Origin of the sequence: Rhodococcus sp. NPDC078407 (genome assembly GCF_044542515.1) — a bacterium.
In the GTDB taxonomy this organism is placed as follows: Bacteria; Actinomycetota; Actinomycetes; order Mycobacteriales; family Mycobacteriaceae; genus Rhodococcoides.
In genome coordinates this window covers 1-56,479 of the sequence record NZ_JBITUQ010000028.1, presented here as the reverse complement: position 1 = coordinate 56,479, position 56,479 = coordinate 1, and the positions used below count along the sequence as shown (strand labels likewise).

The window sequence follows — 56,479 nt, the reverse complement described above, 5'->3', positions numbered from 1 at the left end:
CTGCCGGTCGTCGAAGGACAGAGTGGACGCATGCGCGCGCCCGAGAACCTACTGGCCGATTGCGGCAGTTGTTTCGGACTCTGTTGCGTCGCTCTGCCCTTCGCGAAGTCGTCGGATTTCGCAGTCGACAAGGCCGCCGGTGAGCCGTGCAGCAATCTGCTGGAGGACTCGCGGTGCGGTATTCACTCGTCGCTCCGGGACAAGGGTTTTCCCGGGTGCACGGTGTACGACTGCTTCGGTGCGGGCCAGCAGGTGTCCCGGTCCACGTTCGCGGGGCGCGACTGGCGGCAGCAGCCGTCGAACGCGTCGGAGATGTTCGCGGTTTTTCCGGTGATGCGTGATCTGCACGAGCTGCTCTGGTACCTGGCGGATGCGCGCGGCCGGAAATCGACGGAAAGCCTGCACACCCGGCTCGTCGGTGAGTACGACGAGCTGGATGCACTCACGTCGGCCACTCCCGAGATCCTGATGTCGGTCGATGTCTCCGTCCTGCGCTCGCGGATCAACGAGTTACTCATCGCTGCAAGTGAACTGGTGCGTGCCGAGGTGGTGGGTAAGAAGAAGAACTACCGCGGACGCGACATGATCGGCGCGAAACTGGCCGGTGCCGATCTGCGCGGCGCGAGTCTTCGCGGCACGTATCTCATCGGAGCCGACGTGCGCGGTGCCGACCTGCGTCTGGCCGACATGATCGGCGCAGATCTTCGTGGTGCCGACCTTCGCGGCGCAGACCTGCGGGGCAGCATCTATGCCACGCAGTTCCAGGTGAATGCGGCACGGGGTGACCGAGCAACCCGGTTGCCCGAGTCGCTCACCCGGCCCAATCACTGGGCCTGAAGGTCAGCCGAGCGATCTACCGGTCTGCTCCAACGCGGCTTGGACGACCTCGAGCGCTTTCGGGCCCACACCGTGCAGTTTTCTCAGCTCCGAAGCCGGCACACCCACGAGGTCGTCCAGACACAGGTAGCCGGCCGCGCGGAACGCACCGGACGCAGGTTTTCCGGTCCCCTCGGGAAAGTCCGAATGTTCGTCGGTTTCTGCTCTGCTCACGGGCGCATTCTAGAGCAGACCGGTAGCCTGACGCCGTGCCTGAAACCAAGCAGAGACGCGTTGTCATAACCGGAGCCAACACCGGAATCGGTTACTTCACCGCCCTGGAGTTCGCAAAACGTGGCGACCATGTCACGCTCGCGTGCCGTAACCGGCAGAAAGCCGAGACCGCAGCGGCGAAAATTCGCGCGGAGGCACCGAACGGAACCGTCGACACCGCCACCCTCAACCTCGCCGACCTGGCCTCGGTACGCGACTATGCCGCGGCCGCCCCCGAGTCCATCGACGTACTGATCAACAACGCAGGCGTCATGATGCCGGCTACACGAACCGAGACCGAGGACGGATTCGAGCTGCAGCTCGGTACCAATCACCTCGGTCACTTCGCACTGACCGGCATGCTGTTCCCCAAGCTCGCCGACGACGCGAAGATCACCACCATCGCGTCCGTCGCGCACCGGCAGCGCCCCAAGCTGGATTTCGACGATCTCCAGCTCGAGCGGGGCTACAACGCCCAGCGTGGGTACGCGAACTCGAAACTCGCGAACATCCTGTTCGCGCTCGAACTGCAGCGCCGGATCGACAAGGCCGGATCGAAGGTCACCAGCAACGCTGCGCATCCCGGCATCTCGTCGACCGAGCTGTATTCCAGCCCGGACGGCCTGGGCAGCAACAAGATCCTGGCAACGCTGGCACCGATCGGGTTGAAGTTCATCTCCCAATCCGCCCGTGCCGGAGCGCTTCCCACGATCTATGCGGTCGACGTCGCAGGCGGCGGCACCTACAGCGGCCCCACATCGCTCTTCGAGTCGCGTGGCAAGCCGGGCCCGGCGTCCATGACTCGTATGGCACAGGATCCCGCCCTCGCCGCGAAGCTGTGGGACGTCAGCGAGAAGCTCACCGGAGTCGGCTACCCGTTGTGACACTCCGACTGCGCGCTCGCTCACGACGGTGCGCGCGCGGTCGGGGTAGCCGGCAATCAGGCCACCGAGGCCCCTCGGAGGTACACCTCGATCGGTAGCTGCAGCGCTACAATGTCTTTCGATGTGCGACGACCGAAAACGACATCGGCTACCAAGCCCTCGCACAGCGAGACCAACCCGTCCCCGTGAGCCGGTTCGTCGAACAACGCCTGTGCCCGCTCGAGAGAGAACAGCGAGCGCGCGAGGACAGTCCGAACATCCGGCGCAACAGCAGGATCGAGCATCAACGCGTAACGGGCCCGCAGCTCGATCATGCGATGGGTGAGCGCTGTGTGGAGATACTTCGCGACCACCGTCGCCACATCGGTCTCGTCGCTGGCTATTTCCAGGAACGACGCACGCGACAGTTCGACCAGTCGGGCGGCCACTGCCGCCAACAGATCGGACTTGGTTCGGAAGTAGTACGACGTCGATCCGGCCGGATAACCGAGCGCCGAATCGATCGCGCGGTGGGTCAACGCGCGTAAGCCGTCGTGCGCGATGACACCCAGTGCGGCGTCGGCGATGGCGGTTCGGCGATCCATGGCCGTGACCCTACACACTCCCTCTACGAATGTAGAGTCCGTCGGCGTACGGTTCGTTTCATGAGGCCAACTCCACCGCGAGACACCTTCGATACCGACTTCGTTCTCGACGACGCCCAGGCCGCAGCCGCGGACGCGCTCTCGACGCCCGGAGCGAAGGGCATCTACCTCTGGGGGCCGGTAGGTCGCGGAAAGACGTGGCTGCTCGACACCTACTTCGCGGGTGTCGGCATCGAGACGAAGAAGCGGGTCCACTTCCACAGCTTCTTTCGGGACCTGCACGCGGCGTACTTTCGTCGCAACTTTTCGATCGACGCAGCCATCGACGACATCCTCTCGACAGGTTCGGGTCCCGCGTCGCTGTTGTGCTTCGACGAGTTTCACGTCCATGACATCGGCGACGCCCGTCTCATCACGCGCATGCTCGACGCCCTCTTCGCTCGCGGCGTCGCCCTGGTCGTCACCTCGAACTATGCGCCCGACGAGTTGCTGCCGAATCCGCTGTTCCACCAGACGTTCGTGCCGACGATCGAGAAGCTGAAGAGAAATCTCGACGTGATCCGCATCGACGGGCCTGTCGACTACCGCTCCGCCGCTACCAGCCAGTCCCGATTCGCCTCGGGGACATGGACTCTCGAGCCTCACCCGGGTGGTCACACGTTTGCCGAGCTGTGCTGCGCTGCACGTTCGACGGGTGACTATCTGCAGATGCTCGCGGAAGTGACGTCGGTGACCGTCACCGAAATTCCTGCACTTGCGACTGTCGACGAATTCGCCGCTCGGCGTTTCGCGAATCTCGTGGACATTCTGTACGACCGCGATGTGCGTGCCGATTTCCATGCCGTCGTCCCGTTGCGAGAATTCGCCGACGGGTGTGTCGGTCTCGACACCGACCGGTTGGTGAGTCGGCTCGGCCAACTGCGCTCTCACAGGCCATGGCCTCGAACGTCTACATCGTCTCGAGCACCGTTCGATTTCCACCTGCCGACTTCGCGCGGTACATGAGGGAGTCGGCCGCGCGCGTAGCGTCTTTGACCAGGCTCGGCCCTGACGTCCACGCCTCGGAGCCGGGAGCGAACACCACCGCACCCGCACTCACCGTCACCGGAATTGGATCCGAACGATGAGTCAGCGTCTCGCTGACTTCGAGTACCAGTGCATGCAGCCGGTCCGTCCGACCGACGAGGACGGCCACGAACTCCTCGCCCCCTGTGCGAGCTACGACCCCGGACGTACCCACGTGGCCGCACAGTCGCTCGGCCACCAGGACGATGACGGCGTCACCCTGGTCGTGTCCGTAACGGTCGTTGACGGTCTTGAACCGATCGATGTCCACGAGAACGAGCACGAACGCCAACTGCTCGCTGTGAGCAACATTCCACAGATCCTCGATCGCATTCTGCAGTCCGCGTCTGTTTCGCGTTCGGGTCAGTGGATCGATCTCGGACTGTCGGGCATCCTCGGACACCAGCAACCACGCGATCTGGGCGAAAACCGGAACACCCGACGTGGCACCTCCGGCGACCAGCACCGCGGCGATCGCGTCCCACGGGCCCCACAATCCCTGTACGTATGCGGCGATGCCGATGTAGGCGATCACGAGATTGGCGAATGCGAGATGTGCGACGAGCAGTTTCGGTCCGAGGAAGAAGGTGCACATCGACCCTGTCAGCGAAAAGAGAAACGTGCCGATCAGAGCCGACGTGGGTACATCGAGGAGTATCACCGACGCAAGACCCACGTCGCCGAACACCAGAAAAGCGACCAACTGCCATTTTCGGTCGGGCAGGGGACCGACCAACAACCGCACGATCACGGCAACCTGAAGGATCAGGACGAAGATCACGTAGGCGACGGGACCCGTGCCGGCCGGCCCGTTCGGCGAACCCAACATCAGAAGCGACACGGCCGCGTACAACGCGACACAGCTGGCGAACACGACCCGGATCAGACGATGCAAAGGACGCGTCGACCTGTGCACGAAGACCCATTCGAAGTCGTGCGGAGTGAGGAACCAGTGGCGAATCACCTGAGCGGCGCTGGAATGAGCACCGAGCGGCGCAAGGGCGGTCCTCGGGGTCCGCCCCCGTGACGCCGCGGTCGATTCCCTCCGATGGCGACTGCGTGTCTCGCCGCGCACCTGCATCGAACGCCCGGTGCGGCTCTCGGCCGATGGCCCGCTCTGCCGCACGGTGGGCAATCGAAAGTCTCTGCGCATGAGGGCTCCCTGGTGAAACGACATTGTGCCCCGCTGACGCAGCGTACCGATCGATGTCCGGGTCGGAGACGAAACTCGTCGGTTCGACACGGGCAGTCCTCGACCGTCGGAAGAGTCATGGCCTCGAATCGACAGCGGATCGGGTGGCACTCACCATGTCGCTGGCCGGAATCAGGTGCCGATGGCGGCGCAACTGCGCTCGCGAACGGGCATCGCAGCCCCGCGCATAAAGGGAGCCCCGCACGTTAAGGGAGACACCCACTACTGACGGCGGTCGGGGGCGACAGCAGCAGCGGGTGTCTCAATGGGTATTCGCAGCACCCTCCCGGGTGGATGGGTATCGGATGGAAAATTCTTTCGAAGTTTTTTCGCCACCGGACGCATAGCCTGTGACCAGGCCTTCCACAGCCGCGAGCCTCAACCAAGCGAGGGTGCCGGCCAGACGAACAGCTGGACGCTCCACAATAGGTGCGCAGAGCTCAGACTCGCCCAGACCGACACCCCGGAGCACTCATGATTCAGGTTCTCACCCCACGCGAGGTTCCACTCGGCGGCCCACGAGCGATGAAGGTGCGCCGCACCCTGCCGCACCGCGACCGATCGCTCATCGGCGCGTGGTGTTTCGCCGATCACTACGGCCCCGAGCGCTCGCGCATGGACGTAGCGCCGCACCCGCATACCGGACTGCAGACGGTCAGTTGGTTGTTCTCCGGTGAGATCGAGCATCGCGACAGTGTCGGCTCGCATGCCATGGTCCGGCCCGGTGAGCTCAATTTGATGACCGCCGGCCAGGGCATCAGTCACTCCGAAGTGTCGACACCGAACACCGACATCCTGCACGGCATGCAGTTGTGGGTAGCGCTGCCGGCGGCATCGCGCTTCGTGGCACCGACATTCGAGCATTACGTACCGGAACCGGTCACCGCACCCGGACTCAGCGCCCGAGTCTTCCTCGGCACCGCGCTCGGCGAAACTTCACCGGTGTCGACGTACACACCGCTGCTGGGGGCGGAAATGGTGCTCGACGCCGGAGCGCGTGTCACCCTCGAGGTGGACCCGACCTTCGAGCACGGCATCATCGCCGACCAAGGATCGGTGACCCTCGCCGACACCGAGCTGGGCGCTGCAGAGCTGGGCTACGTGGAACCTGGTGAACACGAGCTGCACCTGCACAATCCGACTCAGGATCCGGTTCGATTCCTGCTGCTGGGCGGCCCGCCGTTCGGCGAGCAGATCGTGATGTGGTGGAACTTCGTCGGCCGCAGCCACGAGGACGTCGTCGAGTATCGGGCGGCGTACGAGGCCGAGAACGGCCAGTTCGGAACGGTCGAGGACTACCCAGGGTCGCGGCTGCATGCACCCGAACTGCCGAACGCCCGGATGAAATCCCGCGGCTGACGACGAAGAAGCCGATGATCCCGGGACTGGCGTCTATGCCGCGGGGGCGGTGGGCAGCACCCGCTTGATGACGTCGGTGAGCGAGACGATGCCGAGGAACTTCCCGTCTTCCTCGACGATCGCGAGCTGGACGCTTCTCTTCCGCATCTGCCCCAGTAGCTCGTACACGGGAGTCGACCCCTCGACCGCGAAAGCCTCACGCGCGTAATCGGCAGCGGGCTCAGCAGGATCGGCAAGCAACGTGTCGCGTACGTGGACGACGCCGGGTGTCGCACCGGAGCTGTCGGCGAGCGGTATCCGTAGGTGTCCGGATTTCAGCGAAGCGGCCTGCACATCGGAGACCGTGGCACCGTGTGGAACCGAGGTCGCCTCGGAGTCGGGCACCGTGATCCGATCGACCGTCAGCGACTCGAGCTCGATCACCCGAGTGATCTGGGTTTGCAGCTCGGGCTCGAGCACCCCGACCTGAGACGAGTACTCGACGAGATTACGAATGGTGTCGGCGTCACGCCCACCGACAGCAGCGCTCTCGACCGGTTCCACTCCCGACCGTTCGACGAGTGTGTTGGCGATCTTGTTGACCCACACCAGAAACAACCGGAACGGGCGAACGAATGCCCGAGACGGCAGCCCGATGATGGTGGCTGCGAGTTCCGGATGCGCGATGGCCCAGGACTTCGGGGCCATTTCTCCGATCACCAGATGCAGAAACGTCACCAGCAACAGGGACAGTGCGAACGCAGCGGTTCCGGCCAGCCAACCCGGCACACCCCACGAGGTGAACACCGGACCGAGCCAGGAATCGACCGCGGGCTTGGTGACGGCACCGAGCGCGAAGGTGCACGCCGTGATTCCGAGCTGTGCACCGGCCAACATGATGGTGAGTTCGTTCATGCCGCGCAGAGCGGCCCGCACCGAGCGGCTCGTTCCGGCCTTCTCCTCCAGTCGATGCCTGCGAGCACCGAGCAACGCGAATTCGATGACGACGAAGAATGCACTGAGCGCGATGAGCATTACCGTCACCGCGACGACGGTCCACGCGTTCATCGTCCGGTCCCGTCCGAGGACTCCGGGTCGTCTTTTTCCAAGACGTCCTCGTGCAGTCGTATTCTCAGTTCGCTCGGCACGTGGCGGTCCACCTCGAGCACCTCGACTTCGAGGGAGGGTCGCGGCGGCGTCTCCTCCATCAGATCGGCACCGAACACGGCGAGGTCGACGCGTACCGTGTCTCCCACCTCGGGCAGGTTGCCGCCCTCGGCGATGAGCAGGCCGGCGAGCGTCTCGTAATCGCCTCGCGGCAGGAGCATGTCGCGACCGATGATGCGCTCCACCTCGTCGACGTGGACGTCACCGTCCATCAGCCAGACTCCGTCTTCTCGGTTCTGCACACCGGCGATCTCCTCGTCGTCGTGTTCGTCGGTGATCTCACCGACGAGTTCCTCCGCGAGGTCTTCGATGGTGAGCACTCCTGCGAACCCGCCGTACTCGTCGATGACGCAGGCAAGCTCGTTCTTCGTGCTGGACAACAGCTCGAGCGCATCTTCGAGCGACATGAGTTCCGGGACGATCAGCGGGGCACGCATGATCTCGGTGACCGGACGAGGGTCGTCCGGCGCGGCGGCCAGCACCTCGGCCAGCTGAACCACGCCGACAGGCTCGTCGCGGTCGTCGATCACGGGATATCGCGTGTGTGCGCGCACCATGCGCGCGCGCATCTCACCGATCGGAGTGGTGGGCCCAACCGCGTCGACGCGGCTGCGCGGAATCATCGCGTGTTCGACGTCGCGTTCCGGAAAGTCCAGGATCCGGTCGAGCAGCAGCGACAGATTTTCGCTCAGATCACCGCTGGCGCGGGAGTCCTCGATGATGCTTTCGAGGTCCTTGGCGGTGGCGCTGCTGTCCACGTCGTGTACCGGCTCGACTCTCAGCAGTCGAAGCATCGCATTGGAGGACTTGTCGAAGAACGTGATCAACCACCCGAAGGCAGCGAGGTAGATCAGCGTCGAGCGGGCCAGGCGGCGCGACAGTGGGTCGGGATCGGCGATCGCCAGGTTCTTCGGATAGAGCTCACCGAAGATCATCTGCACGACGGTCGCGAGCACCAGCGCGCCTACCGTGCCGATCGAGATACCCACCGCAACAGGAACTCCGGCACTGCTCAGCAGTTCACCCAATGACTCACCGATGAACGGCTCGGCCACGTAACCGACCATCAGACCGGTCACGGTGATGCCGAGTTGAGCACCCGAGAGCATGAACGACGTGCGCTTGGTGACCTTCAACGCCCGCTCGGCCGACGCGTCGCCCTTCGCTGCTCCGGTCCGCAGTGTCGCGCGATCCACGGACATGTACGCGAATTCCTGGGCGACGAAGTAGCCGTTGGCCGCGATGATCGCGGCGGTGAGAACGAAGCCGAGCAGAAGCGACAGAAGCGCGGTGATCACCACGTGGTCACCGGGTGACGGGCGAACAGAGGCCGTTTCGAGGTCGGCCGATTCGAATCCAAGGAGTGCACAGTGCGCTCGACGCCTCCGGTGTCAGGGCCGGATCGATCGACCCGAATTGGGGGAAATGTCGCAATTCTATAGGTGGTCGGTACACCGCGCCGACGACTCCTGCTTCAGAACAGGGTGGGCACCCCGTCGTCGGAGGTCGCGTTCTCGTGTGCCGTCGCCGAAACAGACGACAAGGAGGGACGAGCCTCGGCAGGCTCGGTGACGGCAGGCTTGATGACGGCGGGGTTGTTGGCACCCGACGCAGCCATGGCGCGAGCTGCTTCGCCGGCCAAGGCGTCGGCTGCTTCGTTGAAGTGATTCCCGACGTGCCCGCGGACCCACCGGAACCGGACGGGCCCCTCACGGTCGGTGATGGCCCGCTCGATGTTCTGCACGAGCTCGAGGTTGCGAACCGGCGTGCCGCTCGCGGTCTTCCAGCCCTTGCGCTTCCAGCCGGCGAGCCACTCGGACGCACACTTGATCGCGTACTGGGAGTCGGACTCGATCAACAGTGGTTCGGGGCCGGGGTGGGCCAGAACTGCCTCGAGCAGGGCACGAAGCTCGGCGACCTGATTGGTGCCCGAGGGCTCGCTGCCGGAGTTGCTCGGCCCTGTGTGATTGACCCACGCCCACCCGATTGCTCCGCCGGGGTTACGCAGACACGAGCCGTCCGTACTCACGATGATCACGGTCTCAGACCCTACGTCGGGCTACCGACAAACTCCGGGTGACTCGCTCGGGAACATCGAGGTACTCGACGACCCCGTGCCGACGGCGCGATCGGCCCCGCGCAGCGGCTCACGCCGTGCGGCTTCGAGCGGCCTTTCTACCGTCGACGGTGAGCAGCACGAACGCCACCGACGCCAGCGCCGCGATCAGCGCCGAGAACACCACGCCCGCCGTCACCAGACCCCACTCGGTCGCCGCGAACCCGGCACCGATCACCGGAACCGAAATCGCGATGTAGAGCACCACGAAGAAGGTGGAGGTCACTTCGGCCCGACGGTGCGGCGGAAGCCGAGCGCCGATCGCGGCCATCCCGTTGCTGAACGTCACGCCCTGCCCGATTCCGCACAGCAGGGCCGCGCAGACCAACACGATCAGAGACGTGGTGAGCAAGGACGCGGCGAGCAACACCAGACCGAACACCAACACCAGGCAGCCCCAGCGTTGAGCCGATGTCGGATCGGCGGCACGCAGGGTGATCTGGGCGGTCGCCGACGCGGCGAAGACGGCGAACACCACCACACCGGTGACGGCGTGATTGCCGATCCCCAGAACCCCGGCGATGAAACCGGGTGAGACGGCGGTGAACAAACCCAGCACTGCGAATCCGGCGAATCCACCGACGGCCGCTCGCAGGAAGGTGCCGCGTACCTCTGTCGGCACGGACAGGCGCTGCACGTGGGGCCGGGCACCGGCAGCGACTCGGACGGTCTCGGGCGCGAAGTACACCGCGGCTGCGGCCACGAGAAGCAATGCGATGTCGACGTAGAACGTCAGCCGCAAGGGCTGCGGCAAATACTCCACCAGGAGACCCGCCACCAACGGTCCGAGTCCCAGACCGCCGATGTTGGCGGCCGTGGCGATTGCCGGAGCCCGATCACGCCACTGCTCGGGAACCAACTCGAGCAGAGTCACCGTGGCGGTACCGACGAAGATCCCGGCCGAGATACCGGACAACACGCGCCCGATCACCAGCGCGGTCAGCGACCCGGCAGTCACGAACACCACGGCACTGACGAGACCGAAAGCGATGGCCGCCAACAGCATCGGACGGCGACCCAGCGAATCGGACCAGCGGCCGAAAGCCAGCAGCGCCGCGAGAACCCCCACGGCGTAAGCGGCGAACACCAGCGTGACGACGAATACGGTAAACCCGAATTCCACCTCGTACAACGCGTAGAGCGGCGTCGGCATAGTGGTGCCCATCATCGCGACGACGAACGCGAAGGCGACCCCGACGAACGACGCTGCACTCGATCGAGTCACGGTGATCCTCCTGATCGTGTGGATGGCACGCCCGCCCTGCGGGCACTATGTATCTTGCCGCCGGCGCTGGAATGATGTGCACCGGCGGCCCCGCTCAGAATCCACCCCGCTCTACGACCACGCCCGTTCGGAGGTGACACACCGATGCCAGACGATGCCGGTACCGACGGGATCGCTTGCCTCGTCACGTCCGACAAGAGGATGGACGTGCGCATGTCGCTGTCGCCGCTGCGTCGTGGCCGGGGCGATCCCACCTACGAGTCGACGCCGGACGGCGGGATCTGGCGGACCTCGAGGATGCCGTCGGGACCGGTGACGTACCGCCTGATGCAGGCGTCACCGATGAGCGTTCAGGTTCGTGCCTGGGGCCGCGGCGCAGCCGAATTGGTGGACGCGGTGCCTGCTCTGCTCGGCCTACACGACGATGCCGGCGCGTTCGCACCGGAGCATCCGATTCTGCGCGAGGCGCACCGGCAATTGCCGCACCTGCGTCTGGGCCGCACCGGACTGGTGCTCGAAGCCCTGATTCCCGCGATCATCGAGCAGCGCGTACACGGTATTTCGGCGTTCGGTTCGTGGCGGTACCTGGTGAGCAAGTTCGGTGAAACGGCACCGGGGCCGACGCCGAAGCCGATGTTCGTCTTCCCCACACCCGACGTGTGGCGTCGTATCCCGTCATGGGACTACCACCGCGCCAATGTCGACCCCGCTCGGTCGAAGACCATCGTCCGCGCTGCCTGCGCAGCCGGACGTCTGGAGGAGGCGTCGACGATGACGTCGGCGGACGCGGCTCGCAGGCTGCGCGCGATCCCCGGCGTCGGCATCTGGACGGCGGCGGAGACAGCACAGCGCGCACTCGGGGATCCCGACGCGTTGTCGGTGGGCGATTATCACCTGGCGTCCGTGGTGGGCTGGTCACTGTTGGGCAGGCCCATCGACGACGCCGAGATGGTCGAGTACCTGCGGCCTCTGGCCCCGCATCGGCATCGCGCGATTCGTTTGCTGTACCTGAGCGGAAAGGCCACCAAACCCAAGTTCGGTCCGCGCACCGCTCTGGTCGATCACACGTGGCACTGAGCTCCTCCGGGCTCGTACAGTCGAGTTGTACGCCAACGTAAGGGGTTTATCCGTGGTTTCCATCGGCCGTTCCGATCTCGACATCTTTCCGCTCGCTCTCGGCGGGAACACTTTCGGCTGGACCAGTGACGAGGCCGCGTCCTTCGAGATCCTCGATGCCTTCACCGCAGGCGGGGGCAACCTCATCGACACCGCAGATTCGTACTCGGCCTTCGCCGACGGCAATTCGGGCGGCGAATCCGAGACGATCATCGGTAGATGGACCAAGGCCCGCGGCAACCGGGACGATGTCGTCATCGCCACCAAGGTCAGCCAGCATCCGGAGTTCCGAGGATTGGCCCCGGACAACATCCGGGCGGCCGCCGACGCGTCGTTGGCCCGGTTGCAGACCGACCACATCGACGTCTACTACGCGCACTACGACGACGAGACGACGCCGCTGGTGGAGTCCCTGGCCGCGTTCGACGAACTCGTGAAAGCAGGCAAGGTTCGCTACGTCGCCATCTCGAACTACACCCCGTCGCGGGTGCGTGAGTGGCTGGAGCTGGCGAAGGAACACGCGTTCGCGGCTCCTATCGCGCTGCAGCCGCACTACAACCTCGTCGCTCGCCGCGACTACGAGGGCGAACTGCAGAATCTGGCCGTCGAGAACGACCTGGGTGTTTTCCCGTACTTCTCTCTTGCCGCCGGATTCCTCACGGGCAAGTACCGGACGCGAGCGGACCTCGACGGCACGCAGCGCGAACGACTGACCACCGGATACTTCTCCGATGCCGGTCTGGACGTGGTGGAGGGGCTGCGAGAGATCGCCGAAACGCGCTCCGCCGAGATCTCGAGCGTCGCTCTGGCCTGGCTGCTGGCGCGTCCGGGCGTCACCGCGCCCATTGCCAGCGCGAGCACGCTCTCTCAGCTGCCTGCCCTTCTCGACGCCCCGGCATTGACGCTGACCAGCCAGGAAGTCGAGAAGCTGACGACTTTGTCCGACGCGGTGGCCTAGAACACGAAAGTTGTAGTCAGCAACGGGAACAGAACGAGTACCCCGGTTGCTGACTTTCGGGTGGCCCCAGCATCGAACACGACAGCAGCCGAGACAGCCGTAGTCGAAACACCGACGACGACGTCCCCCGAGCCGACATCCAGGGAACGCCTGCGGGTGATTCTCGTTCTCGGCGCACTCATCGCCCTCGGTCCTCTGACCATCGACATGTACCTGCCGGCTCTTCCGGCCATCGCCGACGATCTGAACACTCCGTCGTCCGCCGTGCAGCTCACCCTCGCCGGCACGTTGGTCGGACTCGCCCTCGGCCAGCTCGTGATCGGGCCACTGTCCGACATCGTCGGCCGGCGCCTTCCCCTGATCGTCGGCACCGGAGTCCACATCTTGGCGTCCGTGGCGTGCATCGTGGCACCGAACATCGCCGTTCTCGGTGGTCTACGCGTCGTGCAGGGTCTCGGAGCTGCCGCTGCAGCCGTGGTGGCGATGGCCATCGTGCGAGACCTGTTCAGCGGCCGCGCGGCCGCCACCGTGCTGTCGCGGCTGATGCTCGTCATGGGCGTCGCCCCCGTGTTGGCTCCCTCGCTGGGTGGTGCCGTGCTGTTGGTCGGATCGTGGCGTCTGGTCTTCGCCGCGTTGGCGATCATGGGAGTGGCGTTGATGACGCTGGCGATCGTGTCGCTGCGCGAGTCCCTGCCACCCGAGCGTCGTCGGGCCAGCGGCGTCATGCCCGTGCTGCGGACCTACCGATCACTGTTGGGCGATGCGCAGTTCGTCGTCCTCGTCATGGTCGCCGCCCTGGCCATGTCCTCGCTGTTCGCCTACGTCGCTGGGTCGTCGTTCGTACTGCAGGAGGAGTTCGGCCTCGACGAGCAACAGTTCGCGATCGTCTTCGCCGCCGGCGCGATCTCCCTCATCGGCGCTTCCCAGCTCAACGTTCTCCTGCTCGGACGCTTCGCGCCGGTACAGATCGTGCTGTCGGCTCTGTCGTTCGGCGTCGTCGCCGGGGGCGTCATGGTGGCGTTGGCGGTGACCGGGGTCGGCGGTATGGCCGGGTTCGTCGTTCCACTGTGGTTCGTGCTCGGGGCGGTCGGATTCGTGATGCCCAACGCGCCCGCACTCGCGCTGTCTCGGCACGGTGAAGCCGCAGGTGGTGCCGCGGCACTGCTGGGAGCAGCGCAGTTCGGCCTCGGTGCCATCGTCGCCCCGGTCGTCGGCGCGCTCGGAAACGACGCCGTGGCCGTGTCGATCACGATGGTCGTGACGTCCGCCGCAGCATTGATCGCCCTGGGCGTCATCACCGCGCGGTCATCGGATCCGCAACTCACTCGGGGAGCGGCACCCACCCACTAGGGTGACCGCCATGACCGAACGCGAGCGCGATGCGCGCGGTAAACCCCTCAACGGCAGGCCTCGAGACGGTCTGGGCCGTCCCCTCGCTCGTGGTAGCAGCGGAACCCCACGGGTGCCGGACGACGTACGGCTCCCGCCCGGCACAGCACTCGCGGAAGCGCAGCGGTTCCTGGACGAGAACATGCCGTTCCACGCACACGAAGTTCTCGAGGGCACGTGGAAGAGTTGCCCGCCCGACGAGCGTCCACTGTGGCAGGGACTCGCCCAACTCGCCGTCGGCCTGACCCATCTGATGCGTGGCAACCGCATCGGTGCCGCTTCGCTGCTTCGGCAGGGACACGATCGCCTGGTCGGCTTCGAGGTCGATCCTCCGCACAATATCGACGTCGGCGGCTTGCTGGGCTGGTCGGAAGGCTTGCTCGACGACCTCGAGACCGGAACTCTGCCGGTCTCCCCCGGCATTCCGATGCTGCGCGTCACCGATCCACGCCGGGGCGTCCTGGCACCCGATTCCAGCTCGAGCTAGCCTGTGGGAATTAGGTAAGGCTAGGACAATCTGCTCTGGAAGTGGGGTTCGTCGGCGTGACCGTGTTCGCACCGCTGAGAGTCGTTCGACAGGGACTCACGTGCGGGGAGACCATCAGCCCAGCTCAGCTCGGGCGCACCCTCTGCACCGAGGTTGCCGAACAGGTTCCGTACTGGGTTGCTGTCTTGACCCCCGCGGAGCGGCCACTGCTCGACGCCCGATCGGCATCGCAGCGCTCCGAGCAGGCCTCGGTCGTGCTCGCGTTGCCCGAGAGCCAACACCGAACCCACGCGGCGCTGCTCGCAGCGCTCGGGTCGGCGATATCCACCTGGCAGCAGAACAACCGCCGTGGCTCATCGGCCGGCGTCCTGGTGGATCTGGACTTCGGAGCCACGGGAGTCGTGCATCCGGTCCGGCTTCCCGCAGTCCACACCGACACGCTCGCCGTACCCGCTCACGGCAAGAACCTCGTCGACGATGTGACGAGAAAACTGGAGTCGGTGCCCAACGGCGGCCGCGACTACGCGCTCACCCGCAACTATCCCGCGATCGCCTCGCGTGCCGGGGCGCAGATCATCGTGCGTGACGACGCTTCGGCCGTGCCGAACGACGGGTACGCCCTCGACATCGCGATCACCGTCTCCGAGGTCGGTACCACCGTTGCACAGGTCAGCTGGGCCGGCGACCTGCAAGGAGTGGACGAGCTGCTCCGTCTGTGGTCGGTGGCCGCGCAGCACCTGACGGCGATGGCCACCGCCGCTACAGGCTCTTCAGCAGCCTGACGTCGTCCTCGATTCCCTCGGGCGGCGTTTCGAGGATCACCGGCGCGTCGGCGGCCAGTGCGACGGCGGTCAGTACTTCGGCGTCGATGGTTCCGGTGCCGAGGTTCGCGTGCCGGTCCCTGGCGGAGTCGAACTCGTCGCGCGAGTTGTTCAGGTGCACCAGGTCGATTCTCCCGGTGATGGCCTTGATTCGGTCGACCACGTCGACGAGATCCTCACCCCCGGCCCACGCATGACAGGTATCGAGGCAGAAGCCGGCACCGAATTCACCGATCGCGTCCCACAACCGGGCGATGTCGTCGAAGTGCCGCGCCATCGCCGAGTCTCCGCCCGCGGTGTTCTCGACGAAGATCGGCACGGCAAAGCCGCCCTGGTCCGCTTGGCGCTCGAAGAGCTTGCGCCAGTTGTCGATTCCCTTGGCGGTATCCTCGCCCTCGCGAACGTGGCCGCCGTGGACGACGAGTCCGATGGCCCCGATTTCGGCTGCAGCGGCAGCCTGCTCGACCACGGCCTTCCTGGATGGAATGCGGATGCGGTTGTTCAGGCTCGCCACGTTGAGGACGTAGGACGAGTGCACCACCACGTCGACGTTGCCCTCGAGCAGCGCCGCACCCTGCGGGTGCGGGGTGAGCTTGTTCCACTTCTGCGGATCGGTGAGGAACATCTGAACGAGGTCGACGCCGAGTGCCTCGGCTGTACCGAGAGGGTCGCTGCTGTCGCGGACATGTGCTCCGATGCGCATGCTTTCCATCATAGGGCCGGTGTTCAGGGTCTCCCCTGATAGCGACGGGCGCAGAACGCTGGAACACTGGCTCGCATGAGCGACATTGCCGCACGCGCGGTCGACGTATCGAAGGTCTACGGTTCCGGGGACACCCAGGTGCACGCACTGTCCGGGGTGAGCGTCGACTTCGCTCGCGGAGAATTCACCGCCATCATGGGCCCGTCGGGTTCGGGCAAGTCCACACTGATGCACTGCCTGGCCGGACTGGACACTGCGTCCTCGGGCACGGTGACCATCGGTGACACCGAACTGACCGCACTCTCCGACAAGGAGATGACCGGATTACGCAGAGATCGAATCGGATTCGTGTTCCAGGCCTTCAATCTGGTGCCGACGCTCACCGCACTCGAGAACATCACCCTGCCCCTCGACATCGCGGGCCGAGTGCCGGATCAGGGATGGCTCGACACCGTCGTGGACCGACTCGGCCTGCGCGATCGTCTCGATCACCGGCCGAGTGAACTCTCGGGCGGACAGCAGCAGCGCGTGGCATGTGCCCGTGCGCTGGCCGGCCGACCCGACATCGTCTTCGGCGACGAGCCCACCGGCAACCTGGACTCTCGCTCGTCCGGCGAGGTGCTGTCGATTCTGCGCACCGCCGCAGACGAATTCGACCAGACCGTCGTCATCGTCACCCACGATCCACGCGCGGCCAGTTATGCAGATCGCGTGGTGTTCCTCGCCGACGGCGCAGTCATCGATCAGCTGAACTCGCCCACGGCCGACGCCGTACTCGAGCGGATGAAGAAGCTGGAGACAGTTCGATAATGGCGCACTCGGTCTCCAACAAGGCCCCTAAAAGGGGTTCGTCGGGCAACCCGATGCGCAAGGTGTCACTGAGAAACCTTGCAGCACACAAGGTTCGACTGGCTCTGACGGTACTCTCCGTTGTCCTCGGCACCGCATTCGTCGCGGGGTCGTTCGTCTTCACCGACACCCTCCAACGCACATTTTCGTCTCTGTTCGCCGATACCGCGCAGGGCGCAGACGTACGAGTGAGCGCCGAGGACGCACGCTCTTCCGGCGTGCCGACCGAGGACATCGCGGCGATCTCGGCGTTGCCGAACGTGCGCGCCGTGTCGCCGTACGTCGGGGGTCAGATCGTTCTGCTCGACTCCGACGGTGCCGCTGTGCAATCCGGCGGCGCACCGACCATCGGTGAGTCGTACCTGCCGGAGGACCAACGACTCGGCGACCCGACGACCTTCGTCGACGGCTCCGCCCCCACCGCCCCCGGGCAGGTCGCGATCAACGCCGGCGGTGCCGAGCGCGCCGGCCTCGAGGTGGGCGACGCCACCCAGGTGCTCGTGCCGTCCAAGGGCATCACCGACATCACGATCTCCGGAATCTATTCCACCGCAACCGAATCCGGCGGATTCATCGGACTGCAATTCGTTCAGAGCCAGGCGAACGAGCTGTTCACCGACGGAGCTCACGTGCAGTACGTCGACGTCGCAGGCGCCGACCTCGCCGCCCAGGGGCTCACCCAGAGCGATCTGCGAGACGAGATTGCCGCCGCGCTCCCCGATCTGAAGGTGCAGACGGCCGCGGACGTTCAGGAAGAGACCCAGGCCGAGGTGGAGTCGGCTCTGTCGTTCATCAACTACTTCCTGCTCGCGTTCGGCGGGATCGCTCTTCTCGTCGGCACGTTCATCATCTACAACACCTTCTCGATGATCGTCGCCCAGCGAGTCCGTGAGCTCGCCCTGCTGCGTGCCATCGGGGCGAGCCGCGGCCAGGTCAGCCGGTCGGTGGTACTCGAAGCTCTCGTCGTCGGCATCATCGGCAGCATCCTCGGCTTCGCAGGCGGGGTCGGGCTGGCCTATGGTCTGCGCGCGTTGCTCAACGCCTTCGATCTGGGCCTGCCGTCCGGTCCACTGGCACTCGAGCCCCGCACCGTCGTCGTCGCTTTCGCGGTCGGCATCATCGTCACCGTTCTCAGCGCGTACGCGCCGGCGCGTCGGGCAGCGAGAATTCCGCCGGTCGCCGCGATGCGAGAGGAGTTCGCCTCCGCAGGCGACACCTTGCGCACACGAACGTTCGTGGGAGTCGGGTTGGGAATCGCCGGTGCTGCCGCGCTGGTCGTCGGCGCACAATCGACCGGCGGAGCCGCGGCGGCCACGGTCGGGGCAGGTGCAGTCGCACTCATCGTCGCCACCGCGCTGGCCGCGCCCTCTCTGTCGCGGCCCATCGTGGGGGCACTGGGTGCCGTCATCACCCGGCCGTTCGGCGCGATCGGACGATTGGCCCGGACCAACTCCGTACGCAACCCGCGTCGGACTGCGGCCACCGCCTTCGCCCTGATGCTCGGGCTCATGCTCGTCACCGTGATCGGGGTGCTCGGATCCACTGCCAAAGCCAGCGTCGATTCGCTCGTCGACACCGGCGTCGAGGCGGACTACATACTCTCGGGACCTCAGTCGATCGGCGTTCCGACCGGTGCCACCGCTGCTGCGCAGGAGGTGACCGGCGTGGACCGCACAGCGGTGCTGCACCCGGTGTTCGTGACGATCGACGGCGAGGAGGAGTTCGGTGCCGCCATCGACGGCTCGCCCGAGGGACTGTTCGATCTGTCCATGGTCCAGGGCACCGCGGACCTGGTCGACAACGGCTTCTCGGTGTCGGAAACCGAAGCGGCCACACGCGGATGGACGATCGGAACCGAGGTCGTCTTCGACACCGTCGACGGGGCCTCGGTTCCGGTGACCGTCACCGGGGTGTTCACCGACAATCCGCTGCTCGGAAACTGGATCGTCTCGGGCGACATCTACCAGGAGGTGACGCCGTCCATCACCCGGTCCGATCTCCTGGTGCTGGTCAAGGCAGTGCCGGGAACCGATCTCGACACACTGCGCACCGACCTCGAAGCCGCCACCAAACCCTTCGTGGTCGTTCAGGTTCAGGACGTCGACGAGTTCAAGGGCAGCCAGGGGCAACAGATCGACACCCTGCTCGCCGTCTTGTACGGCTTGCTGGCATTGGCCGTCGTCATCGCCGTCCTCGGCATCGTCAACACGCTCGCGCTGTCCGTCGTGGAGCGTCGACGTGAGATCGGCATGCTCAGGGCCATCGGAATGCAACGTCCACAGGTGCGACGCATCATCTACCTCGAGTCGTTGCTCATCGCGCTGTTCGGCGCGATCGTGGGCGTCGTCCTCGGTATCGCGTTCGGCTGGGGATTCGTTCAGACGCTGCGCGACGAGGGCCTGGGAACCATGACCATCCCCTGGGGGCAGGTGGCGGGCATGCTGGTGGGGTCCGCCGTCGTCGGGGTGCTGGCCGCACTGTGGCCTGCGGTGCGTGCGGCTCGCACCAAGCCTCTGGAGGCGATCGCGGACCTGTAGCACCTACCGAACCGGACCGGGCATTTCGTAACGACACCTGATCGTTGTGAAATGTCCGGTTTTTGGCTTGCGCGTAAAGGTGAATCGCGTCTACCTTTGAGCAGCAAAACAGTCTGGAGGTAGGTTTACGCCCCGCTAAACCACTCCGCGATCACGGGTCGGGCTCGTGCAAGGAGAATCATGTCGGTTCAAGACATCGATGCACCCACCCGTCCCACGCTGGCCCCGATGTGTCGACCCGAGAGCCGGGACACACTGATGGCCCGCTATCGGGAGGTGGCGCATGCCCTACCGAACGCCGTTGCTCTGTCGGTGGGCGGGACCGCGCTGACCTTCGACGAACTGCTGCACAGTGCGTATTCGCAGGCCCGAAAGATCGCCACCCTCTTTCCCTCGGATTCTCGGCCGCTCGCCGTCGACACCGACGACTCGCCCGGCTCGATCGTGCTGATGTTGGCCGTCGTCGCCTCCGGTCACCCACTCGTTCCGCTCGACCCCATGCTCCCCGCCGAGCGCCGCGCGTCCATCATCGACCGAGCGAACGCCACTGCGCTCGACGCCGCCGCCGTTGCCGCAACCGTGGATTCCTGTGTGCCACTACCGACGCTGTCGGGTGATCACACTGCGGTCGTCAACTACACCTCGGGATCGACGGGTACCGCCAAGGGCGTGGTCCTGAGCCACCGGATGTGCCTGACCAAGGCATACGAGGTCGCGACCGCGTTGTCGATCGGCCCGCACGATCGCGTCGGAAACTCACTCCCGGTCAGTTTCGGTGCCGGGTTGAACACCCTTTTCGCAGGCATTCTCAGCGGGGCTGCGGTGTTTTGCCGAGACCCTCGGTCGGGCGTCGCGTCCGACACCGCCGACTGGATCGCGGCGCATTCGCTGACCACCCTGCACTGCTCGTCGTCACTACTGCGCACGATTGCGGCAGCCGAGCAAGCACACACCAGCATTCCCAGTCTGCGCGTGGCCACCACGTACGGGGAATCTCTGCATTCCGACGACGTCGACAATTTCCGGCGACGGTTCGACAGTCGTGCCACGGTGGTCAACTGGTACGCGACCACCGAAGCCGGTGCCGTCGCCCACAGCCAGTTCCCACCGGAGCGGTCCCTGCCCGCGGGCTTCCTCCCTGCCGGGGTACCCATCCCGGGCAAGCTCGTCGAGGTCGTCGCCGCCGACGGCTCGGTGTGCTCACCCGACACGATCGGCGAAGTCCGAGTCACCTCGACCTGCCTGGCCGACGGCTACCTCGGCGAAGCAGGTCTCGACTCCGAACGATTCACGGCCCTCGGCGACGGTCTTTTTCGGTATCGCACCGGCGATCTGGGACGCCTGGACGAACACGGGGTACTGCATCTGGCCGGACGTATCGACGATGCCGTCAAGGTTCGTGGCTACCTGGTCGAGCCGGCCGAGATCGAGGCGGCACTACGCGCCATACCGGAGATCCACGAGGCCGCGGTGATTGCCAGACGTACCGGCATGGATACCGACCTGGTGGCCTACGTGTGCTCGGTGCAGTCCGCCAAGCGACCCTCCGTCGGCGAGATCAGAGCAGCGCTGCGCCGGACTCTTCCGGAATGGATGGTGCCCGCGCACATCGTCGCTCTGGACGCGATGCCACGCAACGAACGCGGCAAGCTCGATCGCATGGCCCTGCCCGAGCCTGCGGATCGACGAGTCGAGCGCACCGCGGCCGGCCCCACCGAATACATCGTGGCCGAGGCTGCGCGGGCTGCCATCGGTCTCGATGCCATAGGCCGGGACGAGGACTTCCTCGCACTGGGCGGGAACTCGCTGACGACAACGGCAATGCTGGCCCGACTACGGGAAGGCCTGAAGGTCGAGCTCACGGCCGAGGATGTGTTCGCCGCGACGACCGTGCGAACCCTCGCGGCAACCGTCGATGCACGTCTTCGCAACGAGGCCACCGCTCGTCGGCGCACATCCGGGGAGCACGACGTGCTGGTGCCCCTGCGCACCGAGGGCAGCAAGGCACCGATCTTCTTGGTCGGCGGAGCGGGCGTCGGCGCGATGGCATTCCTCAATCTCGTCAAGCACATCGACGACGACCACCCGGTGTACGCACTGCAGGCACACGGCCGGGGTAAGCGCGGCCTACCCGACCGCACCATCCGGCGCACCGCGAAGCGTTACGTGGACGCGGTGCGCACCGTCCAGCCCGAGGGGCCGTTCCATCTCGTCGGTCACTCTCTCGGCGGGTGGATCGCCATTGCGATGGCGGAGAGAATTCGAGACCGTGGTCTGGGCTCTCCGCATCTGCTGCTCCTGGACACGCGACTGTTCCGGCATCTGCTCGACAAATTGCCCGGCGGTACCGAGGTTCCGGCTGCGCCGCCGGCACAGACACGCGAAGAAGCGGGCTTCGACCTCGGCCGCGTCGGCACAGCCGCTCTGTGGTTGCGGATGCAGTTCGCCGGACTGCTCCGGTACCCGACGACCATGGAATGGTTGGTCTTCGCAAGCATCGGGTACGTAGCGCTGAACAAGCACGTGCCAACTCCGTGGTCAGGTTCGATGACCGTGGTACGCACAGCAGAGAACGTGAAAGATCCCCGGTCGTGGCAGGCAGTTGCTCGTGGCGACCTGACTTTCGTCGATATCACCGGTGATCACGTCGACATGCTGAGCGCGCCGATGGCCGAGGAACTGGCCAAGATCATCGACGACACCGTGGACGGCGGGCGCTGAAGCTCGTCGCCCCGTACAGACGGTCTGTCGCCGCGGCGGCGCAGCTTGTACGTTTGTGCCACATGGCTCGACGAGCTTCGCGACAGGCCCGAACCACACGACAGGGAGGTCGACAATGAGTTCACCGTACGAATTGCAGTCCGTGGAACTTCACAAGGACGTCCTGCGGTACGTCGACATCGGCGACGGTCCTCCCGTGATTCTGGTGCACGGCCTACTCGGATCGCATCTGTCCTGGGGCACCCAGCTCGAGCGTCTGTCGCACAAGTACCGGGTCATCGCACCCGATCTGTTCGGACACGGCGACTCCGACAAGCCGGCCGGCGATTACTCGCTGAGCTCGCACTCGGCCACCATTCGAGATCTGATGGATCATCTGCAGATCGACTCCGCGCCGATGGTCGGTCACTCGCTCGGCGGCGGCATCATCATGCAGCTCACATATCTGTTCCCCGAGCGCGTGGATCGTCTCGCATTGGTCAGTAGCGGCGGCCTCGGCCCCGAGGTGAGCCTGCTACTCAAGGCCGCGACGCTTCCCGGTAGCGAGTTGGTACTTCCGCTACTTGCGTCGGATTGGTTCCGCAAGAACACCGAGGGTGCGCTGGCGCAGCTGGGTAAGTGGGGTCTTCCGGTCAAACCAGGCCCGAGTATGGCCGAGACGTGGCGATCGTTCCAGTCGGTTGCCGACCGTTCCACCCGCGGCGCCTTCCTCGCGTCGACGCGAGCCGTGGTGGGCCCACGCGGTCAGACCGTCAGTGCCAAGCAACATTTCGCGAAGTTCGAGTCCATTCCGTCGCTGCTCGTCTGGGGCGGTAAAGATCGGATGATTCCGGCCAAGCACGCCGACAACATTCGGCGTGAGGTGCCCAACAGCCGCGTCGAGATCTTCCCCGATGCGGGTCACTTCCCGCAGCTCGACGAGCCGGATTTCTTCTTCCGCCTGCTGGACGATTTCCTGGGTGACAACGCGACGGAAAACGACGCGACGGCCGAGATCATTCCGGCAGTCATGCCGATGCATCGCCCGTGAGCGTCATTCCGATGTTCCCCCTCGGGAGTGTGTTGCTCCCGGGCGAACGGCTACCGCTGCACATCTTCGAGCCGCGCTACCAGGCACTGGTGCACGACTGCCTCGAGCAGGACGATCCGAGCTTCGGCGTCGTGCTCATCGCGCGCGGCCACGAGGCCGGCGGCGGCGACGTTCGGCATGACGTGGCGACGATCGCTCACATCATCGGGCACGAGGCCATCGGTGACGGTCGGTATCTGCTCGAGTGTGTCGGAGGCGAGCGAGTCAGGATCGACGCCTGGCTGCCCGACGATCCCTATCCGTTGGCCGACGTGCGACCGTGGCCCGACGAGGACGCCGACTCGGTGATCGCCGATACCGAATTCGACACCACGTGGGCACGGGTCGAGGATCTGTACGAGCTCATCGGCCGGCTCGAATCCGCCGAAAACATTGCCACTCCGGGCTTTCCGGATTTTCTGAGCCTGCCGATCTCGGCCGCCGAGAAGATCTGGTCGCTGGCCGCACTGATCCCGATGGGTCAGTCCGATCGGCTGGACATCCTGTCGGCACCGGACGCCCGAGCCCGCAAGACCGCACTGGACGACGCCATCGAGAACGTCACGGCCGTCGTGCAATTCAGACTGCAACCCTGAGGGGCCTTCCACCCACACCACTCAGGCCGGCCGCATGTGGTCTCATGAAACGCTCGGGTCGACACCCCTTACGCGAGATCCGGTGAGCTGTGGCAACGGATGCTCCACTTCGTGTCGCAGATCGGGAACTTCCCGACTGTGAGCTGCCGAGTGGAGCAAAAGTTGCATCGCACCGTCATCGACAGGGCGTGCAGGATTGAACGAAAAACCACGGCCCTCGTGAGGACCGTGGTCTTGTTTTCGTAGCGGGGACAGGATTTGAACCTGCGACCTCTGGGTTATGAGCCCAGCGAGCTACCGAGCTGCTCCACCCCGCGCTGTGTGTCCCCAACGGTACATGCCATCTCGATAGTCTCCCAATCGCCTGGTCAACGCTCTACGGTTTTCGGTATGCCCACCGAGCACTCCCCCGTACTGTCCTTCCCGCACCCGGCCGTCGCCCAGATCACGCTGAGCAACCCGCCGGTCAACGCGCTGACCCGTCCGGCGACGCGCCGGCTTCATACCGTTCTACGAGAACTGGCGGTGGGCAACGAGATTCGAGCGGTGGTGCTCACCGGCGAGCGGGTGTTCAGTGCGGGTTCGGACATCTCCGAGATGCCCTCGATGCAGGCCGACGGTGATGTGCTCGCTCGCAAGAGCGCCTTCGAGACCGCCACGCTCGATCTGCTGGCGGACCTGCCGCTTCCGACGGTCGCGGCGATCGACGGATTCGCGTTGGGCGGCGGACTCGAGATGGCCATGTGCTGCGATCTCGTGGTCGCGGACGCAGGCGCTCGGCTCGGGCTACCGGAGATCGACCTCGGCGTCATCCCCAGCAGCGGCGGGTCGATGCGGGCGCTGCGCCGAGTGGGCCAGGCTCGCGCGGCCGAGCTCGTCCTGCTCGGCGAGCCCATCACGGCCGAGACCGCGCTCGAGTGGGGTCTGATCAATCGGGTGGCTCCGCGCGGTGAATCGCTCTCGGTGGCCTTGGACCTGGCGCACGTACTCGCTCGGAAGTCCCGCTCGGCGGTGCACGCGAACAAGCGGGCCCTGGCGCTCACTTTCGGGGAGGAACCCTACGAACCAGCACAACGGGCGCTGCCTGTGTTCGAGGAAGCCTTCGGGTCGACGGACGGCAAGGAGGGTGTGCGTGCATTTCTCGCCAAGCAGTCACCGAACTTCGGCTAGGCCTCGCCGGTGCACGAGAATCATTGTCCCCGTGATGATCTCCCATCCGATGATCGTGTACACCGAGATGCGCTCGAACGTCCCGCCGTCGAGGATCCCCGGGTCGGCGAGGAACAGGGCCAGACCGGCCAAACCGACGGCCCCCGCGGCCGCGCTGCCCACCGTGTACCACCGCGGCGCACCGACGCGACTGCCGTACCGACCGACAGCCAGCAGTACCAGGTTCCCACCGATGATCGCCATCCCGGCGCCCGCCGCATGCGGCACCGATGCTCCGTCGACCGACGCGTGCGCCAGCCCGACCACGACACTGCCGACGCCGTGCACGATCGCCGTCCCCAGCAGAATCCACCGCGCTCGACCCTCGAACAGCACGGACAATCCGAGTCCGGCGAGAACGAACAGCGTGCCGTCGACGACGAACCCGGTGTTCATCACCGCATGCCACGGTGAGATGTCCGGAATCCCGAGGTCACTGATGTTGTTGCGCGCGTAGCTGTACGGCGGATCGCTCCAGCCCAGTGCCGCAATCGCTTCGGCGGCAAGGTAGGTCAACCCGCCGACGAGGAAGGCCCCGGCGGCCAGGACGGTGGTTCTCTTCACAGCGGCATGGTCCGATCTCGAGAACCCAGTTACACCCGGCGTGTACCGATTGGTACAGTACCGGCTCATGAGCGATCGCCACGACGTGGTGCCGATACTCGCAGGGGTGTTCCGCGACCACGGGTTCGACGGTTCGTCTCTCGCGGTCATCAGCAGGCAGACCGGCCTGGGCAAAGGCAGTCTCTACCACTACTTTCCGCGCGGCAAACAGGAGATGGCCGAGGCAGTCCTCGACGACGTGGAACAGTGGTTTCACCACAATGTGTTCGAGCCGCTCCGGCACGGGACCGATGCGGCGTCGGCCACACACGAGATGTTCGAGCAGACCGCTCGCTACTTCCGCTCCAACCGTCTGGTGTGTCTGTTCGGAGCGTTCACGCTCGGCCTCGAGCGTGCCGCGTTCTCCGGACGCGTCGCAACACATTTCACACACTGGATCGAGGCACTCACCCCGGTCCTGAACCGACTCGGACACGGTGAGTCGGCAGCCGGTCTGGCCGAGGAGATCGTAGCCGGAATCCAAGGTGCGCTGGTGCTCTCACGTGCCTCGGACGACCAGACCACATTCGATCGATTGTTGTCGCGCCTGGAAGCGTCGACCGCACGCCTACCCGAGGGAGTGCACGCATGACGCCCGAGCCCACGACGCCCGAGCCCGCACCCGAGCTGAAGACTTTCGGGATACGAGAACTGCTGCGGCTCATCGTCATCGGATCGGTGTTGACGTACTTCCAGTTCGTCGCGATCGGACGCTGGGTTCGTGCGCCCCGACGCGGGTGGCCGGTGCATGCCTCGGAGGCCGTTGTCGATGCGTTCTTCGCTCTCGGTCCCACTTTCGTCAAGGTCGGACAGCTGATGGGATCCTCCCCGGGACTGTTCCCCAAGGTCCTCGCCGATACCTGTCTGCGGTGCCTCGACGAGGTTCCGCCGTTTCCCGGTTCGCAGGCACGCGCGGTGATCGAGGCCGACCTGGGCCGCACCATCGACGATCTGTTCTCCTCGTTCGACGACGTGCCGCTCTCGTCCGCGTCGGTTGCTCAGGTACATCTGTGCGTGCGCCGCGACAACGGTCGCGAAGTTGTCATGAAGGTGCAGCGGCGGGGCATCTATCACCGGATGAAGATCGATCTGCGGATCGCCTACCTCATCGCCCGCGGGCTCGAGAAGTTCATTCCGTTCTTCGCCACCGCCAATGCGTCGGCCATCATCGTCGACCTGCATGCCGCCACTTTCGCCGAACTCGACAGTGCCGTGGAAGCCAAGCGACAGGACAGCTTTCGCGCGGCCATCGGTGCATTCGGTGACAACGAGCACGTCACCGCTCCCGAGGTGTTCTTCGACTACTGCGGTGGCCGAGTCATCTGCATGGAACTGATGCAGGGCTCTCCACTCGATCGCTACGAGCCCGGAGAGCAATCCGAGCTGATCGTCCGCCGAGCTGCCAAGGTGTGGATGGAAGCGCTCGTGCTGCACGGTCTTTTCCACGGCGACGTGCACGCGGGCAACGTGTGGGTGCTCGACGACGGCCGAGTGGCCTTCCTCGATTTCGGTGTCATGGGCGAGGTGGACGAGCAGTGGCGCGCACTGCTACTCGACCTGTTCCATGCCACCGTGATCGACGGTGATTTCACCAGGCTCGCCGGCACCGTCAAACGTTTGGGAATCGTTGCACCACAGATGGGTTCGGATGCCGAGGTCGGAGCGATACTGCAGTCGGTGTTCGCGCCGATGCTCTCGACGACCCTCGCGCACTTCAGCCTGGCGGACTTCATCCGCGCCCTGGTCAGCATGGGCAAGCAGTACAAGACATCGAGCCCCGAGGAATTGATCCTGGTGGCCAAGCAACTCGGTTACTTCGAGAGGTATGCCATCGAACTCGCGCCCGACTGGGCTCTCGGCACTGATCCGTTCGTCTTCAAGAACGTCTTCCCCGCCGAGATCGCGGCCCTGTCCGAGGCACGGGGCATCGAGTTGCCGGAGTGACCCGGCAACTCGATGCAGGGCAACAGGCGATATCAGCGCGAGAAGTCGAGCACCACTTTTCCTGCGGCAGTGCGATTTTCCAGTGAGGCAATGGCAGCGGCGGCTTCGTCGGCCGGAAACACCGAGGGCTCCGGAGCAACGAGGGATCCGTCGGCCAGTAGCGGTTGAATTTCGGCCCACTGCTCGGCGAGGTAGCCCGGTCGCGTCATCCACCACGCACCCCAGCCGACGCCCACGACGTCGACGTTGTTGAGCAGCAACCGGTTGACTTTGACCGTCGGAATCTCGCCACCGGTGAAGCCCAGTACCAGGATTCGCCCCGACGGCGCGAGCGAACGGATGCTGTCGGTGAACCGGTCACCGCCCACCGGGTCGACCACCACATCGACACCGCGACCGCCGGTCAGTTCCTTGACTGCGTCCTTCCACCCGTCGACGAGCACGACGTCGGTGGCTCCGGCGGCGCGCGCGATGTCGGCCTTGGCCTCCGAGCTCACCACTGCGATCACCCGCGACGCACCGAGCACCGGAGCCATCCGCAGCGCGGAGGTTCCGATACCGCCGGCTGCGCCGTGCACGAGTACGGTCTCACCGGCTGCCAGCCGGCCGCGTTCACGGAGTGCGAAGTGCACCGTCAAATCGTTGAACAGCAGCCCCGCCCCTGCGGTGAGCGATACCGAATCCGGTAGCGCGAACACCGTATCGGGTGACACCACGGCGACCTCGGCCATTCCGTCGCTCAAGCCGGTCAGCGCCGCGACACGATCGCCCGCCGAGAAGCCGGAACCCTCCGGAGCCGACCGTACGACGCCGGCGATCTCGCTGCCGGGAACGAACGGCAATTCCGGCTTGTACTGGTACAGCCCACGGGTGAGCAACGCGTCGGGAAAGGCCACGCCCGCGGCATGAACGTCGATGACCACCGCCCCGTCGCGTGGGGCGGGTTCGGCGATGTCCACCACGCTCACCGAGTCGGGTCCGTCGAGGCTGGAGATCTGTACCGCACGCATGAGTTGTCCTCTCGGTCGGGATCGTTCCCTGCCCGCCACCGTACAAAACCGTCTAACTCACCGTGGATACCGGCATGCACGCGGAGGGGTGTGCTCCAATCGAGGGGTGAACACCACCCCCCTCACCATGGTCCAGCCCGACGGGAATGCACGCGGCGGCGTCATCGTCATTCAGGAAGCCTTCGGCGTCACCGACCACATCGTCGACGTCTGCAATCGTGTCGCGGCCGCAGGATGGGTCGCCGTCGCTCCGCATCTGTTCCACCGGCAGGACGGCATCACCGTTCTCGATTACTCCGACATGAATTCCGCCATGGCGGCCATCGGCAAGCTCGAGGCGGACGAGGTCGACGCGGACGTCGACGCAGCGGCGAGTGCCCTCGCCGAACTGGGATTCGAGCCCTCGTCGATCGCCATCGTCGGCTTCTGCATGGGCGGCACCGTGGCCTTCCATACCGCTGTTCGACGCCCCCTCGCTGCGGCAGCTACCTTCTACGGCGGCGGAATCACGAAGGGCCGCTTCGGTTATCCCGCGATGGCCTCGGTGGGCGACGCGCTTCAGACCCCATGGCACGGCTTCTTCGGGGACCTGGACGAGGGCATCCCGTTCGAGGACGTCGAGACGCTACGCGGATTCACTGCAACCGCCCCGGTCGCCACCGAGATCACCCGGTACGCGCACGGCAAGCATGGTTTCCATTGCAACGACCGCCCTGCGGTGTTCGACGCCGATGCCGCGGCCGATGCGTGGGGCAAGACTCTCGAGTGGTTCGACGCGCATGTCGCACGCTGAGCAGCCGCGGTCCGACGCCGACCTCGCCGAGGAGACGGCACGTATCGTCGCCTTCTGGACCGAGCTGTCGTTGCCGGGCCTCTTCGACGTCCACACGCACTTCATGCCGAAGAACGTGATGGACAAGGTGTGGAGCTACTTCGACAGTGCCGGGCCGCTGACCGGCAGCGTCTGGCCCATTTCGTATCGCTTCGCCGAAGACCGGCGACTGGACGTCATTCGCGAGTTCGGAGTGCGGCACTTCACCTCGATGATCTATCCGCACAAGCCGTCGATGGCAGCATGGCTCAACTCATGGGGTGCGGACTTCGCGGCGCGTACTCCCGACTGCCTGCACACCGCCACGTTCTATCCCGAGGACGGTGCCGCCGAATACGTCGAGCAAGCACTGACGAGCGGTGCCCGAATCTTCAAGTCGCACATTCAGGTCGGCAACTATTCACCGAACGATCCTCTGCTCGACGGTGTCTGGGGCGCGCTCTCGGACGCCCAGGTTCCGGTGGTGATTCACTGCGGATCCGGCCCGGCGCCCGGGTCGTATACCGGTCCGGAGCCCATAGCCGCTCTGCTGCAGCGGTTCCCGACGTTACCGTTGATCATCGCGCACATGGGCATGCCCGAGTACGTCCAGTTTCTCGATCTGGCCGATCGCTTCGAGAACGTTCGACTCGACACCACCATGGCATTCACCGACTTCTCCGAGGCGGCGGCACCGTTTCCGAGTAACGAGTTGCCGCGGCTGCTCGATCTGCAGAACCGCATCCTGTTCGGCAGCGACTACCCCAACATCCCGTATCCCTACCTTGACGCTCTCGATGCAGTACGCCGCCTGGACCTGGGAGACGACTGGGTTCGCGCCGTGTGCTGGGGCAACGGCGCTGCACTGTTCGGCTAGAGCAGCCGGCCTAGACCCAGAACTCGGCAATACGCGCTGCGATGGCATTGCCATGCGCTCGTCCGGCCATTGCCGCAGCCGATCGAACGGCGATGTCCGTCGCGTCGGGCCCGATGGCCTCCGACGAATCGGCATCGGGCACAATGACTTCCACTTTGGAGCCGCCCTTCACCAGACGCTCTCGTTCGATCTCGAAGGGATCGTCCTCGAGGTCGAGTGCACCGACCTTGAGCACCAGCACCTTCTCGAAACCCACTGCGAGATCGGCATTTTCGCTCGCTCGAATGCCGCCGTCGACGTAGCGATGGTCGCCGATCGTCACCGGCGGCCACATGCCCGGAATGGCGCAGCTCGCGGCCACCGCGTCGATCAATTGAACGCCCGAGCCCCGATCGAGAACCCGATGCCGACCGGTCACCGCGTCGACGGTGACGATCCGCAGATCACGGCTCGGCCACGAGTGCGACGGCAGCCGTCGTTCGATGATGGCCCGGCGCTCGCGCTCGGTGATCGTCGACGCCGACAGCGCCTCGCTGCCGATGCGTCGGCGCGTGTCGATCGCACTGCCGTCCGAGTTCTGCGCCGCCCGAGCCAGCATGGAGACCAGTTCGTCGATGGTTGCCTCGGCGTGCGGCTCGTCGTCCTGTTTCGATTCGTCCGCCTGGCGCTCGAACAGCTGGGCCAGCGGTGCTCCGCTCGAGATCTGCGCTGCGACCGAGGATCCGGCCGAGGTGCCCAGCAGCATTTCGGCATCGGTGACGTCGGCTCCGGATTCCGCCAATCCCAGTAGAACACCCGTCTGCCACGCAATTCCTGCGACTCCGCCGCCGCCCAAAACGAGTGCTCGCCTGGTCATGGCCTTACTCCCTTCATCGACAAGATCCGTCAGGAACTTACAGCGCTGGTCTGTACGCGCGGACGCAGCCAGGCGATGAGGTCGTCGAGCACGCGCTCCTTCTCCGGTTCGTTGAACACTTCGTGGAACAGTCCGTCGTACTTCTTCAGGGTCAGGTCGTCGGATCCGGCACGCTCGGCGATGAGTTCGCTGCCGGAGACATCGGCCAATCCGTCGGCGGTTCCGTGCTGGAGCAACACCGGGATCGTCAACGACGGCAGGCGTGCCGGGAACGTGTCGCCGACACCGAGCATCGCCGCGGCCAGGCCCGCCGAGACGCTGCCGTGGTAACCCAATGGATCTGCGACATAGGCGTCGACGACGTTCTTGTCGCGCGAGACCAGGTTGGGATCGAGCTTGAGTACGGGAGCAGCCGGCACCAGCCGTCCGAGGATCTTACCTACCGCGATCAGTGCTTTCGGTTGCCCGACGCTGGGTACCACTGCCGGGCCGGACAGCATCAGCCCATCGATGTCTGCTTGATGGTCGAGGGCGTAGGAGAGTGCGATCGCGCCGCCCATGCTGTGGCCGAGCAGGAAAGTGCGCGTGTTCGGGTACTCGTCTGCTGCAATTCCGAACAGGGTGTGCAGGTCGTCGGTGAAGTCGGACCACTGGGCCAGCGTCACCCGCTTGCCGCCGGAACGCCCGTGGCCGCGGTGATCGGGCGCGTAGACGACCAGGCCGAGAGAGCACAGCCGTTCGATGACGTGTCGGTACCGGCCTGCGTGCTCGGCCAGGCCGTGGGCCAGCACGACAACCCCGGTCGGCGTGTTCTCGGCTGCAGTCTCGGGGGTCCAGACGTCGTAGACGATTCGGGTTCCGTGGACTCCGGCGAACGACGAATCGACATGCTTCATGCGGTCACCGTACAAGGGTGGCGGGGCGTGCGACGGCCCATCGGCGAACCCGCAAAGATTCGCTCTAGTAACTTTCCCCGTCGAACGGGCGATGTCATTGTGAGACGCCACTACCGCCCTGCCTCGACCCCGAGGCCCGGCCACACACCAGGAGTACGAACCCCTCGATGCGCGATCAGTCCGCCACCAGCACGTCGCCTCGGTGGCGCGATCCCAAGCGCTACCTGTGGCCGCTGGGATTGACGATTCCGCTGAGTCCGTTCCTGGCGTGGGGTCTGGTGACCGTCCTCGGGCCAGGTGCCTTCTGGACTCTCGGCTTGATGATCATGGGCGTCGCGCTACCCCTGGTGGACAGGTTCGCGGGAGTCGACCGCAGCAATCCCCCCGACGAGGCGATCGCCGCGCTGGAGAGCGACCCCTACTACCGGTGGTGCGTATACCTGTTTCTGCCGCTGCAGTACGCGGGGCTCGTCGCCGCCTGTTACCTGTGGGCCCACGGACCGCTGGGGGTTCCCGAGCGGATCGGCCTGGCCATCACCGTGGGGATCGTCGGCGGAGTCGGCATCAACGCCGCTCACGAGCTGGGCCACAAGCGGGCACGCCTCGAACGTTGGCTCTCGAAAGTGACGTTGGCACAGACTCTGTACGGCCACTTCTACGTCGAACACAACCACGGCCATCACCTGCGCGTGGCCACCCCCGAGGATCCGGCGTCGGCGAAGTTCGGTGAATCGTTCTGGAAGTTCCTGCCCCGCACCGTCGTGCACGGCCTGCACTCGGCCTGGGAACTCGAGTCCCGACGCCTCGCCCGGCAAGGCCTGTCACGGTGGTCGTACCGAAACAACCTGTTCAACGCCGCGGCCATGAGCGTCGCGCTGTTCGGCGTACTGATCGCCGTCTTCGGCACAGTGATCGTGCCGTATCTGATGCTGCAGGCCGCGATTGCCATCGTTCTGTACGAGGCGGCCAACTATCTCGAGCACTACGGGCTGCTACGCCAGAAGCGGCCGAGCGGGCGGTACGGCAAACCGACCCACCGGGACAGCTGGAACAGCGACCACCTGTGGAGCAACCTGTTCCTCTACCACCTGCAGCGCCACAGCGATCATCATGCGAATCCTGTACGCCGCTATCAGGCCCTGCGCACCGTCGACGAGTCCCCGCAGCTACCGGCCGGGTATGCGGTGATGATCTTCTGTTCGCTGGTTCCGCCGTTGTGGCGCAAGGTGATGGATCAGCGACTGATCGACTTCTACGACGGTGATGCAGACCTGGTCAACGTCGACCGATCCGACGCCCGGGCAGTACGGAAGCTCGAGCAGCTGTGCGGGGAGCGAGCCGAGGCGCACCGGTAGCTCACACCGCTGCTGGCTCGTCGGTCTGCGCGCGCAGGTAGCGCCCGAAGTGCGGAACCGTGAATGCGATGGTGCCGCGCTCGGCCGAGTAGATCAGGCCCTTCTTGATCAGGCCGTCGCGGGCCGGGGACAGTGACGCCGGCTTGCGCTTCAGCTCGGTGGCCACGGCCGAGGTAGGCACCGAGCCGTCGTCCACCGACAGTTCGGCCATCGCGCGCATGTATTCGCGTTCGGCGGGCGTCGCGCGTTCGTAGCGAGAACCGAAGAATCCGACGGCCAGCTCCTCCTCCGCAGTGGGGGCGGCGACGCGAACGTCCTCGACGGAGATCGGGCTGTCGGCCGCGAGATCCCACGTCGCCTTGCCGTAGGCCTGCACGAAATACGGATAGCCGTCGGCAGCGGCGTACAGCGCGTCGAGTGCATCGGGGGTGAATTCGACGTCCTCGCGGTCGGCCGGAGCGATCAGCGCGAGATCTGCCGCGGCGCGCTCGAGCCTGCCGATGCGGTGGTAGCTGAACAGACGCTCGGAGTAACTCTTGGACGCCGACAGCACGGCAGGCAGGTGCGGAAGTCCGGCCCCCACGATGATCAGCGGCGCGGTGTCCTGGCTGAGTTCGTGGCAGGCCGCGCACAGTGCGGAGATGTCGGCCGGACCGAGGTCCTGCATCTCGTCGATGAAGATGGCGATACCCACACCCACATCGCCGGCCAGCGCGGAGGCGTCGAGCAGCAGTTCCACGAGGTCGATCTCGATGTCGCCGGAGTCGGCGCGGCCGGTCTTCGCCGGGACGTCGATGCCGGGTTGCCACCGCTCCCGCATTCCCTTGTCGGCGGTGGAGCGCAGGGCGAAGGCCTTGAGCACGCCGAGGAATTCGTCGACGCGTTCGGGATCGCGATGCGAGGCTGCGATCCCGCGAACTGCCATGTGCAGCGCGGACGACAGTGGTCGACGCAGTTCCTGGTCCGGCCGAGCTTCGATCTTGCCGGTTCCCCAGCCGCGCGCGATGGCCGCGGATCGGAGCTGGTTGAGCAGGACTGTCTTGCCGACGCCGCGCAGCCCGGTCAGTACGACACTGCGCTCCGGCCTGCCTCGGGTGATGCGTTCGAGTACCACGTCGAAGGCGTCGAGCTGCTTCTTTCGACCTGCGAGCTCGGGTGGGCGCTGGCCGGCGCCGGGAGCGTAGGGGTTACGCACGGGGTCCATGGGGCCAAAGTTACAACGAATCGTGCGGTATATGCGGACATCTAGCCCGTGTCCTAGACGTCAGTATTCGTTCGATACTTGCGACACGACGAAGGTCGGGGCTACTGTCGGCGTCGTGAAGCGCATTCTCGTAGTACGCCGCCGTAGCGGGGTCTGATTCGGACCGACCCCTCGCTGCGGGTCGTTGTGCTACCTGTTCGGTCCTCCCTTCACTTTCGGAAGACCAACCTCCATGAACGCACTTGCTTCTTCTCTTGCCACCGACCCGTTCCATGCCCGTTTCGGGTGCGCTCTGCCGCGCACGATGCGCAACGAGATCACCCGGCACAACATGTCGTGGGCGAACTTCACCGACCGCTTCTCCCCCACCTCGGGCCCGCTTCGCCTCGGTTCGTGGACGGCGGCCAGGACCACCGGCGGTAAGACCTCGTTCGACGCGACCTTCGGCATCGCAGACACCATCATCACCTGTGCAGCAACGACTTACGGGCCGATCGAGGCGCTGACGTCGATGCTGTACGACGCCGGATTCCGTCTCGAGATTCTCTCGTTCCATCAGCAGATCATCGGCGGGGAGACGGCCACCTTCGTTCTGGTGGAGCGTGACGGTCGCCGCGAATGGGCGATGGCCATCGATGCCGATTCGACACTGTCGTCCATCCGGGCCATCGTCGCCGGGGCGAACATTTTGCATCGGTAACTGCCGCCTGACGCCGAGATCGCAGTTGTGCAGCGCACGAGGACTGTTTCGTCCGCACAACTGCGAACTCGACACGCTCCTCGCGTTGGTAGCGCTTTCTTCGCCTCTCTAGCGTCCGAGCAATACAGGCGAAGATCTCGCTAGGGCATCTCCACCGTCTGGGCACGCTGAATTTCAGCGAGTGCGCGGCGCACATACGTCTCGGCGCGGCTTTTCCGCACCGCGAGCAGATCCGCCACCACCAACAGGGCGTGCGCAGGCCGAGGCCGAGAACGCGACTGCTCGTCGACGTCGGTCACGCCCAGCGCACCGGTGAGCACCTCGACGAATCCGGCGATGTCCAGGCTCGGAAGCCAGCCGGCTCCTCGGACCGTTCTGCCGAGGACTTCCTGGACGTTCTCACCGGTCAAGCCATCGCTGTATACCTCTTCGAGCAAACTCCGTACGATCTCCGCATGCACGTGCCCGGCTTTGGCCGCGTCCGAGCGGTCCAGCAGTTCGACGGCTTCGTCGAACGCGATCGGATCCTGCGCCACGACAGCAGCGAGAGCATCGACTGTGGCGTCCGCGATCCGACGCACATCGACGGGCCACTCGGCAGGCCAGGCCACGGGGATGCTGCTCGGGGGAACAGCCGCGGGGGAGGGATCGGTCATCGCACGAGTCTCTCATTTGCTGCCGACACGGTTCCTTTTACCTGTAACCGGTGTTTATACTAAGTCACGCACTGTGGCATCGGCCACATCGCGGACGTGGAGGAGGTCGACTCGATGAACGAGCGAAATGCCGTCGCATCGGATCCGGGCGAAGTGATGCTTCAGGCCAGGAACGTCAAGTTCGACTGGAGCGATCTGCCGATGCACTGGGTGCCCGGCGATCCGTACACCACGCACGTGCTCAACGTGCTGCACCTGATTCTGCCCGCCGGCGAGCACTGGTTCGTCGATACGTTCAAAGAAGCTCTGCCCTACATCGACGACGAGAAGCTGCGCGACGACGTCATCGGCTTCATCGGCCAGGAAGCAGTCCACGCCGAGGCCCACACCGGCGTCCTCGTACACCTCGAGGCCAATGGACTCGACCCGAAGCCGTTCACGGATCAGATGGACTGGACCTTCGGCAAGGTGCTCGGAGCCGACTCGGTCACCAGCCTGCGCTCCAAGAACAACCTGGTCGAGCGACTGGCCCTGATCGCCGCCATCGAACACGTCACGGCATTTCTCGGCGACTGGGTGCTCAACGCCGACGGCCTCGACCGCGCGGGCATTCACCCCACCATGCTCGATCTGCTGCGTTGGCACGGTGCCGAAGAGGTGGAGCATCGTTCGGTCGCCTACGACACCCTGCGCTACTTCGACAAGCGCGAGGTACGACGCCTGCGCACCTTCGTGGTGGTCGTTCCGCTGATGGCGTACATCTGGCAGCGCGGAATCATCTTCCTGATGAAGAACGACCCCGAGCTTCAGGGTGCTCCCAGATCGGTCCGTAAGCCCCGATCGGCCCTGTGGCGCAAGTCGGTTCGCCGCGGCACCCTGCCGGCACTGACGCACGTCGGCCGCAGCATGTCGCGCTACCTGAAGAAGTCGTACCACCCGAGCCAGGAAGGCTCCACCGCTCAGGCCGTGCGCTACCTGGCGTCGTCACCCGCCGCTCAGGCCGCGGCGCGGTGAAACTTTCGACGCGTCGCGTTCCGCGGTTGCTGCCCAAGGACGCGCCACCGGATCTGCGGGGACGGGCTCGGCGCGATCGCTCGATGCAGATGCTCGGAACGTTCCTCAACGGCTACATGCACGCCACTGCCGGCAAGGAGTACGACGACGCCGTCGCCGGCCACAACCCCGATTCCGCGCTGCGGCTGGTGGTCGTGGACCGCGAGATAGTCGCCGAGGACAACGATGTCGCTGCCTTGACCCTCGCGTCGCCGACGGGGGAGCAATTGCCGACCTGGCATCCCGGCTGCCACCTCGATCTGCACCTGCCGTCGGGTCGCCGTCGGCAGTACTCACTGTGCGGTGATCCGTCCGACCGCAGTTGCTACCGCATCGCCGTCCGCCGAATACCCACCGGCGCAGGCGGATCCATCGAGATGCATGCGCTCGAGCCCGGCACCGAGGTCACCGTCCGCGGCCCACGGAACGGCTTTCCCTTCGTCGCCGAGGGCAGTGCGCTGTTCATCGCCGGCGGCATCGGCATCACCCCGATCATCGCCATGGTCCGTGCGGCAAGGATTCTCGGGATGGACTGGCAGTTCGTGTACTGCGGTCGCTCCCGCGACACCATGCCCTTTCTCGACGAGATCGAGAGCTGGGAATCGGATCGAGTTTTCGTCCGGACCGACGACGTGCACGGCTACCCCGCCGAGGGTGAATTGCTCGAGCGCGCCCCGGCCGGCGGTGCCGTCTACTGCTGCGGACCCACCCCCATGCTCGACGCCGTCCGCCGCGACTTTCGCGAGTGCCCCGCCACCGCACTGCATTTCGAGCGTTTCGGCCCGCCGCCGATTCTCGACGGCCAGCCGTTCCAGGTGCAGTTGATCAGCACCGGAGCTGTGCTCGATGTGGCCGCCGATGCTTCCGTATTGACCGCAGTGAAGGAACAGAAGCCCAATATCGCGTACTCGTGCCAGCAGGGCTTCTGCGGTACCTGCAAGGTGCGTGTGCTCTCCGGCGAGCCCGAGCATCTCGAAACGCGATTGACCCCCGAAGAGCAGCGAGATCACATGCTGATCTGCGTCTCACGTGCTCGCAGCGCGCGTCTCGTACTCGATCTATAGAACGGAATGGCATTGAGCAGCAACGCAGTTCGGACGACGGTCGTCAACGAGGGTATTCGGTTGGCGGTGTTCGAGAGCGGTAACCCCGACGGTGACCCCATCGTCCTCGTGCATGGGTGGCCCGACACTCACGAGCTGTGGAGCCACATCGTGCCGCAGCTCGAGGACCGCTTTCGGGTGATCAGCTACGACTCGCGCGGAGCCGGCGAGAGCACGGTGCCCACCGAGCAGTCGGCGTACAAGCTCGCCCGGCTGGCGTCGGACTTCTACGCCGTGGCAGATGCGGTCAGCCCCGATGCACCGGTACACGTGCTCGCACACGACTGGGGCGCCGTCGAGGTATGGGAGGCGGCGGCCCAGCCGCAGGCGAGGGATCGAATCCGCTCGTACACATCGATTTCAGGACCCAACCTCGACCATCTCGGCAAGTGGTCGCAGTCTCGGTTGCGTCATCCCACGGTCAACGGCATCAAGCAGGTTCTCGCCCAGGTTCGGGCATCCTGGTACACCGCCACCTTCCATGTCCCGATCCTTGCCAACCTGCGAATCAAACGGCAGTTCGCCAAGGGCTGGCCTGCATTCCTCGAGGAGTTCTCGGGCGTGGACCCGGCGCTCGTCACGCAGAACCCCACCCTGTGGTCCGACGCGACCAACGGAACCAAGCTTTACCGGGCCAACATCATTCCGCTGCTGACCAATCCGCGGGATCGCTACATCGACATCCCGGTGCATCTCATCGTCAACACCGAGGATGTCGCGGTGCGTTCGTACCACTACGACGACACCGGCAAGTGGGTGAAGAACCTCACCCGCAACGACATTCCGGCGGGGCACTGGTCGCCGATCTCGCATGCCGACGACATTGCACGATTGACGCGAGAGTTCATCGACTCGCTGGCCTGAGCCCTCGTCGGATCACTCGGCCAGATGCCCCCGCAGCGTCGAGGACGTGTATTCGGATCGAAACACGCCGCGCTGCTGCAGGATCGGGACTACGTGTTCGACGAAGTCGGCGAGTGAGTCCGGGTAGCGCGGGCACATGAGGTTGAAGCCGTCGGCACCGCGGCCGATCCACGACTGCATCTCGTCGGCGACGGACTCCGGTGTACCGATCATCGTGGCGTGTCCACCACCGGCAGCGAGGGTGCCCAGCAGTTCCCGCACGGTGGGAGCATCCTTCTCGACAATCCGCAGAATCGTCTCGTAACGGCCCAGCGGTCCGGTGAACTCGGACGCCGGTGGCAACGTCGGCACCAGGGAATCCAGTTCCCAAGCAGCACAGTCCTGCCCGGTGAACGTCGACAACATCGCCAGTGACTGCTCGGTAGGTAGTAGCTGATCCAGTTCGGCCTTCTTGCGTCGGGCCTCGTCCATCGTCGATCCGATGTACGTCACCAACCCCGGCATGATGCCCACTGCTGCACTGTCGCGGCCCGCGTGGGCGATGCGCCCCTTCATATCCTCGTAATAGCTCTGCGCTGCAACGAGATCGTAGGCGACGGCATAGATGGCCTCGGCGTACGTGGCAGCGAGATCCCGACCCGGCCCCGACGCCCCCGCCTGGAACAGCACCGGCCTACCCTGCGGCGACCGCGGCACGGTCAACGGACCGTCGACCCGAAAGTGCTTGCCGTCGTGATCGATGGCATGCACCTTGGCCGGGTCCGCGTACGCTCCAGCGCGATCGAGCGTCAACGCGTCGGCGTCCCACGAATCCCACAGCGCCAGAGCCGTATCGACGAACTCCTCGGCGCGCGCATAGCGCTCCTCGCGAGCCGGGATGGCGTCCATCCCGTGATTGCGTGCTTCGGCGTCGAACATGGAGGTGACGACGTTCCAGCCGGCCCGACCGCCGCTGATGTGGTCCAACGACGCCAGCATGCGCGCGGCGTGGAACGGCGTGTAGAACGTCGACGACACAGTGGTGACCAGACCGATGTGGGTTGTCGCTCTGGCCATGGCGGCCAGCGCAGTGATCGGTTCGAGAAACCAGGTTCCGGCTCCGGCCGGATCGCGAACGGAATGCCCGTCGGCGAAGAACACCGCGTCGAACTTTCCCCGTTCCGCGAGCTGTGCAAGCTCCTCGTAGTACGAGATATCGCCGAGATCTTCCACTCGCGAATCGGGGTGCCGCCACGCTGCACTGTGATGTCCGCAGCCGTACAGAAACGCGTTGAGGTGCATATCAGTTCTTGACCAAACCGCCGTCGACAACGAGGTTCTGGCCGGTCACCGAGCGCGCCCACGGCGAGGCGAAGAACAGCAGGGCATCGGCGAACTCCTCCGGCGTGGTCACGCGCTGCAGCGGGGTCGAGGCCGCGATGTAGTCGAAGACCTCGGCCGGGGTCGCGGCGCTGGCGTCGGTGGTGCGCAGCAGTCCGCCGGAGACCATGTTGACGGTGATGTTGTCCGCGCCCAGGTCCACGGACAACGTGCGCGTCAGTGAGAGCAGTGCGGCCTTCGAGGCGGTGTAGTCGTGGTACGGCACCACCGGATTCTGGAACAAGTTGGTGCCCACGTTGATGATTCGACCGAAGCCCGCCTCACGCATTCCCGGTAGGGCCGCCTGCGTGGTGAGCAGCGCCGCGCGAACGCTGCCTCGCAGCTGAGCGTCGAACCGATCCCAGGTGATCTTGTCGGCCTTCGGTCGAGCATCCCCGTCGAACGAGAAATCGGCCAGTGCGTTGTTGACGACGGTGGTGATCGGAGTGCCGAAATGCGCACGGGCCGAATCGAACACCGAGGCCACTGCGCTCTCGTCGGTCACGTCGCCCTGAACCGCGATCGCGTTCTCGCCGAGCCTGTCCGCCAACGCCTCCGCCGCCTCTTTGCTGGCGCGGTAGTCGATCACCACACGTGCGCCCTCACCGGCGAACGCCGCGGCGATCGCTGCTCCCAGTCCGCGGCCGCCGCCGGTGATCAACACTGTCTGCTCGTCGAGTCTCATGCGCTACGCCTCTCGTTCGAGGTCAGGACCGTCGCGAGGGACAGGAAATACCGAAACATCACGACATTCCCTTCGCTGGTCCTAACCAGATCAGGTTCGACGGGTGTGATCTCAGCCCTGACGGGCACCCCGTGTCGCGGTCGACTGTACCTGTAGCGGCCTCTACCGGTTTCTTGTGCTTGGAGTAGACAGCGGAATACGACCGTATGCCGTGATCATCCGATGACAGCCCAGCCGTGAGGCGGAACGCTCACTCGCCCGTCGTTCAGGCTCGCCTCACCGGCCAACAATTCGGTGCCCTGGACTGGGTGGTCGATGGCATCGTCGCCGAGGTTCAGCGCCACGGTAATCGAACCGTCGTCGGCGAAGGCACGGTAGACGAGCGCGGTGTTGGTCAATTCCAGCGTCTGCGTGCGTGCGCTGTACAGCCACGGGTTGCGACGTCGGACGCCGATGAGCTCCTGGTGAATGTGGAACACCGGCCAGCCGTACGGAGCCAGATCCTCGGATGTCTCCGGGTATTCGGGACGCACCTCGTCGTCACCACCGACACGATCTTCCTTGATGCCGCGGAAGGCCTGCTCGTCTCCGTAGTAGATCATCGGCATGCCGCCGACGGTGAACAGAACCACCAACGCGTGCACCAAGTGTCGCTCGTCTTCGATGACGCTGGCGATGCGATTGACATCATGATTTCCGACAAAGGTGGCGGGAACGAAAGCGTCGAGCCAGCCGTTGTGGCGCTCCAATGCATGCGAGAGCTCGAAGAAGTTCTTTTCGCTCAGCCCACTCCAGATCGCCTTCCACAGCTCGTACTGGGTGACCGAGTCGAGCATGGACGCCGACACGATCCGGTCGTAGTCGCCGTGAATGACCTCGCCGAGAAAGTATGCATCCGAATGCTTTTCGCGAACCTTCGGCAGCACCACGGACCAGAACCGGGGCGATACCGCATAGGCTGCATCGAGTCGCCAGGCGTCGACGCCGCGGTCCAGCCAGTGCGACAGTACGTCCACGACGTACTCCTGCACGTGCGGGCTCTCGTGGTTGAGGGCAACCAATTCGTCGTGGCCCTCGAAGTTGTGGTGCGTCGGCTCGTCCCCGGACCAGTCGAGGTGGAACCACCCGGCCGCCTCGGAGTCCGGGCCCTCGGCCAGGGCCTCACGGAACTTCGGGAAGCTCTGCGCCACATGGTTGAAGACGCCGTCGAACATCACCTTCAGCCCGCGTGAGTGCGCCGCGGCAATCAACGAGTCGATGTCCTCGTCGGTGCCGAGCCTGCCATCGATGTGGTAGTAGTCGACGGTGTCGTAGCCGTGCTTCTCGGACTCGAAGATCGGCCCGAGGGCGATACCCGACGCACCGAGTTCGAGCGCGTAGTCGAGCCATTTCTCGATTCTGCTCAGCCGGTGCAGGTCTGCCTGCGATTCACCGTCCCAGCCGTGCACCGGCGCACCGGTGAAGCCGAGCGGGTACAGATGCCACCAGATGGCGTGCTTCGTCCACTCCATCATGACTCCATGATCGAGTCGCGGCCCAATTCGGCAGCACCAGCGTGACCGGACAAACTGGTCACAAGATCGAATTCCGCAAGCAGGCAACGCAATACGTGCGCCACGCCTTCTTGCCCGCCGAGCGCGAGGCCGTAGAGGAACGGACGGCCGAGGAGAACCGCGTCGGCCCCGATCGCCAAGGCCTTGGCCATGTCCGCCCCGGTCCGTACGCCGGAGTCGAACAGGACCGTCAGTTCGTCACCGACCGCATCCACGATCGACGGCAACGCGTCGAGAGATGGCCTGGCACCGTCGATCTGACGACCACCGTGATTGGAGACCACGATGCCGTCGACTCCGTGCGCGGCTGCTTCACGGGCATCGCCGACTGTGCATATTCCCTTGAGGACTATCGGACCGTCCCAGTGCTCACGGAGAAACGCCAGGTTCTTCCACGACAGCCCGGGATTGGGGAACATCTGCGCCCAATGCATCGCGGCCGCAACGGGATTCTCCTCCGCCGGCTGGGCCAATCCGGCCTGGAACGCCGGATCGGTCAGGTAGTTCTCGATGCCGAGGTTGGCCAGGAACGGGAGGTAGCCGCGATCCAGATCGGCGGGCCTCCAGCCCAGCAACGTCGTGTCGAGCGTGAGCACCAACGTGGTGAATCCGGTGTCCTTCGCGCGCTGCAGGAAGCTCAGCAAGACGGATTCGTCCGTGGGCCAGTACAGCTGATACCAGCGCGGCGCATCTCCACCTGCCTCGGCGATCTGCTCGAACGAATGCGATGCCTGGGTCGAATGTATGTACGGCACACCGAGTTCCGCAGCAGCGCGGACAGTGGCCAACTCGCCCTCGGGGTGAGCGAGCGTCTGAATTCCCACCGGTGCGATCAACAGCGGTGCAGGCATGTCGGTGCCGAGCACGGTGCAGGCGTGGTCACGGGCCGCCGAGCTGCGCAGCATCCGCGGCGCGATTGACCATTTGTCGAACGCCGTCCGGTTGGCTCGCGCCGTCGATCCGCTGCCCGCGCTCGCCACGATGTAGCCCAGAGCCTCGGGCGACAGCTTCTCGGCGGCCTGATCCTCCAACCTCGCCAAGTTGGTCGTGATCGGCGATGTCTGCTGGGCGAACATCCCGGCGGCATAGATGCCGAGTTGGTGATCGCTGAAGTTGCTGGGCCTGGCCTCGGTCATCGTTCGACCCTACCGGGGCACCGCCGACGATCGGGCGAGAAAGGCGTCCAGCAGAGTCGAGCACCGCGCCCGAGCTGCGAGTTCCGCGTCGGCGATATCCCTCCTGATCTCGTCCACGTCCACCTCGTGTTCGACGCCATCGCGGTCCCATGCGGCCGCCCACGCATCGTAGGTATCGAGGTCGATCTCGGGATGGAACTGCAGTCCGAGGTGTGGGCCGAGAACGAACGCTTGTTGCGCGGCCCGGTTGCGGGCGATCACGGTGGCCTGCGGCGGCGCAGAGAAGGTGTCGCCGTGGAACTCCATCCATGGGCCCGGAGCTATGAACGCGGGATCGGAGGTCTCGACGTCGACGAATCCGTATTCGGGCTGCTCGGACTTGCGTACCGATCCGCCGAGAACGCGAGCGAGCAGCTGGCCGCCGAAACACACACCGAGAATCGGGACCTGCGCATCGATCGCCTCCTGCACATACGCGATCTCCGGAGCAAGCCAGGGCAGCGTGTCGTCGTACGCGGCGTCGGGTGAGCCCATGATCACCACCATCGTCGCGTTGGACAGTGTCGGCGGCGCGAGATCGGGGCTGTGGTCGAAAGAATGTACGTCCATCCGGAAACCCCTGGTGCGCAATTCGTCGGCGAGGGTACCGATGTCGCGACGTGCCAGCTCCGGATCTCGGTCGTGGACGAGCACCACGGCACGCAGGTCGTTCGAGAGTGTCACAGGGCTCCTTTACGGTGTTCGTGCACACCGTACGACAGACTGGATCCGATGCCACCTCGTAGACGCACTGCCCGATCCACCACTGCCCGCACCGTCAAGGCCGGGCAGAGCAGCGCTGCGCGAAAGTTCGCGGCCGCGAAGAACGGTGAGCCTGCTCCGAAGAGAACAGCAGCAAAGAAAGCCGCACCGCGCAAGAGAGCAGCCCCGCGCAAGACCTCGCCACGCAAGTCCGCCGTCCCGGATCTGCGGGTTCCCGATCCCGGCGAGCGGGTCTGGGTACTGGACGTGCCGTTCGAGGACAGGTCGGCGGCGGGTGCGGCCGGAGCGCGCTGGTATCCCGGCCCTCGGGTGTTCGCGTACTACGGCACAGAGTTGCCGGAGTACCTGCAGCCGTACGAGTCGATGCCGTACAGCCTGCAGCGGTGGCTCGAGGACGACGCGAACGACACGTGGCGCGACGAGGTGGTGCGGGAGCGGGCAATGCAGCCCAGAGACACTCAGCTCGAATCGGTTCGGCGCCATTTGGCCGCACTCGAGGCCGGATTCCCGTACTTCGCGCAGATGGACTCGACGGGTCTGGGAAAGACGCTGGCGGTGTGCGAGGCCGTGCGGCAGATGTCGGCCGCCGAGATCGGCACGGTGCTGGTCGTGGCCCCCAAGGGTGCGCTGCCGGGATGGCGTCGCACCATTGCCGACAGCGAGGCCGACATCGAGCCGTCCGACCGCAAGCGGTGGTTGCTGATCACCTATCAGTCGACAAAGAAGTTGCTGTCGGTTCCGCCCGAGACCGATCTGGGCAAACGCAAACGGACACAGAACAAGCGAACCATCTCGCTCGGCGAGCTACGGTTCGACATCGACGTGGTGATCGCCGACGAGTCACACGCGCTGATGAACATCGAATCGCAACAGTCGCAAATTCTGTGGCGATATCAGGAGGCGGCCCGCTCGGTGGTGTGGATGTCTGCCACGCCCGGGTATCAGCCGTTGCATTTCGCATACATGGCGAGGGCCGTCGAGCGCAGCCGCGGGGTCGAGATACTCGGCGACGACGAATATCTGGGCTACGCCGTGACGATGAAGTGGGCGGAGTTCCTCATCGAATCCGGTTTCGCAGTGAAGGCGGGCAAGGCGACGACCGGTCTGACCACGTGGCGGTGGGAGCCCGAGGACGCAGCGAAGCGGGCCGCCGATATCGCATCGGTACACAGTTGGTTGTCGGGAGGGGCTGTGCCGTGGTCCATTTCGCGCCCCTCGCCGCCGACACCTCGTGAGCCACTGGGCCAGGAACTCACCGCGGCACAGAAGCGCCTGTACAACTCGGCGTGGGTCGATTACCGCAAGGAAGTCGGCTTACCCGTCTGGAAGGCCGTCGGCGGCAAGCGCGTGCTGCAGAAGAACCCGAGCACCCGCGCCGCGACGCTGCGATTTCGCCAGAAGTGTTCGTACCTGCGCATTCCCGCGTCGGCCGACCAGGTCCGGACATGGGTCAAGGCCGGCAATCAAGTGTTCGTCTCGATGTTCTACCGCGAGTCCGTGGCAGCACTGGCACAGACACTGCGGGACGAGGGGCTCGAGGTCGCGGTAGTCGACGGGAGCATGAGCAGTCCCGAGCAGGAGGCGTCGATCAGGCGTTTCCAGACCGGTGCCGCGTCGGTCATCGTCTCGACCACTACCAGCGCGATCAACCTGCACACCAACGAACTACTGCTACCCGAAGGCACCGTCTCCACCCTTGCACCGCGAGTGACGCTGATTCACGATCCCCGGTGGACCCCCATCGACATTCGTCAGATCGAGGGTCGTGCCAACCGCATCGACAAGGACCACAACCACACGACGTCGACCTGCTACTACGGATACGCCGAGGGCACCGTGGAAGAGGAGATGGTGCTCACCGGCATCGAACGCATCGCAGATCTGGGATCGATCGTGGGGCAGGCGGACCTGATCGACCCGGAGGCTTTCCTCGCGGCGAAAGTGGATGCCGGAAAATAGCGACAATTGTGAGCAATCGTCAACGCTCCCGGGTAGGTTCGGTCCATCGGCAATTCGCCGATAGCGAGCTCACTTCGGCACCAGGAGTAGTCATGATCGTTCTCGGAATCATCCTCGCCCTCATCGGCTATTTCGCCGGCATTTCGATCCTGACGACCATCGGCATCATTTTGGTGGTTGTCGGCGCGGTTCTCACGTTGCTCGGTTCGATGGGTCGCGCAGTCGGCGGCCGCAAGACGTGGTTTTGACCCATCCGTTAGAACACACGTTCGATTTCTGTTAGTCTGAGCGGGCCCCCGAAGTTGGTGACGCAGCCAGCCGAGCCACTTCGGGCGGTCCATATCGGACGGTAGACAGTGTCGAAGGCGGTTGTGCGCGATGGCATCCCGCGATACCGACCAGGTTGCCGGATCGCTGTATCGCGTCGGCGATCGGTGGGCCGAACGAGCACCTACCCACTGCACAAACGGCCATCCGCTCGTTGCGGGATCGGTACTCGTGGGGTCACGTGCGTGCTCCTGTGAGCGAGGACATCACCGCACTCATCAGTGCCAGGCCTGCGGACTCGTGCGATACACCCCAGGACTCGGTGCGACGTGCAGCGACGCCAGCTTCGACTCCCGCGCCGCGCGGTCACGTCCGCCGATCGTGGACAATCGTGGGCATGAGCAACAGTGAAACCGTCGTCGACCTGGTGCAACTGAGGCACGATTTCACGCGCTTCATGATGAGTTACAAGTTCGGAATAGACGAACTCATCACCAAGATCAACATTCTGAAGCAGGAATTCACCCATATCCACCGCTACAGCCCCATCGAGCATGTCTCGTCGCGGCTCAAGACACCCGAGAGCATCCTCGACAAGGCACAGCGAAAGAACTGCCCCCTGACGTTCGACGCCATTCGCGCGAATATCTTCGACATCGCCGGTATCCGCATCACGTGCAGCTTCATCTCCGACACGTACCGCATCGCGGACATGCTCAGCAGTCAGAGCGACGTTCGAGTCGTCGAGGTCAAGGATTACATCGCACACCCGAAAGCCAACGGCTACAAGAGTTTGCACCTCATCGTCGAGATTCCGGTGTTCATGTCCGACCGCGTCCAACCGGTCTTGGTCGAACTACAGATCCGCACGATCGCCATGGACTTCTGGGCGAGCCTCGAGCACAAGATCTTCTACAAGTACCGCGGGGAGATTCCACCCACCCTGTTGGCGGAACTGACCGAGGCCGCTGAGACGGCCAACAAACTCGACGAGAAAATGGAAAGTCTGCACGACGAGGTCGAGGAGCTGAACGGCGATTCCGAGAACTCCATCACGCTCGGTGCCATGCCTCCGATGGCCCTGCCTCCCGAGTTGCTGCACATGTTGCTCACGGCTCAGTCCGAGGCGATCGACCCGGACTGACTACGCCTTCGAACGACAGAACCCCGCTGCTCGACGGGTGAGCAGCGGGGTTGTGTCCTACAGGCGTTATCCGATGTGCACCGGGTTGTCGCCGACGGGCAGGTCGTCCTTCTTGGCGCGGACGAGTCCGAGCACGACCGGGCATACCAGCGCGACCAGAATCGCGGCGGTGCCGAACGCCCAGGCGTAGCCCGATACCTCGGCCGAGAACGCGTGGTCGATGGTGGCCAGCACGAAGTCGCGGATCGGCTCCGGCAGAGCGGCCAGCATCTCGTCGCTGGGAACTTCCTGGCCGGCAAGCGCTTCCGCGGGGACTCCGGCGGGCGGAGTGGGGGCGGGGTTCTCGGCCAGGTACGAGGTCTTCGACGAGGTGTAGACCGTGGTGAACACTGCGGCACCGAGCGCGCCGCCGACCTGCAGGGTGGCGTTGATCAGAGCGGAGGCGGCACCTGCATCGTGGTCCGGAACACCGATGAGCGCAACGTTCTGCATCGGCACCATCAGCAGACCGAGGCCCAGACCCAGGAGCACGACACCGGGCAGAACGTGCGTGAAGTACGAGGTGTCGACGCCGATCTGCGTCAGCAGGAGCAGGCCGATCGCCGAGACGACAGGGCCGACGGCCATCAGCGGCTTGGGCCCGATCTTCGGCACGAGCGCGGACGCGATAGCGGCGGTGATCAGGATGCCACCGGTCATCGGCAATGATGCGACGCCGGCGATCACCGGACTCATCTCGAGCACGATCTGGAAGTAGAACGTCAGGTACAACGTTCCGCCGAGCAGGGCAGCGCCGATGACGGCCGAGCCGATGTACGCGGCACCGCGATCACGGTCGAGCAGCACGCTCAGTGGCAAGAGCGGGTTGGCGGACTTGGATTCGACCACGACGAACGCAGCCAGCAGAGCGATGCCCAACGCGATGAACGAGATGGTGGGTAGCGTCGCCCAGCCGTCTTCGGCTTCGGTGAAGCCGTACACCAGCGATGCCAGTCCGAGTGCGACGAGGATCGCGCCGGGCAGGTCGTAGCGAGTGTCTCCGTGAGCCTTGCTTTCCTTGACCAAGGGGACTGCCGCGGCGATGGCGATCACGGCGACCGGGATGTTGACCAGCAGGCACCATCGCCAGTTCGCGTATTCGGTCAGTACGCCGCCGAGGAGCAAGCCGACTGCTGCGCCGCCACCGGCGATCGCTCCGAAGACTCCGAATGCCTTGGCGCGCTCCTTGGTGTCGGTGAACGTGACCGTCAGGATGGCCAGGGCTGCGGGTGCGAGCAGCGCGGCAAAGACGCCCTGACCGGCGCGTGCGATGAACAGCTGCCAGCCTTCCTGGGCGAGGCCGCCGATGGCGGAGGCAACGGCGAAGCCGGCCATACCGACGATGAACGAGCGCTTGCGTCCCCAGTAGTCGGCGATACGTCCGCCGAGCAGCAGGAGTGCGCCGAACGACAACGCGTAGGCGGTGATGACCCAGGCGCGGCTGCTGTCACTGATGCCCAGGTCCAGCTGAGCCTGCGGCAGTGCAATATTGACGATCGTGCCGTCGAGCACGATCGTGAGCTGCGTGATGGCGACGATGCACAGCACCAGCCATCGGCGCTCGTAGTTCGGATTCGGATCCGACGCTTCGCGCTCGGAGACCTGCGACATGTTTCTACCCCACTCGTACTCGTTGATTCTGGGCACGAAAAATGTCCCGAGCAGAAAGGTATGCCACTTGGCACCGGGTGTCAAACGAACTAGTTGGTTGGAGGTATGGTGGCCGCCATGAGACCTGACGCCAGTGCGACGCGCGCCCGCATCGTCGCCGCCGCACGTGACGAATTCTCGGTGCACGGGCTGGCCGGGGCGCGGGTAGATCGCATAGCGGTCGCAGCCAAGGCCAGCAAGGAGCGCCTGTACGCCTACTTCGGGGACAAAGAAACCCTGTTCCGGGCTGTCGTCGAGGACGGATTCGCTCGATTCATCGACGAAGTGCCCTTCGCGGTCGACGACCTCGGTGGATACGCAGCGCGCGAATACCTCCATCTGGCAGCGCATCCCGAAGAACACCGACTCCTGCTGTGGACTCAACTCCAAGGCGGCATGGCCGGATCGGGCAACGACGACATCCACTCGGTCATCGCACAGCGACGCAGCGCCATGGCCGACGCCCAGCGGGACGGCCTGATTTCCGACGCCTACACGGTCGACGATCTGATCACCATGATGTTCGGCATCACCTCGGCGTGGATGACCGCGCCGAGCCTGAACCGTCGACCAGCCGACGACGCAGAAATTCAGCGTCGAGCGTCGAAAATCGAGGCCGCTGTGCGGCGACTCTGCGCTCCGTAGCGCTGTCTATCGATATCTAGCTTCAGCGCAACAGTTCCGAATACTGGGCTAGCGGCTCCGATCTCCGCAAACGCGAGCGCGTTCGCCAGACGCGAGCGGAATCGACACCGACCCGTCGACAATTCCGAACGCGCCTGACTATTCCGCGCGCGTCCCAAGTTCACGGACCTTCCGCACGCAGAACGCCCCACCACGCCGGGGGACGTGGTGGGGCGAATCTCGAACTATGGATGGCGCTCCGCCCAACTACGCAGGAAGCTTGTCGCGACCCGTCTCCTTGATGGTCAGTACCGTCGCAACTCCGATCACACAGACCCCCATGACCCAGTACGCCGGCGACATCGCGTTGCCGGTCGACTCCACCAGCTGAGCGGCGACATACGGTGCGGTGCCTCCCGCGGCGATGGTGCCGATATTGAAGCCCAACGACACTCCCGTGTAACGCACTGCCCGAGGGAACAGCTCGGTGAAGAGTGGGAACGCCGGCACCTGAACGACTCCGTTGAGAACCATGTAGACGAAGTAGACGCAGCCCACCACGATGATCGACGACGTCGCGCCGAGAATCATGAACACCGGCAGCGCGATGATCACGTACGCCACGTAGCCGAACAGCAGTACCGGTTTGCGGCCGAACCTGTCGGTCAGCATCCCACTGAGCGGGAAAGTGGCGCAGGCCAATGCAATTGCGATTGCCGATGTCCAGTAGACCGAGTCCTTGGAGAATCCGAGGTCGTTGATCAGGTACACGCTGAAGTACGTCAGTCCGATGTAGCCCGATCCGTTCATGGCAATGGCGATACCGACCACGCGCAGAACCGACCACGGTTGCTTCTTCACCACGTCGCTCAGCGGACTCTTGGCCACCTCGTTGTTGGCCGCCATCTCCTCGAATTCCGGGCTGTCCTCGAGCTTCAGCCGCACTCGCAAGCAGACGAGGGCCAAGGGTAGCGCGAGCAGGAACGGAATGCGCCAGCCCCACGACGACATCTGATCATCGGTGGTGACGAGAGCAACCAGTCCGACGACGGCTGCGGCGACGGCGAATCCCAGGGTGGAGCCGACCGGGGTGAACGATCCGAAGAAACCCCGACGGTTCGGCGGTGCCGACTCGGCGATATATGTTGCTGCACCGCCGATTTCGCCTCCTGCCGAGAATCCCTGGGCCAGCCGGATGATGACGAGCAGGATCGGTGCCAACACACCCACATTCGAATGCGTGGGCAGCATTCCCAGAACTCCGCACGCGATGCCCATGCAGACCACCGTCACGACCAGCGCCTGTCGACGTCCCCGTCGGTCGCCGAGGCGGCCGAAGAAGATACCTCCGAGCGGCCGTGCGACGTATGCGACGCCGAATACCGCCAAGGTCGCAAGGATCGAGACACCGGGACTGGTGGACGGAAAGAACAGTGGCGCAATCACTACGGCGAGAAAGCCGTAGACCGCAAAGTCGTAGTACTCGATGAGCGTACCGACGCCACCGGCCAGCGCGGCGCGGCGCGCTGTGCTGGTGTCGGCTTTCGGTACGCCGGTGACCGCAGAAGGCTGGTCGACGTTCGTCATCGCGCTGTTCCCTGTCCTGTGAGTGGTTGCTTGTTTCGATGTTCGGCAAGAAGTAGTTCGTAGGATCCACCGGCCTCGATGACCGAGACAGTACGAGGGCTGGGTGCATTACCCACAATCGATCGACCGTCGGCGGTGGTCAATGATGCTCGTCGCCAATCGAGTTCGACGGCATCACCGGTCACGACCGCGCTGGAGACACCCGGGATGGTGATGAGCGGTACTCCGTTGAACGTCTCTCCGCGCCAGAATCCCGGTGAGAACGACTCGGCGACGATCGCCTGAATACCAGCGTTTCGTAGCGCCACCATCGGCGGATAGTGGGGGTGACCGTAGCCGAAGTTGCGACCGCCCACGATGATGTCGCCCGGCCGAACGCGGTCGACGAAACCCGGATCGTATGCGGCCATGCACACTGATCTCAGGTGTTCGGGATCGTACGACTTGATATTAGCAACGCCCACAACGAGATCGATGTCGAAGTCGTCGCCGAAGACCCAGGCGACTCGGCCGGAGATGACGTCGGGCGGGGGCGGGTAAGCACTCATGAGCCCACCTGCTGGATCGTGCCGGCGAGCGCACTGGCGGCGACGGTGTACGGAGAACCCATGTAGATGTTCGCGTCCGAACTACCCATGCGGCCAGAGATGTTGAGCACTCCGGTAGAAATGCAGTTCTCGCCCGGTGCCAACGGTTTCTGGTATCCGAAGCAGAAGTCGCAACTCGATACTGCGATGTGCGCGCCGGCGGAACGAAGGACGTCGAGCAGTCCCTCCTTCTCGGCCTGATCGTGCACTTTCTGCGAGGTCGGTACGACATTGAGCTCCACACCGGGAGCCACGGTGCGTCCGTCCAGTACGAGTGCCGCGGCCCGCAGATCCTCGATTCTCCCGCTGGCACAGGAGCCGATGAACGCCTTGGTGATCGGCGTGCCGGCGAGGTCGGCGGCAGTGTGGGTGTTGGCTGCGCGCGCCGAGCCCGGCGCAACGACCTGCGGCACGATCCGAGCGAGATCGATGGTGTGGCGGGCTGCGTAGGTCGCGTCGGCGTCGGGGTGCACCGGCGTGAAGCTATGCCGCGCAACATCGTCGGCGTACGCGAGCGAGGTCTCGTCCGGCTCGAAGATCGCGGACACGGCTCCGGTGAACATCGCCATGCCGCACAGCCCCTGCCGATGGTCGATCTTCATCGACCTTGCGCCGGGACCACCGAACTCCATCACCTGGTGTGCGCATCCGTCGGCCCCGACGAGGTCGATGATGGCGTGCACCAGGTCTCGACTGTCCACTCCCGGTGCGAATTCGCCGTGCAGGTCGAAGCGCGTGGTCGCTGGAATATCCACGTACAGTTGCCCGGTCACCCACGCTTCGATGAGGTCGCGTCGAATACCCCACCCCAGTGCGCCGAACGCACCGATTCCGCTGATGTGACCGTCGAAGTGAACGAGAAAGTCACCGGGAATGGCCAGTCCGAGCTCAGCAGTGAGCTGGTGCCCGATGCCGCGACCCTCGTGTAGCTCGATTCCGTAGTACTCGCACCAGTCTCGGGTGACCTGATGGACTTCTTGTTCCCGGTCGTTTCGCTTGGTCAACATGTGATCGATGAAGACGACGTACCGAGACGGATCCTCGAGTGAGGTGATGCCGAAGTCTTCGCGCATCTGTCGGAACATCACGTCGGTGTAGCCGGGGAAGTCGTACGCGATCATCCGATCCGGACGCACCGCGTGATTTTCACCGGCGCGCACGGGATCGCCGTCGTAGGTTCTGCCGAGAATCTTCTCGACCATCGTGAATGCACCCGACGTCATCGATTCGCCTCCGCAGGCAGGTATTTGCGCTGCTGAGCCTCGACCTCAGGGAAGCCGATGAGGTCCACGAACTCGTGGTGCTGCAACGCGTCGGCGCTGACGTCGGCGGGAGCTTCACCGGAGGCCAAGCGGCGCAGGGTCTCTCGCGCGGCCCCCGTCGCGGCCATCAGCACCTGAGTGGGCAGCAGGGCCAGCCGCACGCCGATCTGTGCCAGCACCTCCGGGGTGAACTCGCGCTCGGTCCAGGTCGATGCGGTGAGCGTAGCCATCAGCGGAACCCCGACCGCTCGGTGACAGTTCTCCCACTGCTCGACGGTTTCGAACGTCTTCGTCACCGGCATGATCATGTCGGCTCCAGCGTCGACGTAGGCCTGCGCGCGCCTGATCGCGTCGTCGCCGCGTGCGTCGGTGCGTGCGATGAGCAGGACGTCGTCGGGCATCGAATCACGCACCGCCCGAACCTTGCCCGACGCCTCCTCGACGGAGATGAGGTCCACCGGCTCACCGACGCAGATCGGACATTTCTTGGGCGAGAGCTGATCCTCCATGAAGACGCCCTGAACGCCGGCTTCGGCGAACCGGGTCGCGGTGCGCGCAGCGTTGACGGCGTTTCCGTACCCGGTGTCGATGTCCGCAACCAGGGGGAGGGTCGATGCCTCTCGGATGGTGCGAACGGCCTGCAGGTTCTCCGTCATCGTGTAGAGCTCGGCGTCGGGCAACCCGAGTGCCGCCGAGACGGCGAATCCCGAGGCACACAGCGCCGAGAAGCCCGCCTGCTCGGCCAATTTGGCCGTCAACCCGTCCCAGACGCCGGGCGCATACACCAGGCCTTGTTCGGTCAGGCCTCTCAAAGTTATCGTCACGAGCACTCTCCGTTTCGTATTGCGGAACGCCTTCCGAATTTAGAGTGGCTCGGATCACAAGTCAATACCCGTCGGGCGATCCCGCATGCATCATCGGTTCGTAGGATGGCGACGACGCTTCACCCAGACCGGAAGGAACAACACGTGGCAGTTCCCACCGAGTCCGACGCTCAGGCCGGCCGCGACATCGTCGGTGCCGTCGTGAAGGCGTGCGCTCTGCTCGACCACTTCGATACGACGCATCCCGTGTGGACGCTCAACGATCTGACGACAGCGAGTCGGATGAACAAGACGACGGTGCATCGGCTGATGACGACGTTGATCCATGCCCGCTGGGTGGACAGAACAGCGGAGGGTTCGTACCGCATCGCCATGCCGGTGTTCGAGATCGGTTCGGCCGCGTTGACGCAACTCGACATTCGCGGAGCGGCCCAGCCCTATCTGTCCGAGATCGCGGAGAAGTTCGGCGATACCGCCTATCTGATGGTCCCCGCAGACGAGGGCGCAGTCTGCATCGACCGTCACGAGGGTAGCAATCCCCTTGTGGTGGCGGGCATTTCGATCGGATCCGTTCTCCCGTACCACGCCACCGCCGGGCCGATGGCGATGCTTGCGTTCTCTGCTCGGATTCGCGACAGTTGGCTCGGCGGTGAGCTTGCTGAGTACACGAACCGAACGCTGACCTCGCCCGACAAGTTGATGGACCATCTCGACCGCATCCGAACGCAGGGGTATGCGCTGAGCAATTCGGATTATCTGGCGGGCGTCGCGGCAGTGGGCGCACCGATTCTCGGACGCAACGGGGTGGTCGTGGCCTCGATCAGCGTCGGTGGCCGCGCGGAGACTTTCGAGGGCGACGCCTTGGCGGACAAGGTCAAGACGATCCTCACGGCGGCCCGTAATCTTTCCCGCGTCGCAGAGGCGCTACCTGCATCGAGTCAGTAGCCAGACGACTATTCGTATCTCTAGCCGTGACGATAGAAAGCAAAATACTCACCTACCGACGCGCTCGATCAGCTTCATGGCATCGAAGGGCGCGTACCCCTTGATGTCGTTGTCGAAGTACACGTAGACGTCACGCCCCGTCGACGTCCAGTCCGCGACCTTCTCGGCCCATCGATCGAGCGCCTGGTCGGTATAGCCGCTGGCGTACAACTCCTCGTCCCCGTGGAGTCGGGCATACATGAAATCTGCTGTGGGAGTCTCGATGTACGGGTACTTCCCGGCGGTGTCTGCCACTACGATCGCAATACCGTTCTCGCGCAACAGTTCCACAGCCTCATCCGAGGCGAAGCTCACGTGCCTCGCTTCGACGCAATGCCGAAGTGGACTCGACGTCGGAGCCGGCAACGCTACTCGGTCCTCCGCCAACTTCTCGTCCCGCGCCTGCGCCAGAGTCACTGCAGCAGAGACAGTTCTGGGCAACAGGGCACAGAAGTTCGCCATCTTCTGCGCGTCGAACTCGAGGTTGGGAGGCAACTGCCACAGGAAGGGACCCAGCTTGTCACCGAGGGTCAACACTCCGGTGGCGAAGAAGTTCGCAAGTGCGCTTTCGACACCCACGAGCCGCTTGATGTGCGTCACGTAGCGCCCACCCTTGACAGAGAACACGAAGTCGTCAGGGGTCTCGTCGTGCCACTTGGTGAAGCTCGACGGCTTCTGCATCGCATAGAAGGTGCCGTTGATCTCGATGGACGTCAGATGCTCGGACGCGTATGCGAGTTCCTTCCGATGCGCCAAGCCCTTCGGATAGAAGTCGCCCCGCCACGGCGCGTACGTCCAGCCGGAAATGCCGATCGAAACCCGGGGTCGATGCTGCGCGGACATGAGCCGACTGTAGACGGGCGGTACCGTCGACGCCGCGTCTCCGGCCCTGGTATCGGTAGCCGTGATCGCCAACTAGCTGTTCTTCCCGGGGAGGTTGTGGACGGTGAGTCGCTCGATGGGTGACTTACCGCCGATGCCTGTGTGGGGTCGGTGGTGATTGTAGTGAT

54 protein-coding genes, 1 tRNA gene and 1 riboswitch are annotated in these 56,479 nt (G+C 64.9%); of the genes, 29 read left to right on the top strand and 26 right to left on the bottom strand.

All coding sequences use genetic code 11. From position 1 onward, the window contains the following. Positions 1-30 precede the first annotated feature (30 nt). A complete protein-coding gene (locus ACIGGF_RS22145; RefSeq protein WP_397523310.1) occupies positions 31-837 on the top strand; it encodes a pentapeptide repeat-containing protein in 807 nt (268 codons plus the stop codon). A 3-nt stretch (positions 838-840) separates the two neighbouring features. Here ACIGGF_RS22145 and ACIGGF_RS22140 read toward each other — a convergent pair whose 3' ends face one another. Next, complete coding sequence (locus ACIGGF_RS22140; protein WP_397523309.1) at positions 841-1,050, bottom strand: DNA-binding protein; 210 nt, start codon at positions 1,048-1,050, stop codon at positions 841-843. Between the two features lie 35 nt (positions 1,051-1,085). Between ACIGGF_RS22140 and ACIGGF_RS22135 the strand changes: the two genes are divergently transcribed. Beyond that, positions 1,086-1,973, top strand: a complete 888-nt coding sequence (locus tag ACIGGF_RS22135) for an oxidoreductase (protein ID WP_397523308.1) — start codon at positions 1,086-1,088, stop codon at positions 1,971-1,973. A gap of 56 nt (positions 1,974-2,029) precedes the next feature. Here ACIGGF_RS22135 and ACIGGF_RS22130 read toward each other — a convergent pair whose 3' ends face one another. Further along, positions 2,030-2,557 (bottom strand): TetR/AcrR family transcriptional regulator, encoded by a 528-nt coding sequence (locus ACIGGF_RS22130; RefSeq protein ID WP_397523307.1) that lies wholly within the window; start codon positions 2,555-2,557, stop codon positions 2,030-2,032. 60 nt (positions 2,558-2,617) lie between these two features. On the opposite strand from ACIGGF_RS22130, the gene zapE reads away from it, so the two are divergent. Further along, a complete protein-coding gene (gene zapE / locus ACIGGF_RS22125; protein WP_397523306.1) occupies positions 2,618-3,562 on the top strand; it encodes a cell division protein ZapE in 945 nt (314 codons plus the stop codon). On the opposite strand, the gene ACIGGF_RS22120 is transcribed toward zapE, so the two are convergent. After that, complete coding sequence (locus ACIGGF_RS22120) at positions 3,507-4,496, bottom strand: GGDEF domain-containing protein (RefSeq protein WP_397523305.1); 990 nt, start codon at positions 4,494-4,496, stop codon at positions 3,507-3,509. The two genes, zapE and ACIGGF_RS22120, sit on opposite strands and share 56 nt — an antisense overlap. Positions 4,497-5,288: 792 nt before the next feature. Here ACIGGF_RS22120 and ACIGGF_RS22115 point away from each other — a divergent pair. Next, positions 5,289-6,173 (top strand): pirin family protein, encoded by an 885-nt coding sequence (locus tag ACIGGF_RS22115; protein WP_397523304.1) that lies wholly within the window; start codon positions 5,289-5,291, stop codon positions 6,171-6,173. A 33-nt stretch (positions 6,174-6,206) separates the two neighbouring features. Here ACIGGF_RS22115 and ACIGGF_RS22110 read toward each other — a convergent pair whose 3' ends face one another. The 4 genes from ACIGGF_RS22110 to ACIGGF_RS22095 all read right to left on the bottom strand — a co-directional run bounded on the left by ACIGGF_RS22110 (position 6,207) and on the right by ACIGGF_RS22095 (position 10,660). Continuing rightward, positions 6,207-7,220 (bottom strand): hemolysin family protein, encoded by a 1,014-nt coding sequence (locus tag ACIGGF_RS22110; protein ID WP_397523303.1) that lies wholly within the window; start codon positions 7,218-7,220, stop codon positions 6,207-6,209. Further along, positions 7,217-8,617: a hemolysin family protein gene (locus ACIGGF_RS22105; RefSeq protein ID WP_397523321.1), complete on the bottom strand. Its 1,401-nt coding sequence runs from the start codon at positions 8,615-8,617 to the stop codon at positions 7,217-7,219. Before ACIGGF_RS22105 ends, ACIGGF_RS22110 begins: the two co-directional genes overlap by 4 nt. 176 nt (positions 8,618-8,793) lie before the next feature. Then, positions 8,794-9,357, bottom strand: coding sequence for a ribonuclease H (locus tag ACIGGF_RS22100; protein WP_397523302.1), 564 nt, complete (start codon positions 9,355-9,357; stop codon positions 8,794-8,796). Positions 9,358-9,466: 109 nt separating this feature from the next. Then, positions 9,467-10,660: an MFS transporter gene (locus ACIGGF_RS22095; protein ID WP_397523301.1), complete on the bottom strand. Its 1,194-nt coding sequence runs from the start codon at positions 10,658-10,660 to the stop codon at positions 9,467-9,469. 144 nt (positions 10,661-10,804) lie between these two features. On the opposite strand from ACIGGF_RS22095, the gene ACIGGF_RS22090 reads away from it, so the two are divergent. The 5 genes from ACIGGF_RS22090 to ACIGGF_RS22070 are packed head-to-tail and all read left to right on the top strand — an operon-like array spanning position 10,805 to position 15,392. After that, the gene (locus tag ACIGGF_RS22090) at positions 10,805-11,737 is read left to right on the top strand and encodes a DNA-3-methyladenine glycosylase family protein (RefSeq protein ID WP_397523300.1); all 933 of its coding nucleotides are present in this window, start codon (positions 10,805-10,807) and stop codon (positions 11,735-11,737) included. Between the two features lie 52 nt (positions 11,738-11,789). Next, positions 11,790-12,734, top strand: coding sequence for an aldo/keto reductase (locus ACIGGF_RS22085; RefSeq protein ID WP_397523299.1), 945 nt, complete (start codon positions 11,790-11,792; stop codon positions 12,732-12,734). Between the two features lie 60 nt (positions 12,735-12,794). Next, positions 12,795-14,084, top strand: a complete 1,290-nt coding sequence (locus tag ACIGGF_RS22080; protein ID WP_397523298.1) for a multidrug effflux MFS transporter — start codon at positions 12,795-12,797, stop codon at positions 14,082-14,084. 10 nt (positions 14,085-14,094) lie between these two features. Continuing rightward, the gene (locus tag ACIGGF_RS22075) at positions 14,095-14,610 is read left to right on the top strand and encodes a DUF309 domain-containing protein (RefSeq protein WP_397523297.1); all 516 of its coding nucleotides are present in this window, start codon (positions 14,095-14,097) and stop codon (positions 14,608-14,610) included. A gap of 56 nt (positions 14,611-14,666) precedes the next feature. Then, entirely contained in the window at positions 14,667-15,392 is a 726-nt protein-coding gene (locus tag ACIGGF_RS22070) for a hypothetical protein (RefSeq protein ID WP_397523296.1), read from the top strand. Here ACIGGF_RS22070 and ACIGGF_RS22065 read toward each other — a convergent pair. After that, positions 15,370-16,134: a deoxyribonuclease IV gene (locus tag ACIGGF_RS22065; RefSeq protein ID WP_397523295.1), complete on the bottom strand. Its 765-nt coding sequence runs from the start codon at positions 16,132-16,134 to the stop codon at positions 15,370-15,372. The genes ACIGGF_RS22070 and ACIGGF_RS22065 overlap by 23 nt on opposite strands. Positions 16,135-16,209: 75 nt before the next feature. On the opposite strand from ACIGGF_RS22065, the gene ACIGGF_RS22060 reads away from it, so the two are divergent. From ACIGGF_RS22060 to ACIGGF_RS22040, 5 genes are all read left to right on the top strand, one after another. After that, positions 16,210-16,944, top strand: a complete 735-nt coding sequence (locus tag ACIGGF_RS22060; RefSeq protein WP_397523294.1) for an ABC transporter ATP-binding protein — start codon at positions 16,210-16,212, stop codon at positions 16,942-16,944. Positions 16,945-16,997: 53 nt separating this feature from the next. Beyond that, a complete protein-coding gene (locus ACIGGF_RS22055) occupies positions 16,998-19,520 on the top strand; it encodes an ABC transporter permease (RefSeq protein ID WP_397523320.1) in 2,523 nt (840 codons plus the stop codon). A 180-nt stretch (positions 19,521-19,700) separates the two neighbouring features. Continuing rightward, complete coding sequence (locus tag ACIGGF_RS22050) at positions 19,701-22,241, top strand: alpha/beta fold hydrolase (RefSeq protein WP_397523293.1); 2,541 nt, start codon at positions 19,701-19,703, stop codon at positions 22,239-22,241. A 115-nt stretch (positions 22,242-22,356) separates the two neighbouring features. Beyond that, positions 22,357-23,271, top strand: coding sequence for an alpha/beta fold hydrolase (locus ACIGGF_RS22045; protein ID WP_397523292.1), 915 nt, complete (start codon positions 22,357-22,359; stop codon positions 23,269-23,271). Continuing rightward, positions 23,268-23,906 (top strand): LON peptidase substrate-binding domain-containing protein, encoded by a 639-nt coding sequence (locus ACIGGF_RS22040; protein WP_397523291.1) that lies wholly within the window; start codon positions 23,268-23,270, stop codon positions 23,904-23,906. The genes ACIGGF_RS22045 and ACIGGF_RS22040 overlap by 4 nt, the downstream gene beginning before the upstream one ends. A 243-nt stretch (positions 23,907-24,149) precedes the next feature. On the opposite strand, the gene ACIGGF_RS22035 is transcribed toward ACIGGF_RS22040, so the two are convergent. Next, positions 24,150-24,223 (bottom strand) — tRNA-Met (locus ACIGGF_RS22035). 73 nt (positions 24,224-24,296) lie between these two features. Between ACIGGF_RS22035 and ACIGGF_RS22030 the strand changes: the two genes are divergently transcribed. Continuing rightward, positions 24,297-25,076, top strand: a complete 780-nt coding sequence (locus tag ACIGGF_RS22030) for an enoyl-CoA hydratase/isomerase family protein (RefSeq protein ID WP_397523290.1) — start codon at positions 24,297-24,299, stop codon at positions 25,074-25,076. Here ACIGGF_RS22030 and ACIGGF_RS22025 read toward each other — a convergent pair. Further along, complete coding sequence (locus ACIGGF_RS22025) at positions 25,059-25,679, bottom strand: DUF998 domain-containing protein (protein WP_397523289.1); 621 nt, start codon at positions 25,677-25,679, stop codon at positions 25,059-25,061. The genes ACIGGF_RS22030 and ACIGGF_RS22025 overlap by 18 nt on opposite strands. A 67-nt stretch (positions 25,680-25,746) precedes the next feature. Between ACIGGF_RS22025 and ACIGGF_RS22020 the strand changes: the two genes are divergently transcribed. Together ACIGGF_RS22020 and ACIGGF_RS22015 are read left to right on the top strand one after the other, a co-directional pair. Further along, complete coding sequence (locus tag ACIGGF_RS22020; protein ID WP_397523288.1) at positions 25,747-26,310, top strand: TetR/AcrR family transcriptional regulator; 564 nt, start codon at positions 25,747-25,749, stop codon at positions 26,308-26,310. Next, a complete protein-coding gene (locus ACIGGF_RS22015) occupies positions 26,307-27,662 on the top strand; it encodes an ABC1 kinase family protein (protein ID WP_397523287.1) in 1,356 nt (451 codons plus the stop codon). The genes ACIGGF_RS22020 and ACIGGF_RS22015 overlap by 4 nt, the downstream gene beginning before the upstream one ends. 32 nt (positions 27,663-27,694) lie before the next feature. On the opposite strand, the gene ACIGGF_RS22010 is transcribed toward ACIGGF_RS22015, so the two are convergent. Further along, positions 27,695-28,672 carry an NADPH:quinone oxidoreductase family protein gene (locus ACIGGF_RS22010; protein ID WP_397523286.1) on the bottom strand — a complete coding sequence of 326 codons (978 nt, stop codon included), beginning with the start codon at positions 28,670-28,672 and terminating at the stop codon, positions 27,695-27,697. 106 nt (positions 28,673-28,778) lie between these two features. Between ACIGGF_RS22010 and ACIGGF_RS22005 the strand changes: the two genes are divergently transcribed. Beyond that, positions 28,779-29,465, top strand: a complete 687-nt coding sequence (locus tag ACIGGF_RS22005) for a dienelactone hydrolase family protein (protein ID WP_397523285.1) — start codon at positions 28,779-28,781, stop codon at positions 29,463-29,465. Beyond that, the gene (locus ACIGGF_RS22000) at positions 29,452-30,360 is read left to right on the top strand and encodes an amidohydrolase family protein (protein WP_397523284.1); all 909 of its coding nucleotides are present in this window, start codon (positions 29,452-29,454) and stop codon (positions 30,358-30,360) included. The genes ACIGGF_RS22005 and ACIGGF_RS22000 overlap by 14 nt, the downstream gene beginning before the upstream one ends. A gap of 10 nt (positions 30,361-30,370) precedes the next feature. On the opposite strand, the gene ACIGGF_RS21995 is transcribed toward ACIGGF_RS22000, so the two are convergent. Together ACIGGF_RS21995 and ACIGGF_RS21990 are read right to left on the bottom strand one after the other, a co-directional pair. After that, positions 30,371-31,216, bottom strand: coding sequence for a patatin-like phospholipase family protein (locus tag ACIGGF_RS21995; RefSeq protein ID WP_397523283.1), 846 nt, complete (start codon positions 31,214-31,216; stop codon positions 30,371-30,373). Between the two features lie 29 nt (positions 31,217-31,245). Further along, positions 31,246-32,112: a lysophospholipase gene (locus ACIGGF_RS21990; protein WP_397523282.1), complete on the bottom strand. Its 867-nt coding sequence runs from the start codon at positions 32,110-32,112 to the stop codon at positions 31,246-31,248. 167 nt (positions 32,113-32,279) lie between these two features. Here ACIGGF_RS21990 and ACIGGF_RS21985 point away from each other — a divergent pair, with 167 nt between their 5' ends. Further along, on the top strand, positions 32,280-33,467 hold the full coding sequence (locus tag ACIGGF_RS21985) for an alkane 1-monooxygenase (protein ID WP_397523281.1): 1,188 nt from the start codon (positions 32,280-32,282) through the stop codon (positions 33,465-33,467). A 1-nt stretch (position 33,468) separates the two neighbouring features. Here ACIGGF_RS21985 and ACIGGF_RS21980 read toward each other — a convergent pair whose 3' ends face one another. Continuing rightward, positions 33,469-34,671: an AAA family ATPase gene (locus tag ACIGGF_RS21980; protein WP_397523280.1), complete on the bottom strand. Its 1,203-nt coding sequence runs from the start codon at positions 34,669-34,671 to the stop codon at positions 33,469-33,471. Positions 34,672-34,903: 232 nt separating this feature from the next. Here ACIGGF_RS21980 and ACIGGF_RS21975 point away from each other — a divergent pair, with 232 nt between their 5' ends. Further along, entirely contained in the window at positions 34,904-35,371 is a 468-nt protein-coding gene (locus tag ACIGGF_RS21975; RefSeq protein WP_397523279.1) for an alpha-isopropylmalate synthase regulatory domain-containing protein, read from the top strand. Positions 35,372-35,511: 140 nt separating this feature from the next. On the opposite strand, the gene ACIGGF_RS21970 is transcribed toward ACIGGF_RS21975, so the two are convergent. Beyond that, a complete protein-coding gene (locus ACIGGF_RS21970) occupies positions 35,512-36,027 on the bottom strand; it encodes a hypothetical protein (RefSeq protein WP_397523278.1) in 516 nt (171 codons plus the stop codon). 114 nt (positions 36,028-36,141) lie between these two features. On the opposite strand from ACIGGF_RS21970, the gene ACIGGF_RS21965 reads away from it, so the two are divergent. From ACIGGF_RS21965 to ACIGGF_RS21955, 3 genes are all read left to right on the top strand, one after another. Then, the gene (locus ACIGGF_RS21965) at positions 36,142-37,041 is read left to right on the top strand and encodes a metal-dependent hydrolase (protein ID WP_397523277.1); all 900 of its coding nucleotides are present in this window, start codon (positions 36,142-36,144) and stop codon (positions 37,039-37,041) included. A gap of 83 nt (positions 37,042-37,124) precedes the next feature. Beyond that, positions 37,125-38,144, top strand: a complete 1,020-nt coding sequence (locus ACIGGF_RS21960; protein ID WP_397523319.1) for a PDR/VanB family oxidoreductase — start codon at positions 37,125-37,127, stop codon at positions 38,142-38,144. Positions 38,145-38,150: 6 nt separating this feature from the next. Next, positions 38,151-39,047 (top strand): alpha/beta fold hydrolase, encoded by an 897-nt coding sequence (locus ACIGGF_RS21955; RefSeq protein ID WP_397523276.1) that lies wholly within the window; start codon positions 38,151-38,153, stop codon positions 39,045-39,047. A gap of 12 nt (positions 39,048-39,059) precedes the next feature. Here ACIGGF_RS21955 and ACIGGF_RS21950 read toward each other — a convergent pair whose 3' ends face one another. From ACIGGF_RS21950 to ACIGGF_RS21930, 5 genes are all read right to left on the bottom strand, one after another. Beyond that, positions 39,060-40,328 (bottom strand): LLM class flavin-dependent oxidoreductase, encoded by a 1,269-nt coding sequence (locus tag ACIGGF_RS21950; protein WP_397523275.1) that lies wholly within the window; start codon positions 40,326-40,328, stop codon positions 39,060-39,062. Between the two features lies 1 nt (position 40,329). After that, positions 40,330-41,091 (bottom strand): 3-oxoacyl-ACP reductase, encoded by a 762-nt coding sequence (locus tag ACIGGF_RS21945; RefSeq protein ID WP_397523274.1) that lies wholly within the window; start codon positions 41,089-41,091, stop codon positions 40,330-40,332. Between the two features lie 49 nt (positions 41,092-41,140). Beyond that, positions 41,141-41,233: riboswitch (TPP riboswitch) on the bottom strand. Between the two features lie 73 nt (positions 41,234-41,306). After that, entirely contained in the window at positions 41,307-42,602 is a 1,296-nt protein-coding gene (locus ACIGGF_RS21940; RefSeq protein WP_397523318.1) for an alpha-amylase family glycosyl hydrolase, read from the bottom strand. Next, complete coding sequence (locus ACIGGF_RS21935; RefSeq protein WP_397523273.1) at positions 42,602-43,780, bottom strand: alpha-hydroxy-acid oxidizing protein; 1,179 nt, start codon at positions 43,778-43,780, stop codon at positions 42,602-42,604. Before ACIGGF_RS21935 ends, ACIGGF_RS21940 begins: the two co-directional genes overlap by 1 nt. A 9-nt stretch (positions 43,781-43,789) precedes the next feature. After that, complete coding sequence (locus ACIGGF_RS21930; protein WP_397523272.1) at positions 43,790-44,503, bottom strand: type 1 glutamine amidotransferase; 714 nt, start codon at positions 44,501-44,503, stop codon at positions 43,790-43,792. Between the two features lie 48 nt (positions 44,504-44,551). On the opposite strand from ACIGGF_RS21930, the gene ACIGGF_RS21925 reads away from it, so the two are divergent. From ACIGGF_RS21925 to ACIGGF_RS21915, 3 genes are all read left to right on the top strand, one after another. Next, positions 44,552-46,501 (top strand): helicase-related protein, encoded by a 1,950-nt coding sequence (locus ACIGGF_RS21925; RefSeq protein ID WP_397523271.1) that lies wholly within the window; start codon positions 44,552-44,554, stop codon positions 46,499-46,501. Positions 46,502-46,593: 92 nt separating this feature from the next. Next, complete coding sequence (locus ACIGGF_RS21920) at positions 46,594-46,749, top strand: DUF6131 family protein (RefSeq protein WP_094611554.1); 156 nt, start codon at positions 46,594-46,596, stop codon at positions 46,747-46,749. A 416-nt stretch (positions 46,750-47,165) separates the two neighbouring features. Then, positions 47,166-47,912 (top strand): GTP pyrophosphokinase family protein, encoded by a 747-nt coding sequence (locus ACIGGF_RS21915; protein ID WP_397523270.1) that lies wholly within the window; start codon positions 47,166-47,168, stop codon positions 47,910-47,912. A gap of 66 nt (positions 47,913-47,978) precedes the next feature. Here ACIGGF_RS21915 and ACIGGF_RS21910 read toward each other — a convergent pair whose 3' ends face one another. Then, positions 47,979-49,598, bottom strand: a complete 1,620-nt coding sequence (locus tag ACIGGF_RS21910) for an MFS transporter (RefSeq protein ID WP_397523269.1) — start codon at positions 49,596-49,598, stop codon at positions 47,979-47,981. An 81-nt stretch (positions 49,599-49,679) separates the two neighbouring features. On the opposite strand from ACIGGF_RS21910, the gene ACIGGF_RS21905 reads away from it, so the two are divergent. Further along, entirely contained in the window at positions 49,680-50,246 is a 567-nt protein-coding gene (locus tag ACIGGF_RS21905; protein WP_397523268.1) for a TetR family transcriptional regulator, read from the top strand. A 246-nt stretch (positions 50,247-50,492) separates the two neighbouring features. Here the strand turns inward: ACIGGF_RS21905 and ACIGGF_RS21900 are convergent, their stop codons facing one another. The 4 genes from ACIGGF_RS21900 to ACIGGF_RS21885 are packed head-to-tail and all read right to left on the bottom strand — an operon-like array spanning position 50,493 to position 54,485. Then, positions 50,493-51,812, bottom strand: a complete 1,320-nt coding sequence (locus tag ACIGGF_RS21900) for an MFS transporter (protein WP_397523267.1) — start codon at positions 51,810-51,812, stop codon at positions 50,493-50,495. After that, positions 51,809-52,360 carry a 3-isopropylmalate dehydratase gene (locus tag ACIGGF_RS21895; RefSeq protein ID WP_397523266.1) on the bottom strand — a complete coding sequence of 184 codons (552 nt, stop codon included), beginning with the start codon at positions 52,358-52,360 and terminating at the stop codon, positions 51,809-51,811. The genes ACIGGF_RS21900 and ACIGGF_RS21895 overlap by 4 nt, the downstream gene beginning before the upstream one ends. Further along, a complete protein-coding gene (locus tag ACIGGF_RS21890) occupies positions 52,357-53,622 on the bottom strand; it encodes an aconitase family protein (RefSeq protein WP_397523265.1) in 1,266 nt (421 codons plus the stop codon). Before ACIGGF_RS21890 ends, ACIGGF_RS21895 begins: the two co-directional genes overlap by 4 nt. Further along, positions 53,619-54,485, bottom strand: a complete 867-nt coding sequence (locus ACIGGF_RS21885) for an oxaloacetate decarboxylase (RefSeq protein WP_397523264.1) — start codon at positions 54,483-54,485, stop codon at positions 53,619-53,621. The genes ACIGGF_RS21890 and ACIGGF_RS21885 overlap by 4 nt, the downstream gene beginning before the upstream one ends. A gap of 144 nt (positions 54,486-54,629) precedes the next feature. Here ACIGGF_RS21885 and ACIGGF_RS21880 point away from each other — a divergent pair, with 144 nt between their 5' ends. Further along, positions 54,630-55,430, top strand: coding sequence for an IclR family transcriptional regulator (locus ACIGGF_RS21880; RefSeq protein WP_397523263.1), 801 nt, complete (start codon positions 54,630-54,632; stop codon positions 55,428-55,430). A 48-nt stretch (positions 55,431-55,478) separates the two neighbouring features. On the opposite strand, the gene ACIGGF_RS21875 is transcribed toward ACIGGF_RS21880, so the two are convergent. Then, on the bottom strand, positions 55,479-56,312 hold the full coding sequence (locus ACIGGF_RS21875; protein WP_397523262.1) for a DUF72 domain-containing protein: 834 nt from the start codon (positions 56,310-56,312) through the stop codon (positions 55,479-55,481). Positions 56,313-56,479 lie beyond the last annotated feature (167 nt).

Bases quoted from the DNA above. Each gene is read 5' to 3' on its own strand.
- ACIGGF_RS22110 (WP_397523303.1), bottom strand. From the start codon at position 7,220: ATGAACGCGTGGACCGTCGTCGCGGTGACGGTAATGCTCATCGCGCTC.
- ACIGGF_RS21905 (WP_397523268.1), top strand. From the start codon at position 49,680: ATGAGACCTGACGCCAGTGCGACGCGCGCCCGCATCGTCGCCGCCGCA.
- zapE (WP_397523306.1), top strand. From the start codon at position 2,618: ATGAGGCCAACTCCACCGCGAGACACCTTCGATACCGACTTCGTTCTC.
- ACIGGF_RS22050 (WP_397523293.1), top strand. From the start codon at position 19,701: ATGTCGGTTCAAGACATCGATGCACCCACCCGTCCCACGCTGGCCCCG.
- ACIGGF_RS21875 (WP_397523262.1), bottom strand. From the start codon at position 56,312: ATGTCCGCGCAGCATCGACCCCGGGTTTCGATCGGCATTTCCGGCTGG.
- ACIGGF_RS22045 (WP_397523292.1), top strand. From the start codon at position 22,357: ATGAGTTCACCGTACGAATTGCAGTCCGTGGAACTTCACAAGGACGTC.
- ACIGGF_RS22020 (WP_397523288.1), top strand. From the start codon at position 25,747: ATGAGCGATCGCCACGACGTGGTGCCGATACTCGCAGGGGTGTTCCGC.
- ACIGGF_RS22030 (WP_397523290.1), top strand. From the start codon at position 24,297: ATGCCCACCGAGCACTCCCCCGTACTGTCCTTCCCGCACCCGGCCGTC.
- ACIGGF_RS21945 (WP_397523274.1), bottom strand. From the start codon at position 41,091: ATGAGACTCGACGAGCAGACAGTGTTGATCACCGGCGGCGGCCGCGGA.
- ACIGGF_RS21975 (WP_397523279.1), top strand. From the start codon at position 34,904: ATGAACGCACTTGCTTCTTCTCTTGCCACCGACCCGTTCCATGCCCGT.
- ACIGGF_RS21970 (WP_397523278.1), bottom strand. From the start codon at position 36,027: ATGACCGATCCCTCCCCCGCGGCTGTTCCCCCGAGCAGCATCCCCGTG.
- ACIGGF_RS21900 (WP_397523267.1), bottom strand. From the start codon at position 51,812: ATGACGAACGTCGACCAGCCTTCTGCGGTCACCGGCGTACCGAAAGCC.
- ACIGGF_RS21995 (WP_397523283.1), bottom strand. From the start codon at position 31,216: ATGACCAGGCGAGCACTCGTTTTGGGCGGCGGCGGAGTCGCAGGAATT.
- ACIGGF_RS22065 (WP_397523295.1), bottom strand. From the start codon at position 16,134: ATGCGCATCGGAGCACATGTCCGCGACAGCAGCGACCCTCTCGGTACA.
- ACIGGF_RS21955 (WP_397523276.1), top strand. From the start codon at position 38,151: ATGGCATTGAGCAGCAACGCAGTTCGGACGACGGTCGTCAACGAGGGT.
- ACIGGF_RS22145 (WP_397523310.1), top strand. From the start codon at position 31: ATGCGCGCGCCCGAGAACCTACTGGCCGATTGCGGCAGTTGTTTCGGA.
- ACIGGF_RS21990 (WP_397523282.1), bottom strand. From the start codon at position 32,112: ATGAAGCATGTCGATTCGTCGTTCGCCGGAGTCCACGGAACCCGAATC.
- ACIGGF_RS21940 (WP_397523318.1), bottom strand. From the start codon at position 42,602: ATGGAGTGGACGAAGCACGCCATCTGGTGGCATCTGTACCCGCTCGGC.
- ACIGGF_RS21980 (WP_397523280.1), bottom strand. From the start codon at position 34,671: ATGGACCCCGTGCGTAACCCCTACGCTCCCGGCGCCGGCCAGCGCCCA.
- ACIGGF_RS21960 (WP_397523319.1), top strand. From the start codon at position 37,125: ATGCAGATGCTCGGAACGTTCCTCAACGGCTACATGCACGCCACTGCC.
- ACIGGF_RS22055 (WP_397523320.1), top strand. From the start codon at position 16,998: ATGCGCAAGGTGTCACTGAGAAACCTTGCAGCACACAAGGTTCGACTG.
- ACIGGF_RS21915 (WP_397523270.1), top strand. From the start codon at position 47,166: ATGAGCAACAGTGAAACCGTCGTCGACCTGGTGCAACTGAGGCACGAT.
- ACIGGF_RS22115 (WP_397523304.1), top strand. From the start codon at position 5,289: ATGATTCAGGTTCTCACCCCACGCGAGGTTCCACTCGGCGGCCCACGA.
- ACIGGF_RS22130 (WP_397523307.1), bottom strand. From the start codon at position 2,557: ATGGATCGCCGAACCGCCATCGCCGACGCCGCACTGGGTGTCATCGCG.
- ACIGGF_RS21985 (WP_397523281.1), top strand. From the start codon at position 32,280: ATGCGCGATCAGTCCGCCACCAGCACGTCGCCTCGGTGGCGCGATCCC.
- ACIGGF_RS21895 (WP_397523266.1), bottom strand. From the start codon at position 52,360: ATGAGTGCTTACCCGCCCCCGCCCGACGTCATCTCCGGCCGAGTCGCC.
- ACIGGF_RS22010 (WP_397523286.1), bottom strand. From the start codon at position 28,672: ATGCGTGCGGTACAGATCTCCAGCCTCGACGGACCCGACTCGGTGAGC.
- ACIGGF_RS21950 (WP_397523275.1), bottom strand. From the start codon at position 40,328: ATGCACCTCAACGCGTTTCTGTACGGCTGCGGACATCACAGTGCAGCG.
- ACIGGF_RS22060 (WP_397523294.1), top strand. From the start codon at position 16,210: ATGAGCGACATTGCCGCACGCGCGGTCGACGTATCGAAGGTCTACGGT.
- ACIGGF_RS22000 (WP_397523284.1), top strand. From the start codon at position 29,452: ATGTCGCACGCTGAGCAGCCGCGGTCCGACGCCGACCTCGCCGAGGAG.
- ACIGGF_RS22015 (WP_397523287.1), top strand. From the start codon at position 26,307: ATGACGCCCGAGCCCACGACGCCCGAGCCCGCACCCGAGCTGAAGACT.
- ACIGGF_RS21965 (WP_397523277.1), top strand. From the start codon at position 36,142: ATGAACGAGCGAAATGCCGTCGCATCGGATCCGGGCGAAGTGATGCTT.
- ACIGGF_RS22090 (WP_397523300.1), top strand. From the start codon at position 10,805: ATGCCAGACGATGCCGGTACCGACGGGATCGCTTGCCTCGTCACGTCC.
- ACIGGF_RS21890 (WP_397523265.1), bottom strand. From the start codon at position 53,622: ATGACGTCGGGTGCATTCACGATGGTCGAGAAGATTCTCGGCAGAACC.
- ACIGGF_RS21935 (WP_397523273.1), bottom strand. From the start codon at position 43,780: ATGACCGAGGCCAGGCCCAGCAACTTCAGCGATCACCAACTCGGCATC.
- ACIGGF_RS21920 (WP_094611554.1), top strand. From the start codon at position 46,594: ATGATCGTTCTCGGAATCATCCTCGCCCTCATCGGCTATTTCGCCGGC.
- ACIGGF_RS21925 (WP_397523271.1), top strand. From the start codon at position 44,552: ATGCCACCTCGTAGACGCACTGCCCGATCCACCACTGCCCGCACCGTC.
- ACIGGF_RS22075 (WP_397523297.1), top strand. From the start codon at position 14,095: ATGACCGAACGCGAGCGCGATGCGCGCGGTAAACCCCTCAACGGCAGG.